The sequence below is a fragment of the Reinekea marinisedimentorum genome, from assembly GCF_004341165.1.
GTDB lineage: Bacteria > Pseudomonadota > Gammaproteobacteria > Pseudomonadales > Natronospirillaceae > Reinekea > Reinekea marinisedimentorum.
Map to the genome: position 1 here is coordinate 173014 of NZ_SLZR01000002.1, position 57332 is coordinate 230345.

A 57332-nucleotide genomic window follows, 5' to 3' on the forward strand; every position below is an offset into this window, starting at 1 on the left:
AAGCGAACTGTTACCTAACTTTGCGCATGGCCCACTAGCCTTAAGTAGGCAGGCTAAGCAAGCCTCAGCGCTCCATCATGTCGGGCGGGGGCGGCATCATACCCTCGGTCTCCGAGCCAGATTCCGACATACCGCCACCCTGCTGCATCGGTGGCTGGCCCTGTTGCTGGCTATTGCTCCGATTCATAGAGGTTTGCTGGTTTTGCCCGGACGGCTGCTCGCTGGAAGTCTCCGTGGTATCGGTATAGAGGTTGATGTGCGATACATCGACTACGTCATTCTCAGCTTCTGGCGCCGGCACATTGGAAAAGTGGTCGTTGCCTTCGGCATCGACCCAGTGATAAATCGTGGTTTCTGCGTTGACAAAACACGCAAGCACTGAGGCCATGATGGCCGGTAAATATCGTTTCATTGCAGTCACCTCCAATTATGTATTTCTTACACCCTGTTGCAGGCAATGCTAGCTCCGGGCTCCGGCGAACAGAAGAGGCTGAGATAAGGCTCCTTTATAAACACTGAATTTTTGCGTAATTTGGTTTTGGGACGGTGTACTGTGAGGTTTAGCTAAAAAGCGAATCTGACTGAAGCACCGGTCAAGCTGCGTCTTTTTGATGGCGTTAATGGAAGCCGAGAATATTACAGGCATAAAAAACCCCGCATGGTGCGGGGCTTCTTAATAAATTTGGTACCAGAGGCCGGACTCGAACCGGCACGCTTTTAAGGGCGGGGGATTTTGAATCCCCTGTGTCTACCAATTTCACCACTCTGGCTTTGAGCGCGCTATTCTAGGGAATTTTTCTTTACTGTCAAGAACTTAGGATGGCCAGGAACAAACCACTGCCGTTATTTAAGAGGCAGTGCTCCCATCAGCTCCGAACGCCAGGCTTGTGGTCGCGCAAGCCCGAAGCCCTGCCCGGTTGAACACCCCAGTTTTTGCAGGCGCCTGAACTGCTCTGTGGTTTCAATACCTTCTGCCAGCACCTCTATATTCAGGGCTCGCGCCATCGACATAATGGCATACATTATTTCGTCTTCTTTCCGCGATTTAGTCTCTGCCTGCAGGAACTGACGATCGATCTTCAACTTGTTCACAGGCAGCATATGCAGATACGCAAGGCAGGAGTAGCCGGTGCCGAAGTCGTCGATGGCGATTCGCATACCATAAGACTGCCAAGTCCCCAGACGATCGATAATAACATCCGACATCGACATCAGTTGCGTTTCGGTCAGCTCAACCTCCAGCTGCCAGCCGGATTCAGCAACCTGCTCGTGGAAGCGAATCAGCTTGCGTTCGAAGTCTTCGTCGCTTATCTGCTGCGCAGAAACATTCACTGCCAGTATTGGCTTTCGGCCTTCGGTGGATAGCTGCTGGCTCAAAATATCGTCTTTGATCACCTTGAATATCCGGCAGCTGAGTTGGTTGATCAGACCGCGTGATTCCGCCAGCGGAATAAACTCACCCGGTGAAACCGCGCCAAACTCCGGCGAATGCCAGCGAGCAAGGACTTCCACACCGATAAACTCGCCGCTTTGCAGGTGATACAGCGGCTGATAAACGGCGCTGAACTGCTCTTCTTCACTGGTCAGCACATGGCGCATCGACTCGGCAATTCTTTGCTGCTTTTCAATCTTCAGCGACTGCTTGCGGTCGAACAGCTGGTATTGCGCCCGGCCTCGGCGCTTGGCGGTGAACATGGCCTTTTCTGCATTAATAATCATCTGCTGCGCAGTTTCACCCTGCTCAGGGTAAAAAACCACACCAATAGAAACCGTTAGCTGATAGCGCTGGCCGGACATAAAGAACGGACGCTCAAAGTAACGCATAATCCGGTGGCAAAGGTACTGCATTTCATGCGATTCGCGGCAATCGACAATGGCTGCAAACTCATCGCCGGAAAGCCGGCCCAATACATCGTAGTGACGCAGCAAACCCCGAACCTTTTCAGCACAGAAGGTAAGTAAGTGGTCACCAGCATCGTGTCCGTAAAGTTCGTTAATGTCTTTGAAGTGGTCGATATCGAGGTAGAGAACGGCAAATTCAGGCTTACCCTGAGCTTTCGCTATGCGCTGCTCCAGTATTTCCAGAAATGAATAACGGTTGGGTAATTGGGTCAGGCCATCGAGCTGAGCACGAGACTTACCGGCAACCACCTTAAAAGAGCGAGGCTCCAATACCACGATGTAGCGTGGACGCACCGAGTTCACCATTTGAACGACTTTAATAAGGTAGGGGCGATTGCAGTGTTGGCTCTTCAGCTCACCCACCCAGCCGCCAAGTTCGGGCTGATACTCAAGCTTGTCGTCCAGGTTTTGAAAATTTAGGTCAGGCAGCAGATCGTCCAACGCGCTGACGGGTTGAGAAAACTGACCGTTGAACTGTTGGTTGGCATAAATCAAACCTTGAGAGTCTTCAAACAACGCTACGGGTTTGGAAAACTCATCGACGATTGATTTATAACCGGATTCGATTTGCCGACTACTTAGGGCCACCAGGAACCACCAATCATACGCGCCAGCATCCCAAATGTTTCCTCATTCCGGGAATACGCGGGGAAATCTAAAAGAAGACAATTTATGTATCTAAAATTTCCCTTTAGATTCAATAAATTATCAAGACAAGCTAATTAAATACTTCAAGTGATGTAGAAATAACAGATGCCAAATGCATACGCAAGGAAAGACTGATCAAAATATAAACTCACCTGCATTCACCCCGACTCTACCACCGTTTGCATTTCATGCAACCAATCATGATGGAGACAGGGCCAGGTTTCATATAGAATGGCGGGCCATTTTTTAGCCGCTATCAGCATTTCAATGCAAGTTAACGATTTCGATTTTCAGCTACCCGATTCTCTTATTGCCCGCCAGCCTGCCAAGGAGCGCACCGGCAGCCGGCTGTTGCACCTGAACGGAATGTCAGGCGAGGTTCAGCACCTGTCCTTTCCCGGTATTGAAACCCTGATAGAACCGGGCGACCTGCTTGTTTTCAACAATACCCGCGTCATTCCCGCCAGAATTTTCGGCCAGAAAGCCAGTGGCGGCAAGGTAGAGGTGCTGGTTGAGCGCATTACTTCGCCACATACTGCGTTGGCGCATGTCCGGGCCAATAAAAGCCCGAAGCCAGGAAATGAACTGATTATGGAAGGCGACATCCGCCTGACCGTCACCGGCCGCTCAGAAAACCTGTTTTGTCTGGAGTGTACGAATAAAGAAGCGCTGGTCGATCTCCTGGAAGCGCACGGCCACATGCCTCTGCCGCCCTACCTGGAGCGCGATGACAACGAAGACGATCGCGAACGCTATCAAACCGTGTATGCGCAGAAAAAAGGCGCCGTTGCCGCACCGACTGCCGGACTGCATTTCGACGATGCCCTGCTAGCGCGACTGAAAGACAAGGGCGTCAATACCGCCTTTGTTACGCTGCACGTGGGTGCAGGCACCTTTGCACCAGTGAAGGCCGATTCGATTAAAGACCATGTCATGCATGCCGAATGGGTCGAGGTGACTGAGCAAGTGGTTGAGCAGATTCGCGCCACCAAAGCGGCAGGCAAACGAGTGATTGCCGTGGGCACGACCAGTGTCCGCTCGCTGGAAAGCGCCTCACAACAGGGTGAAATTGCCCCCTTCAGTGGTGATACCCAAATCTTTATCTACCCGGGTTATGAATACAAAACCGTTGATGCCCTGCTGACCAATTTCCACCTGCCAAAGTCGACCCTGATCATGCTGGTCAGCGCCTTTGCCGGGCAACAGAATGTCATGAACGCCTACCACCAGGCGATCGAAAACAAATACCGCTTTTTCAGCTACGGCGATGCTATGTTTGTCACGCCACAGGCCTTTACGAACATCGAGGAAACAGAATGACCCGTTCCTGCTTTATGGAATTTAAACTGCACAATACCGATGGCAAAGCGCGCCGCGGCACTCTCAGCTTTCCGCGTGGCGAAGTGCAAACCCCGGCCTTTATGCCGGTTGGCACCTACGGCACCGTAAAGGGCATGACCCCCAAAGACGTCAAAGAGATCGGCGCTGACATCATTCTGGGTAACACCTTCCATCTAATGCTACGCCCGGGTACTGAAGTGATCAGCGCGCATGGTGACCTGCATGATTTCGCACAGTGGGATAAACCGATTCTGACCGACTCTGGCGGTTTTCAGGTGTTCTCGCTCGGCAAACTGAGAAAAATCACCGAAGACGGCGTTACCTTCCAGTCACCGGTCAACGGCTCCAAGGTGCACATGACACCGGAAAGCAGCATGGAGGTGCAGCGCGCGCTCGGTTCCGACATCGTGATGATTTTCGATGAATGCACGCCCTACCCGGCGACCGAAGCTGAAGCCAAAAACTCCATGGAGCTTTCGCTGCGCTGGGCCAAGCGCTCAAAAGACGCACACGGCGACAGCCCATCGGCACTGTTTGGCATTATTCAGGGCGGCATGTACCAGAACCTGCGTGAAGTCAGCCTGAAGGGCTTAACCGACATCGATTTCGACGGATACGCCATTGGTGGCCTGAGTGTGGGTGAACCAAAAGATGAAATGATGCAGGTGCTCGACTACCTGCCCGCCATGATGCCGGAAGATAAACCCCGCTACCTGATGGGTGTGGGCAAACCGGAAGACCTGGTTGAAGGTGTGCGTCGTGGCGTGGATATGTTCGATTGCGTGATGCCGACCCGTAATGCCCGAAACGGTCATCTGTTCGTCACCGACGGCGTGGTGAAAATCCGTAACGCCAAGCACCGCCACGATACCACCACGCTCGACCCGGAATGCGATTGCTATACCTGCAAGAACTTCAGCAAGGCCTACCTTTATCACCTGGATAAATGTGGGGAAATGCTCGGCGCACAGCTCAATACTATTCACAATTTAAGGTATTATCAGCGCCTGATGGCCGAACTGCGAGAGGCCATTGAAGAGAACAGGCTGGAGGCCTATGTAGACGAGTTTTATACACGCCGAGGCTTGCAAACTCCGCCTTTAGCACCATAAATAGTTCAGTTTTGTCGGCAAATAAATAGCTGATATGAAGAAAGATTAAGACCCACATAAAATTAAAATTGGAGTAACTCATGAAAAAACTCATCGCGCTTGCGCTTTCAACCGCCCCTGTTGCTGCCCTGGCAGCGCCTGCTGCCGGTGCGCCAAGCCCATGGCAGCTGCCGATTATGCTGGTCGCGTTTTTCGGTATCTTCTGGTTGATGGTATGGCGCCCGCAATCCAAGCGCGCTAAAGAACACAAAAACCTGATTTCTGCTCTGAGCAAAGGCGATGAAGTTTTAACCAGTGCAGGCATTGCAGGCAAAGTAACCAAAGTGACTGATGACTACATTCAGGTTGAAGTTGCTGCCAATACTGTTCTGAGCTTCCAGAAAAACGCCGTAACGGCGACCCTGCCAAAAGGCACGATTAAATCGATCTAATCCGATCTTACACCCAGGCAACCCCTGGGTGTTTTCGTTCATAATCAGGGATTCACCATGCTAAACAAATACCCCTTGTGGAAGTACCTGCTCGTCGGCTTTGTGATGATCGTAGGTATCTACTACAGCCTGCCTAACCTTTACCCGAACGATTCTGCAGTACAAATTCGTGCAACCCAGGCCGGCCTTGTCGTTAATGACAAAACACTGGAGCGGGCCGAAGAAGTGCTGGACGAGGCAGGCATCGAGTACTTTGGTGCCGAAGTAAGCGAGCAGTCACTGCTGGTTCGTCTGTACAGTTCAGAAGATCAGTTAAAAGCCAAGGCAGCACTGCAAACCGGCTTAGGTTCTGAATACATTATTGCGCTGAATCTGGCACCCACCACACCAGACTGGCTTCTGGCTCTGGGCGGCAAGCCAATGGCGCTGGGCCTCGATCTTTCCGGTGGCGTGCACTTCCTGATGGAAGTTGATATGGATAAGTATATCGCTTCGCGCCTGACCAGCTTTGAATCAGACATTAAACGGAACCTGCGTGAAGAAGGTATTCGTTACCGTGCAGTGAGCATCAGCAGCGATGACACCATTCAGGTCATTCTGGCCAGTGAAGAATATCAGGACGAAGCCAACACTTGGTTCCGCCGCAACCTGACCGAGTTTGCCGCCGAAAACACAACCGCGCGCAACCTGCCAGCGATTAATCTGACACTGACGGAAGAAGCCATTGTTGCGATGGAAGATTACGCCATCAAACAGAACCAGACCACGCTTTCCAACCGGGTTAACGAAATCGGCGTAGCCGAGCCACTGGTACAGCGCCAGGGCCGCAACCGTATTGTGGTTGAGCTGCCGGGTGTGCAGGATACCGTGAATGCCAAGCGCATTCTGGGCAAATCGGCCAACCTGGAATACCGCCTGCAATCGCAGGATGGCACCGGTGAAGTCTTTACTTTCCGCGACAGCAACCGCACGGTAATGCTCGAAAACGACATCATCGTAACCGGCGACAACGTCACGAATGCGACCACCTCTTTCGATGAAAACGGCAACGCAGCCGTTTCGGTTACGCTCGACAGCGCCGGCGGCGCACGCATGGGCGAAACCACTAAGAACAACCTGCAACAGCCAATGGCCGTTCTGTTCATTGAACAGAAATCCGAGCTGATCGGTTATGAAGAAGTGAACGGTGAGCAGGTACCGCAGTACCGCAACTACGAAGTGAAAGAGGTAATTTCGCTGGCAACCATTCAGGGCGTGTTCTCCTCCAACTTCCAGACTACCGGCCTGGACAGCGCGGAAGAAGCCTCAGAGCTTGCCCTGCTGTTACGCTCCGGCGCACTGGCTGCACCAATGACGTTCGCGGAAGAACGTACCGTTGGGCCAAGCATGGGGGCTGAAAACATCGCTAAAGGTATGAACAGTGTCGCCATCGGCTTCGCACTGGTCATCCTGTTTATGGTTGTTTTCTATAAAGTGTTCGGCATCTTCGCGAGTGTTGCGCTGACCATGAACCTGGTTTTAGTCGTCGCCGTCATGTCTATCCTCGGCGCTACGCTAACGCTGCCGGGCATTGCGGGTATCGTATTGACGGTGGGTATGGCGGTCGATGCCAACGTGCTGATCTTCTCGCGTATTAAAGAAGAGCTCGCGGTCGGCAAGCCCGTTCAGTCGGCAATTGATGCCGGCTACAGAAATGCCTTCTCAACCATTATCGATGCCAATATCACCACCTTTATTGTCGCCGTAATTCTGTACGCTATCGGTACCGGCTCTGTGAAAGGCTTCGCCGTGACACTGTCTGTGGGTATTTTAACGTCCATGTTCACCGCTATTGTTTTAACCCGCGCCCTGACCAACCTGGTCTACGGCGGCCGTGCGGTTAAAAAGCTGCCCATTTAAGGAGATTGACATGTCTGATACAAAAATCATCGACTTTATGGGTAAGCGCACCATTGCGGTGTTTTTCTCGCTGGCGCTGATCATTATCTCAATCGGCTCACTGGCTACCCGAGGCCTGAACTTTGGTTTGGATTTCACCGGTGGCGCGCAGATTGAACTCGGCTTTCAAAGCGAAGTGGATGTCGAACAGGTGCGATCCATTCTGGCTGATGTTGGCTACAACGACGCCGTTGTTCAGTACTTCGGTAACAACTCCGATGTACTGATCCGCCTGCAGGAAGATAACAACCCGCAACTGGGTGAGCAGGTTTTGGCTGCCGTTCAGGAAAGCCGCGAAGACGCCAGCCTGCGCCGTAATGAGTATGTTGGCCCGCAGGTCGGTGAAGAACTGGCAGACCAGGGTGGCATCGGCATGATCGTCGCTCTGGCGCTGGTCATGACTTACATCGCCTTCCGCTTTCAGTTGAAGTTTGCCATTGGCGCAGTCAGCGCACTGGCACACGATGTCATCATCGTGCTGGGCTTTTTCTCGGTGACGCAGATCGCTTTCGACTTAACGGTTCTGGCTGCGGTACTCGCGGTGATCGGTTACTCACTGAACGATACCATCGTGGTCGCCGACCGGATTCGTGAGAACTTCCGCACGGTTCGTCGCGATGACGTTCATTACCTGATTAACCTGTCGCTCTCCCAAACACTGGGCCGAACCTTAATCACCTCGATCACCACCATGCTGGTGTTGGTTGCACTGGGTCTGTTTGGCGGCGAGTTAATCTTTGGCTTTGCTATTGCGCTGATTGTGGGCGTAGGCATTGGTACTTACTCTTCCATCTACGTAGCCGCCAGCATTCTGATGCTGATGAAGGTCTCGAAAGAAGACCTGATGCCGAAAGAGCGCGACCAGCTCGATCAGGATGAAGTGCCGTCCTGGCTGAAAGACGAAGAAGGCGACCTGGAAAACGAAAAGTAAAGTCGCCTTCGGCCCGTGGTCAGCAGGGCGCTATTCAGCGGCAGACATTCGCTCTGCCGCTGCCTGAAATCCCCCTGCTGACCACTGTTATCGCTAACCAGACAAAGCCGCAAGCTGTCACTTTTCTGTGTTAAACTCCGACCCTTGCTCAACCCAAACGACGAAGAATTCACCATGACCCAGACACGAGTTTTAACCGGCGTTACTGCAACCGGTATTCCACATTTAGGCAACTACGCTGGCGCGATTCGCCCAGCCATTCAAGCAAGCCAAAAGGCCGATACAGAGTCATTCCTGTTCATGGCCGATTACCATGCCCTGATCAAATGCCACGAGCCGAAGACCATTCAGGAGTCTGCACGCGCCATTGCCGCCACCTGGCTGGCTTGCGGATTAAATCCGGATCAGGTCACGTTTTATCGGCAGAGCAGCATCCCGGAAATTCTTGAACTGAGCTGGATTCTGACCACCATTACGGCCAAAGGCCTGATGAACCGTGCACATGCCTACAAGGCCGCAGTACAGGCGAATGAAGAAGACAATCAGGCCGATGCCGATAAAGGCGTTGAGATGGGCTTGTTCTCGTACCCGATCCTGATGACCGCAGACATTCTGATGTTTAATGGCCAGAAGATTCCGGTCGGAAAAGACCAGATTCAGCACATTGAAATGGCACGCGATATTGCTCAGCGTTTCAACTACCTGTACAGCGAAACGTTCAGCCTGCCTGAGGCCGTTGTCGATGAAAACGCGATGATCATTCCCGGGCTGGATGGCCGAAAAATGTCGAAGAGCTATGGCAACACCATTCCTCTGTTTGAAGGCGAAAAGAAATTCCGCAAACTGATCAACAAGATCAAAACCAACAGCCTGGAACCGGGGGAACCCAAAGACCCGGACGGCTGTACGTTGTTTGCCATCTACTCCGCATTTACGGATGAGTCGGCGCAGGCCGATCTGCGCCAGCGCTATGCCGATGGCATTGGCTGGGGCGACATGAAAAAATTCCTGTTTGAATTTTTGAATGACGAGCTCAAAGACAAACGTGAAGAGTACAACCGTTTAATGAATGACCCAGCCGAACTGGATCGCTACCTGGCGAAAGGCGCAGAAAAAGCCCGCGTTTATGCGACACCTTTCTTACAGGAAATTCGCAAGAAGGTTGGCATTGCGCCGATGGCTTAGGTAGTAAACGTTGGACGTATAATGTGAGATGCTAGGATTTCTGCTCAGAAGCATCAGAGCTAGCGGCCGGGGCTTTCTGCGCAGGTGCAGAGGGGTTTCCCGAACACCGGAGTGGGAAGTACCGGGTGGCTCTGAATGTGAGTAATCCGACATCCCGGCATTAAACGTAAAAAAACCGCTTCGACGGTTTTTTTATGGGTCACAAAAAATTAGCGACGGCACTACAAATCTTTTTGCCAGAACAAGGCGGTGCCGGCTTTTTCATCGAGCTGATAGTCTGCAAAGCCAAACTTGCGATAAGAGTTTTTCGCAACGTCGTTACCACTCAAAACCTCAAGCGTCACCTTACAGCAACCTCGGTCGCGTGCGGTTTGTTCCGCTGCGGCCAGCAATTTTTGGCTTAAACCGAGCCCGCGAAATTTTTTATTCACAGCTAAATCGTGAATGTTCAGCAATGGCTTGCATTTAAAGGTAGAAAAGCCGGGAATACAGTTAATAAAGCCGGCGGGCTCACCTTCTACATAGCAAATAAAACTGACGGCCCCGGGCACATCCTGAAGTGCAACAGCCAAATTACTTTTAACGAATTCAGGCAATGGCTCCCCACCGCCCATGGCATCTTTTGCGTAGTCGTTAAGCAAACCAACCAGCTGTTCAGCCTGCGTGTTATCCCTGTAATCGACTTGTTCAATTGCTATTTTCACTGCATGCCTCCATACAAGCTTTCAAAAGCGTTACAAAATTAAAATTCATATTTTTAAACTATTGCGATGCTCTCAGCGTAAAACAGATTGCAAACAAACAACACACCCTGAGGAAATAACAATGCTTAAAAAACTACTGGTGATTTGCCTTGCCACCTTCGCGACCCTGGCTTTTGCTCATAACCACAAGGCAGGAGAAAAAGACATTGTCGACACGGCCGTTGAAGCAGGTTCGTTCAACACTCTGGTTGCTGCTGTGCAGGCTGCCGGGCTGGTTGAAACACTCAAGGGAGAAGGCCCTTTTACCGTTTTCGCGCCAACCGATGAAGCCTTTGCCAAGCTGCCGGCCGGTACCGTTGAAAGCCTGTTGATGCCGGAAAACAAAGATCAACTGGTCGCCATACTAACCTACCATGTGGTCCCGGGCGCAGTGAAAGCCGCCGATGTTGTCGGGCTCAGCAGCGCTAAAACCGTTCAGGGCCAAAGCGTTAAAATTAAAACCTATGGCGGTGCGGTCATGATTGATGAAGCTAAAGTTGTTGCCACCGACATCATGGCCACCAATGGCATTATTCACGTTATCGACACCGTAATTCTGCCGGAATAGCCCTCCAACCTGCAGCCACAACCCCGGCCGATTTCGCCGGGGCTATTTCGTCTTTAGCAATAAGCTGTCATCAATACTCTTAAAGACTGAGGCCGAGTCGATCAGTGCCTTAGCGGTCAGTTTAGGCACGCCATAGACCTCAAAGCCTTTGTTGAATGACCGTCGAATCTTATCGCCTAAGATGGCGAAATCGCCATCACCGGAAACAAGCACCACAACATCGCTCTTTGCTGCTGCATCGAGCGCATCAATAGTAATACCAACATCCCAATCGCCCTTGGCACTGCCATCGGCACGCTGAATAAAGGGCTTCAGTTTCACTTCGAAGCCGATGGCCCGAAGTATGTTCTGAAACTGCCGCTGCTTTTCATCGCCACGTTCAACGGCATAGGCATAAGCATTGACGACCTGACGGTTTTCAGTGACATCGGCCCAAAACCGGTTGTAGTCGAAGTTACGGCCATAGGCATGACGCGTCGTGTAGTAGACGTTTTGCACATCCACCAGAATTGAAATTTTTTCCATTAACTCAGCCGGCCGATATTCATTTGCAGCGAGTGTACGTGTTTTATGCAGGCATTAAAAAGGGGGCTAAGCCCCCTCAGTTTTCAGACGCCGCTGATTTGTTACAGATACAGCTGGTAAAACGCCAGTGTACGCGACCAGGCCAGTTCCGCCTGCTCTTCGTTATAGCGACCGGTTGAGTCGTTGTGGAAGCCATGGTTCACGCCAGCATAAATATGCTTGGTGTAGTCAGCATCAATGCTTTTCAGCGTAGCTTCATAATCTTCAATAGAGGCATTCACCCGCTGATCCAGCTCGGCATACTGCAGCAATAGCGGCGCAGTAATGTTCTTCTGCAGTTCGGCAGCCGCTGGCGTTCCATAAAAAGGCACACCGGCGTCCAGATCATCACCCAGCGTCGCAGCCAGCATGTTGACGACATAGCCGCCGAAACAGAAGCCCACAGCGCCCAGTTTACCGTTGCTCATCTTGTGATTCTTCAGATACATGGCAGCGGCAATGAAATCTTCTTCAATCTTTGCGCGGTCCATAGAGCTCTGCATGGCACGGCCCTGATCGTCATTACCCGGGTAACCACCCAGCGGGTAGAGCGCATCCGGTGCAAATGCAATATAGCCGGCTTTAGCCAAACGACGGGCAACGTCTTCAATGTATGGGTTCAGTCCACGGTTTTCATGTACAACCAGAACCACCGATGCGGTGTCTGTAACCTTGGTTGGTACGACCAGGTAACCACGACCTTCGCCATGACCTTTTGGCGACGGGAAGGTTTCATAGGTAGCCTTGATCTCTTCATCATTGAACGACACCTGCTCAGCCAGGGCATAGTTTGGCAGCAGTGCCGATGTCAGGGTGCCCATGGTCAAACCAACAGCCGTCAGTGTGGATAAGCGGGCCAGAAAGGTCCGGCGATCAATCAGGCCGTGCGCATATTCGTCATACCAGTCGAATGCTTCCTGCGGAATAGCCCGGGCGGAAGTAGCTGCGTTTTGCGTCTGTTGGGTAGTCTCTTGGTGATGCATCAGTGAATCCTCACTCTCAGTAACCGGTTAGATTTATTGATACTGCTTGTCGTGCGACTCTCAACGCACGCTTCAATGCTTATAAATGCTTATTTGGTTTCAGTACTGCTTAGGCCCGTTTAAAGGCACAACGAGTCACAGACCTCACGTTAGTAGAAAAGTTTCTGTTCAAGAAGCGAATAGTGCTCAAATCTGCACCAGATACGACTAAAGAAAGATGCATTAATGCCCTTTCATGCGCTTAGGCCCGTCCTTCTATAACAGCCTGCGATGGATATAATTCCGGTTATAATCTACGAACATTTTAAAAAGCCGGATCACATGCAAGAAGAATTCGCCTGTATAGGCCTGACCAACCCAAAAAGTGCCTCTAACCTCGGCTCAGTGCTGCGGGCCGCCGGTTGCTTTGGTGCCGATGAAGTCTGGTACCACGGTAACCGCATTGAATATGCGAAGAAGTATGCAACCGATACCCAGCTTGCGGCAGAACGTGTCGCACTGGTTAAGGTTGAAAGCTTTATTGAACAGAAGCCGATTGATGTAAAGCTGGTATGCGTTGAGCTGACCGTCGGCGCAACACCACTGGCCGAGTTCACTCACCCGGAAAAGGCGCTGTATGTTTTTGGCCCGGAAGACGGCAGCATCAGTCAGGAGGTGGTTTCAAAGGCCGATGCCGTTGTCTACATTCCCACCCACGATTGCCTTAATCTGGCGGCCACCGCCAACATCGTTTTATATGATCGGGCAACCAAGAGAAATCTGGTCAGCCGGAGTGACGAACAGATCATCGACAGCCGCGACCGCAACAATGTCACTAAAATTTAATGAAAAAGGCGGGTTTTAGAAGCAAAAGACGATTGAGATCAATAAATCAGCCTTCATGCACTAAAATGCGCCACAAATCACACCGCAAACCAATAAGGTTTATTATTTTTAAACTTTTCCTGCAAAAATACGAAACCAAGCATTAAATAACGCCACCATGCTCGCCACAGGCTGAGCTTATAAAAATGAAAAGTTGACTATTGGGTGAAATTTTGCCGCAACATTGCAGTTCTTAAGCAGTTTTATTCTTGAGGCGCTGTTTTTAATTCATTTTTTGCATAAACGACATATTGACGTTCAAATGACAAAACACCTATAGTCTTCAACTAGCTGGAAGGTTAGCCCTTATTCACGTCATTTCGAAGCCGGTTTTTTTGAGCTCCGACCTGTTGTTTATAAGTAGCAGCACGTTTAGCTACAACGCTCTTAGAGCACATTTAAATTTAAGAAAGATAGGAAAAAACTATGTCGGAAGCAGTCACTGGGACAGTTAAATGGTTCAACGAAACTAAAGGTTTTGGTTTCATCGAACAGGAAAACGGCCCTGATGTATTCGCTCACTTCAGTGCCATTGCTGGCTCAGGTTTCAAGACTCTTGCAGAAGGTCAAAAAGTTCGCTTTAACATCACTGCTGGTCAAAAAGGCCCTCAAGCTGAAAACATCGAGAAAATCTAAGTCTTTGCAGCGCTAGCTGATCCAGACTAAAGATCTCGAAGATTGAAAGCCCGGTATATCTACTGATAAATCCAGTAGAAACAGCCCGGGCTTTTTAGTGCTTGAAAGTTTTGTTTTGCTCACTACAATGGCCGGCCGTTCACCGCACGGAGACCGGGCTCTTTACCTCATCATTCATTTCTCAGAACTTGTTCAAAGTTGACCTCAGTCATATCAACCACCCCTTTTAAAAACATCTAAAACACAACATATTGATGTTTAACTCAACACATACCACCATATATGCATCAGCGCCCAGAACGGCACAGGTATCAATTTGTTTTTATAGCCCTGTAGGGAATTTCGTTTAAGCGAAAGCTGCCCCCGCAACTGTAATCAGGAAGCAACCCGTCGTTATCCACTGACATCCAATGTTGGGAAGGTGACGGTATGCGAAGTACTGGAAGCCAGGAGACCTGCTGATACAACCCTTAATTCAAACTGGACGGGGAGTTCCGGTGCGGCTTCGCAGGCTGATTAATGCCTGCCATTTTTGCGCGCCTCCCGTCAGCATCATTCGGGAGGAATGATCCCATGCAATCTGTTATCAAACGCGACGGCCAAAAGGTCGAATTTAACCTGCACCGCATTGAAACTGCGGTTTCCAGAGCCATGGACTCGGTCGCCAATGCAGATGCAGCGCTGCTGACACACCTGTGCACAGAGATTGAAATCAAACTGAGCAAAAAGCCGGCACTGGATATTCAGGAAATTCAGCGCACCGTTGAAGAGACGCTGATTGAGCATCAGCTCACCGATGTTGCCCGAGCCTACATCTCTTACCGGAAATCACGGGATATTGAACGCGAACGCCGCTCCAGCCTGAATGAAGAGATTAAAAGCCTGCTCATGCAGTCAAACGATGACCTGCTGAACGAAAACGCCAACAAAGATGCCAATGTCATCCCAACCCAGCGAGACCTTCTGGCCGGTATCGTTGCCCGGCACTATGCCAAGGCTCATATCCTGTCGGAACAGATCGTAACCGCCCATGAAAGCGGCGCTATTCACTACCACGATCTCGATTACGCCCCCTTCTTCCCCATGTTCAACTGCATGCTGGTCGACCTGAAGGGCATGCTGTGCAACGGCTTTAAGATGGGTAACGCTGAAATCGCCTCGCCCAAGTCGATTATGACGGCAACCAATGTAACCGCGCAGATCATCGCTCAGGTTGCCAGCCACATTTACGGCGGCACCACGATTGACCGTATTGATGAGGTGCTTGAACCTTATGTCACGCTTTCCTATGAAAAGCACCTGGCGATGGCCGGGCAATGGAATATCCCGGACCAGGAGGGCTATGCCCACGCGCAGATAGAACGCGAATGTTACGATGCCTTCCAGGCGCTTGAATACGAGGTAAACACCCTGCACACCTCCAACGGTCAAACGCCTTTCGTGACCTTTGGCTTCGGTCTGGGTAAGTCCTGGCAGGCCAAACTGATTCAGCAATCGATCCTGAATGTCCGCATCGATGGCCTGGGTAAAAACAAAAAGACCGCCGTTTTTCCTAAACTGGTCTTTGCCATCAAAAAAGGCATCAACCAACAGCCAGAAGACCCGAACTACGACATCAAACAGCTGGCTCTGGAATGTGCCAGTCAGCGCATGTACCCGGATATTCTTAACTACGACCAGGTTGTGGAAAAAACCGGTTCATTCAAAACGCCGATGGGCTGCCGCAGTTTCCTGGGTAAGTACGAACACGAGGGCACCGAGCTGCATGCCGGACGCAACAATCTGGGCGTGGTCAGCCTGAACCTGCCGCGCATTGCACTGCAGGCGAACGGAAACGTTGAGCTGTTCTTTGAGCAGCTTCAGCAACAGCTGCTGATCTGCAAAGAAGCACTGATGAGCCGAATTGAGCGGCTGCAGAAAGTTAAGGCGAAGATTGCACCGATTCTCTATATGGAAGGGGCTTGCGGGGTCCGCCTGAAAGCGGAAGACAATATCTCTGAGCTGTTTAAGAACGGCCGCGCCTCCATTTCACTCGGCTACATCGGCATTCACGAAACCATCAATGCACTCTTTGGTGATGACGCCCATCTGTTTGATGACCCGCAACGCCAGCAGGTTGCCGTAGAGATCGTGAAAACCCTGAAGGCGGCCGTAGACCTTTGGACACAACAGACCGGCTACGGCTTCAGCCTGTACAGTACGCCGAGCGAAAACCTGTGCACCCGCTTCTGCAAGATAGACCAGAAGGAATTCGGCTCTATTAAAGGCGTGACCGATAAGGGCTACTACACCAACTCATTTCACCTGGATGTGGAGAAGAAGGTTAACCCGTACGACAAAATCGATTTTGAACAACCCTACCCGGCAATCGCCAGCGGTGGTTTCATCTGTTACGGCGAATACCCGAACATGCGCCACAACCTAAAGGCGCTGGAGGATATCTGGGATTACAGCTACAACCGAGTTCCGTATTACGGCACCAATACGCCGATCGACGAATGCTACAGCTGCGGCTACCAGGGTGAGTTTGACTGCACTAGCAAGGGCTTCAGCTGCCCAAGCTGTGGCAACAAGGAAAACGATAAAATGTCCGTCACCCGCCGGGTCTGCGGCTATCTCGGCTCTCCGAACGCCCGCCCGTTCAACGCCGGCAAGCAGGAAGAGGTGATTCGGCGAGTGAAACACCTGGAAAACAGCTGATATGAATTACCACGCCTATCATTCTCTGGATGTGGTCAACGGTGAGGGTACGCGCTGTACCCTTTTCGTTTCCGGCTGTGAGCACAAATGCAAAGGCTGCTACAACGCCAGCACCTGGTCGCTAATGAACGGTCACCCGTTCACCCGAGCGCTGGAAGATCAGATCATTCGGGATTTAAGCGACACCCGCATTAAACGGCAGGGACTGTCACTCTCCGGCGGCGACCCTCTGCACCCAGCCAACCTGACTGCCGTGTTGCAACTGGTTCAGCGGGTTCGCGCAGAGTGCCCGGGCAAAGACATATGGTGCTGGACAGGCTATAAGCTTGCCAGCCTCACTGAACAACAGCAGCACGTTGTTCAGTACATTGATGTGCTCATCGACGGTAAATTCATTGAGGCTCAAAAACAGCCCAACCTGGCCTGGCGCGGCAGCAGCAATCAGCAGATCCACTACCTCAGCCAAACAGAACGGGCCCTGGCCTGAGCCGCGCGCAACCTTTAACGCATGTTCAGCCCGCTCTTTCTGTGTTAAAAACTCTGCTTTAAGCTGATAGCCCCCCCCCATGAAAGCACTGCTCATAGCCAAAAACTGGCCGGAACCCAACTCGACCGCCGCGGGCAGACGAACCCTCTGCCTGCTCAGGTTGCTGGCAGAGATGGACTATGACATTCATGTAGCCAGCGCGGCAGAAAAGACGCCTTTTCAGGCATCGCTGGCGCAGCTTGGTTATACCGAAACCGCGATCGCGGTGAACGACAGCCGGTTCGATGCCTATATCAGCAAGCTAAAGCCGACGCTCGTCATCTATGACCGGTTTGTCATGGAAGAGCAGTTTGGCTGGCGGGTTAAAAAGGCGGTTCCTGAAGCCATGACACTGCTGGATACCAGCGATCTGCACTGCCTGCGAGTAGCAAGAGAAAAAGCCTTAAAAGGTGGCGGGCCGATGGATCTGTTCAGCGAGGAAGCGATCCGCGAAATCACCAGCCTATTGCGATGCGATCTGACACTGATGATCTCCAGGGTCGAAATGGAGATTCTCCAAAGCCAGTTTTCGATCGCACCTCAGCTACTGCACTTCCTGCCGTTTTTGGTCAACGATGAAGACTATCATCCGGGGCGCAGCTTCCATGAACGAAGACACCTGATCATGCTGGGCGGCTTCAAGCATGCCCCCAACCGGGATGCCGCCCTATGGCTCAAACAAAGCTTATGGCCGCACATCAGGAAACAATTGCCTGCCGACACAGAACTGCATATCTATGGCGGTTATGCCGATCACGCCATCAACCAGCTCCACAACCCGAGCGACAGATTCTTTATTAAGGGGCGAGCAGAATGCGCATTAACAACGATCAGCCGCTACCGGGTGAACCTGGCACCGCTGCGCTTCGGTGCCGGCCAGAAAGGAAAAATTCTGGAAGGCTGGCTGACCGGCACACCAACGCTGACCTCACCCATTGGTGCCGAGAGCATGGCAAGCTCACACGAGCTGCACTACCAGCCTACCGACAACCCCGAACAGTTTGCGCAACTGACCGCACAAGCCTACAGCAACGAACACTTCTGGCAGCAACTGCAGCAGGCCGGGTTCGATCTGTTAACAAGCCAATATCAGTACAAGAGCTTCGCCAGCGGCTTTCATTCAAAATTAAATGCCATCCGCCACAATTTGACTGAGCACCGGCACCAGAATTTCTTCGGCAGACTGCTCTGGCAGAATCAATTTCGGGCGAGCGAATTTATGAGCCGCTGGATCGAACAAAAAAACGCCAAATAAGCCAACCCGCAAAGCGCCAGAGAAGCCGTATCGATCACTATTTGATCAACGACCTCCATAGAGAACCCTATTTTGTCTGCCAATACTTTGACGAAATCGTCAATTATTTTAGACAAATATCACAATTATGAGCGCTATTACCACCCTAAGTGAGAAGTGATTCGCATTTTTTTGGACCACCGATTATCCTCACTGCTCACCTGTCAGGCCACTTGTCATTCTTTGGAACCTTCGTCATATGTTTATTCAAGGTCTTTCCGACTGGGAGAAACGTCGGTTAGCATTAGTCCTAAAGGAGAGAGGACACACCGCATTTATGGTGATCAAACACGCCACTGCCGCCATACTCAGCTACAAGCGCGGCACACCGATCAATACCGTCGACCAGCAATATCTTGATTTGGTCGATGCAACCATTGAGGAGCTGTACGGCTATAAAAGAGTACCAAAACAGCTGTATTACGCGCCTCCAGAGGCCATTGCACACATAGCCGGAGAGCGCCTTAAATAAAACAAACCATTCGGGCTGTGGCATAATCCGCGCATTCAACCTATGACGGAAACACGATGAATCACAGTCTGTATGCCTGCCCTGTTTGTGGCGAACCATTAGCCCTCAATCAGAACAGCTGGCTATGCACCAACAATCATAGTTTCGACAAGCATAAGAAGGGTTATGTGAACCTGCTGCTCAGCACTAACAAGCGCAGCAAGTCGCCCGGCGATGATGCGCAGATGATCGAGAGCAGGCGGCGATTCCTTGAGGGCGGACACTATCAGCTGCTGGCAAACCACCTGTCCAACCTGATTAAAAACCATCTTAAACCTGGCTCAGCACTGCTCGATGCCGGTTGCGGTGAGGGTTATTACACCAATCTGCTTGCCGTGAACAATCCGGATATTCACTGCTACGGCCTGGATATCTCCAAGCCAGCCATTGCCGCCGCCAGCAAATATAAGGCTATTCAATGGTGTGTCGCCTCAACCACCCGGGCGCCTTATCAGGCCGATCAGTTCGATGCCATCATTAGTGTGTTTTCGCGCATCGACAACGACGGCTTTCATCGCCTGCTGAGAGAAAAGGGGCTGGTAGCTATCGCTGCACCCGATTCAGATCATCTGCAGGCGCTGCGTAATGTGCTGTACGAAGAGGTTAGACCCTACGATGTCAGCAAGCACCACAGTTACCTGGATGAGCGCTTTGAACTCATCAATGAAAGCAGAATAGAAGCGGAATTGAAGCTCACCAGCCAACAGGCAATCCAGGACTTATTGGGCATGACCCCGCACGCACACAAATTGAGCAACGAAGCCCGGCAACGAATAGACAGACTGAGTGAACTCACAGATAAAGCCTGCTTTAAGGTTTACCTGTTCAGAAAACAGAGCTGATCGTAATTTAATGACAGCAGCGGACTACCACCATCTTCGCTGCGACCTGCCCTTCATTGCGGAAAAAGTGCTCTTCGGTAGAGCTGAAATAGAAGCCGTGGTACTGATCCAGGATGTCCGTTTTCTCACCCACGGTAAGAACCAGCTGACCTTCTAACAGGTATCCGGCTTTATCGCCCAACTCCACCAGAGCCTTTACGCTCCGCTCTGCACCCGGCGGGAAGGTTTCAACGGTGAAATCCAGTTGCCGGTTAGGAAAGAACTGGCCCAGCATTTTTCGGTGCACCTGAGAAGAAGAGACATCTTTAAAGTCTGATTCGGTATACGCAGCCTGCGGCTTAAATACAGCATCTTCTTCAACTTCAAAAAAGGAAAGCAGCGACATCGACATGCCGGAAAGAATCTTTTCCAGGGAGCTGATACTGGGGCTTACGTTATTTTTTTCGATCATGGAAATGGTCGAGTTAGTCACCCCCACTCGTTTAGCCAGTTCTCGCTGAGAGAGCCCCGACTTGACCCGCAACTCCTTAAGTCTGGTACCTACGTTCACTGGCAGTTCCTTTTCCAATCGATGAAGGCGGCCAGTATAGGTTTCATTTTGGGGCACACAACTGCAAACAGTGCGCGATGGATTTAATTTACACCAAATTAACCAATCGCTGTTTTTTCGCTCACGTTTGAGAAACTGCAGATCAGACGGCTGCAGCAGCCGCCTTATAGAAGAAAAACCTCAGACCAGATAGACCGCTACGTTTTTACGGCGAAGCAGATCAATCATCTCCGGATCGGCATCTTTACCGGTAACCACCACATCCAACTCGTCAAGACTGAACATAGAGATACCACCAAATACACCAACCTTATCGGAATCGACCAGTGCTATGACCTTATCGGCATATTCAAGCATCTTCTTTTCCTGCATAAAGGCCAGCAGCGCAGACTTGGTTAAACCGGCATCGGTCAGGCCATCACCGGTAACAAACAGATAACGCCCCTGATAGCCCACCTGATTTTCCGGTGACATCAACAGGTTCTGACTTTTTATGTACTGACCGCCAAGCACCACCAGATGCGGAAAATCTTCCGAGATCAGATAGGTCAGCAGCGGCAGGTAGTTTGAGTAGACATGAATATTTTTGCCCAGCAGGTATTTACCCATCAGGAAGGTAGTCTGGCCTTCACCGATAAATATGTTGTCCTTATCTTCACAAAGCTCGACAGCACACTTTGCTATCCTGTCGTTTTCCTCATAGTTGTTAAAATCGGATATATTTGGGTAGAACCCCTGAAAACCGGGTGCTTCAGAGGTGCTGGGGGAGAGTATTTTCTCGGCACCATTGCGAATTTTCTTCAACTTACCCAGTTGATCGAGCTCCTGTATATCCCGGCGTACTGTCGCAGGCGAACATCCCAGGTGTTCCACAATCTGCTGTACAGTTGCGATAGGATGGTCCTGTAAAAAGTCCAAGAGACTCTTTTGCCTTGCTCGCGGATTCAACGAAATCCTCCTTTAGAAAAAGCCCAATAGTGATCACCTTTGATCAAGCAAAAAATACTACCATATTTAATCTGGAATGATGATTAATTTTGACTTAACCTGATCACCAAAACCCGCAGAAAACATTAAAACAGCGAAATTTCACTCATTTGATTCTAAGCCTGAACGACGATTTTGACCTCTTTTAAGGAGCTTCTATACTGTTCGACAGGTTGTACGAGGTACCAAGATGGACAACACTCTAATAACAAAAGAAACGATCTTGCTCAATCTTGACGCCACATCAAAAACAGATGCCATTCACAAAATGTGCGGACATCTGTTTATGGTGAAGAAAACGCAAAATCCTTCCATGTTATTCTCGGACATCACTAAAAGAGAGGCTGAGGTTAGTACCTTCGCAGGTTCAAAAACCGCTATTCCTCATACTATTAGTGAACATATAGACGAGCCCGTCTTATGTTTTGCCCGTGTCAGGAGTGAAGACTTTACCTGGGATGGAAATGACGAAGATGTTCGTTTCATTTTCTTACTCTCTGCACCTGCCAAGGATGATTTACGTCAGTTGAGGCAAAGCCAATCTTACGTATTTTCGTCCGTCGCTCAGCTTATTAGCCGTTCCGAAACGCTCGAACTTTGGGACAAAGCTGAATCTGAGCAAGTGATACTTGATAGCTTAAATGAAGAATTCAAAGCCAATCTAAATACAAAAACAAATTAATTGGGAGACATTCATATGTCTGGCAACAACATGAAAGTAGGTGTCCAAACCCTTGGACGATTCCTGAGCGGCATGGTAATGCCGAACATCGGCGCATTCATCGCGTGGGGTCTTATCACAGCCCTGTTCATTCCAACGGGATGGACGCCAAATGAAAACCTGTCTGTACTTGTAGGCCCGATGATCATCAACTTGTTACCACTATTGATCGGTTATACCGGTGGTAAAATGGTTGGTGGTGACCGCGGTGCAGTTGCCGGTGCAGTTACTACTATGGGTGTTATCTTAGCAGCGGACATTCCTATGTTCTTAGGTGCTATGATTGCCGGCCCATTTGGCGGGTACTGCATCAAGAAGTTTGATGAAGCGGTACACGGCAAGATTAAGCCTGGTTTTGAGATGCTGGTTAACAACTTCTCTCTGGGTATTATCGCTGCCATCACTGCGGTTATCGCACTGAAAGCAATCGGTCCTGTTGTTTCTGGTCTGACTACTGCGCTGGGTTCAGGTGTAGGTGCAATCGTTGAAGCTAAGCTTCTGCCATTGGTATCTATCCTGGTTGAGCCAGCGAAGATTCTGTTCCTGAACAACGCGATCAACCACGGCGTATTCACACCATTAGGTGCTGAACAGTCTGCTGCTGTTGGCGGCTCTATCTTCTACCTGATCGAAACCAACCCTGGTCCAGGTTTGGGTGTACTGCTTGCGTACATGTTCGTTGGTAAAGGTACGGCTTCCAAGTCTGCATCTGCGGCTTCTATCATTCACTTCTTCGGTGGTATCCATGAGATTTACTTCCCATATATCCTGATGAAGCCTGTACTGGTTGTTGCTGTAATCGCAGGTGGTATGACTGGCGTAACGGTTAACATGATCACTGGCAATATGCTGGTAGCTCCTCCATCACCAGGTTCTGTATTCGCCCTGGCGATCATGTCTACTAAAGGTATTGGTCTGGTTCTGACTCTGGCTTCTATCGCCGCTGCTGCTGCAGTTTCCTTCCTGGTTGCTGCTATCTTCATTCGCAGAAGTGCTGGCGCAGATGAAGCTGAGCTGGAAGCAGCTCAAGCATCTATCGCTGCTAACAAAGCTCAGGCGAAAGGCGCTGCTGCCGCAGCTCCTGCACAACTGAGCGCAGGTAGCGTTAAGAAAATCGTTGTAGCTTGCGACGCGGGCATGGGCTCTTCAGCAATGGGTGCCACTGTTCTGCGTAACAAAGTACAAGATGCCGGTCTGGACATTGAAGTAATCAACCAGGCCATTAACGATCTGACTGATGCTGATATTGTTATCACTCAGGCAGAATTGTCTGCACGTGCTAAAGCTAAGCTGCCTTCAGCTCAACACCTGAGCATTGGCAACTTCATGGATGCCGGTTTCTATGACGACCTGGTTTCCAAACTGGTTTAAGCACTAGTTAGCGACAATTAAGAGCTTCGGGCCTATTCGAGTACGGCCCGGGCTCTATCACAAACCTCCCCCATTGTTTAAACGTGATAAGGCATTTCCCCATGTCCTTTTTTAAAAATATTTTGACTGGCAAAAAGCCTGTCGCACAAAAAAAACCAGAAGCACCAAAACCACAGCAGCCTAAGCCCGCTGCGACTCCCGCTGCCCCTGCAGCACCTAGTGCTTCGTCAATTAACTTGAGCGCAAAAAACATCCTTACCCAACAGGCGGCTGCCGATAAATCGGCCGTATTGAAATTAATCGCCGATAAAATGCTGGAGCTGGGCTACGTCAGCGCAGACTACACCGAAGCATTGGTTGGTCGGGAAAAGAAAGTAAGTACCTATTTGATTAACGGCGTCGCTATTCCACACGGAACAGTTGAAGCTAAACACCTTGTTCAGAAAACCGGTCTTGTCATTGTGCAGGTTCCAAAAGGTGTACTATGGAGCGATAAAGGCGAAGTCGTTAAGTTTGCTGTGGGTATCGCGGCAAGCGGCCAGGAACACTTGGCAATCCTCCAGAAATTAACCACCGTTGTCATGGACGAAGCACTGGCCAAAAAGCTGTGTGAAACCGCGACAGTCGATGAAATTGTTGCCGTACTGAGCAACAAAAAAGCCGCAGCTAAAACCGAAGCGGCAACAGACCTGAACGTGAAAAAGACAGCTAAAATTGTCGACCCTTCAGGTATGCACGCCCGCCCTGCCAGCATCATTTCTGAAACATCGGCTGAGTATAAGGGTACAGACGTGCGTCTGCGTAATGGCGACCGCATGGCCAACGCTAAATCCATGGCAGACCTGCTGACCATGGGTGCCGTTTTAGGTGATGAAATCGTCGTATCCGCGAAAGGCCCTGATGCAGAAGCGGTTGTTGTTCGCTTGGTTGATATGATCAACGCCGGCCTGGACAACGATGCCGAAGACGGTAACGACAACGCAAACTACAACCCACTGGAAGCACTACCTGCAATCGATGCACCGAACGGCCGCATTGTTAAGCAGGGTTCTGCAGCTTCACCGGGTATTGCGATGGCCCCTGCTTACATCCTGAAAGCAGCTGAAGCGCCAACAAACAGCAAACCAGAGAACATTGCAGCAGAAGTCACTGTTCTGGAAAACGCAATTAAAAAGGCTGAAACCCAGTTAACTGAGCTTCAGCAGGAAATGGAACAGTCTGCACCAAACGAAGCGGCAATCTTCAAAGCACAGAAGCAGCTTCTGGGCGATGAAACTATTATTGACGCCGTTGTTGCCAAAATTAATGCCGGCAACAATGCTGCCTGGTCTTTCCATACCGTACTGGAAACCAAGGCCAACGAACTGCTGGCCGTCGAAGATGAGCGCATTAAGGCACGTGCTGCCGACATGCAGGACGTTTCCGCACGCATGGTACGCGTTCTGTTGAATCAGCCTGAAGACAGCGGCTTCCCAACAGAAGACGAATTCATCCTGATTGCACGCGAACTGACGCCTTCACAAACAGCTCACCTGGGCGAACTGCCTGTTAAGGCTATCTGTACTGAGATCGGCGGACCGAACAGCCACATGGCTATTCTGGCACGAGCGCTGGGTATTCCGGCAATCGTTGGTGCCGGCGATGGCTTAACCAGCACAGTGAATGAAAAAGAACTGGTCGTTGTCGACCCACAAGGCCCTGCATTTGTAGCCGGCCCGGATGAAGCGACTCAGAAAAAAGCGACTCAGGCGATCGAAAACTGGAAACAAATCCAGGATGTTGAAAACGCCGCTAAGCACGAAGATGCGAAAACCACAGACGGCCACGAAGTGGATGTTGTCTGTAACATCGCGACTCCGGGTGATGCACCGAGCGTACTGGAAAACGGTGGCGAAGGTGTCGGCCTGCTGCGTACCGAGTTCCTGTTTGAAGCGTCCTCTGTAGAGCCTACCGTTCAGGAACAAACAGACGCACTGATCGAGATTGTTAAGGTATTGGGTTCACGCCAGCTGGTCGTACGTACGGCCGATATCGGTGGCGACAAGCCGGTATCATGGCTGTCTATGCCGGAAGAAGATAACCCGTTCCTGGGTATTCGCGGTATTCGCCTGTCGTTCCGCAACCTGGGCATGTTCCGCAACCAGCTGGAAGCGATTTACCGCACAGCGATGTGGCAGAAAGAACAGGGTGTTGAGTCTGGCATTCACATCATGTTCCCAATGATCGCCAAGGTTTCTGAATGGCGTCAGGCGCGCGATATGGCCGAAGAGATTCGAGCTAAGCTGGGCGCACCTAAGCTGAAGCTGGGCATCATGATTGAGGTTCCATCTGCGGCCATTCAGGCAGACCACTTTGCACCGGAAGTCGACTTCTTCTCGATCGGTTCAAACGACATGACCCAATACGTTCTGGCGATGGACCGTCTGCACCCAGAGCTGGCTGCAGAAGCCGACAGCTACAACCCGGCACTGCTGCGCTTAATTGCCATGACAGTGAAAGCCGCAGACAAACACGGCAAGTGGGTTGGCGTATGCGGCAACATGGCCGCTGATCCGGATCTGGCAAGTATTCTTGTTGGCTTGGGTGTCAAAGAGCTGTCTATTGCAGCAGCCAACGTACCGGCTGTTAAGCTTCTGATCCGCTCGGTTTCTTTCGCGAAACTGAAAGCCAAGGCTCAAAAAGCCCTGACTCTGGAAAACTCAGAAGACATCAAAGAACTTTATAAGGATCGTTCAGATCTGATGTAAGCCCAATCGCACCCGGCACTTCCAAGGCTGTCGGGTGCACCCTTCCCCTTTTCCCCAGCAATTCACCTGAACCCAGCATCGCAACGGATTCAAAAGTTCATACTCGAGTTATTACAGACGCGCCGGAAGATATGTCAGACAGCCTCTCCCGTTAACAGGCGCAAAGCATGTTTCGGCTTTAGGGTTATCTGAGAACGGAAGGTTCCATGAAATTTGAAGGCAAGCCCAAGTCGGGGCAGTTTGAAATTTTGGTGGCGTTGGCAAGGCCGGCTTCAAAGCCTTTGAAACCCCTGCGGTTCAGTACTTTGACAGCACTGGTAATGTTTTTGCTGTAGCCCAGACCAATCAGCGGGATCATGATGTTATCGAACGGTTCGGAAAATATACGGTAATTCATGTCTGTCCGGTTATCGAGGCGAATACCGGCACGCAAGCCCTGTTCATACCACTCATCGATCGCATCTATCCAGATCTCGTAGCATTCAAAGTTAAAGCCTTCACCGCGCGAGGTATCAATCAACAGCCCAAACTCATCCTGATCAACCCTATTGATTAGCTGACGGATACCCCTCAGGCAAGCCAGGGAACCTTCTGCGTTCCATGTGCCGGAGGCCATATAAATAATGAGTTGACCATCCTGGTAGAGGGTGAAATTTCCTTGAATTGAATTCACGCTGTGGGTAATTCCTTCTAAATGTGCGATTCCGAATTGTGCAGAAGAATACCAGCTAAAACCTGAATGTAAAAAAATGAACACTCCGTCTGCTGTATTTTGCCAACAAGTCAGCAAAACCAGACCAGAGAGTCAAAGCGCCGGCAGCCATTGTATCCTTTTGTGCCGGGCTTCGCGGGATATGACTTTTAATTGACGTTAAATGCTGTGCACCAGCTGGCCAAATGAGTAGGTCTGGAAGATGCAGCGGTCATCTCCGAGCATCATCAGTGCAAACAGCTTTTCATGCAGCGAGTTGCTGTTCTGCAAACGCAGCTGCATGAGTGGCGTTGCCTCGGGGTCGAGCACAACCAGGTCGGCCTCGCAGCCGGGCTCAAGCTGGCCAATAACGCCTTCCAGATCCAGTGCCCGTGCACCCGCCAGAGTGCTTAGATACAGGCCTTCAAAAGCGGTCAGCCGGTTGCCCTGTAATTGTTGCACCTTGTAAGCCTCGTTAAAGGTTTGCAGCATGGAAAAACTGGTGCCGGCGCCGATGTCCGTGCCCATGGCAACCTGAACGCCACGGCTGTGCAGCTCTTTGAGCCTGAACAGGCCAGAGCCAATAAACAGGTTGGAGGTTGGGCAGTGGGCGATCGCCGTTTCCGTACGGCACAGACAGTCTATTTCACGGTCATTCAGGTGAATGCCATGAGCCAAAACACTGCGCTTACGCAGCAAGCCGGCATCTTCATAAACACCGACATAATCCTGCGAGTTTGGGTACAGCTCTTTCACCCACTCACACTCTGCAACGTTTTCAGAGGTATGAGTGTGCATGTAAACATCGGGGTATTCCTGCAACAGCTTCTGGCAGGCATTAAGTTGCTCTGGTGTCGAGGTGGGCGCGAAACGGGGTGTCACCGCATAAGATAAACGGTCAACACCGTGCCACTTTTCAATCAGCGCTTTGGTTTCCTGATAGCCCTGCTCAGCGGTATCCTGCAATTCATCAGGGCAATTACGATCCATCATCACCTTACCGGCGATCATGCGTAAGCCTCTGGCCTGTGCCGATTCAAAGAAGGCCTCAACAGATTGCGGATGCACCGTACCAAACACCAGTGCGGTCGTTGTGCCGTTGCGCAGCAGCTCGTTCAGAAAGATCTCTGAAACCTGTTTGGCGTGGTCATAATCGGCAAACTTCATTTCAGTCGGGAAGGCATATTCCTTTAACCAGGTGAGCAGTTGCTCACCGTAAGCTGCAATCATTTCTGTCTGCGGCAAGTGGATATGCGTATCGATAAAACCGGGAACGATAATCTTGTTTTCGTATTCCTTGACGGTGGCCGAGCTTCCATAGCGCGCCAGCATGTCAGCTTTAGTGCCGCGATCGACAATCTTGCCGCCCTCAATGACCAGCGCACCCTCAGCCTGAAAGCGCACAGAGTCTTCACCAAACCGCAATGGATCGTCGGTTAGATCCAACAGGTCGGCACACAAAATTAACTTATTTGATTGCATAAGGAATTATCTGACTCCGTTAACAGGCATTGGTCATGCAGAACTTAATTTGACTGAAAATTGCAGCAAAGATTGGCGGGCCATTCCTGACCGATCGAACAGGAAACAGAGACTATAGCAAGCCACTGTTAATCTCAAGGCTCACCTGGAGAAGTAATCCTTCATCCAGCCGTACAATGCAGATTCAGTTACTTCCGTTAAGGGTATCACCTTAAACTCGTCGGACGGGTCCTCATTACGCAGGGTGTACTGAAGCCGAACCGCATCGGGCAAACCGTCATGCAATACCAACAGAATGCGCCGGTCTGTCACCAGACAGTCAATGGTCATGGCATCGGCAGGAATACCGGCGGTTCTCATCCCTCTGTTGACGCCAATGATGGGGTTAATGTCTTTGAAATCGCTCTGGATTTGGGCGTGCGCTGCGGATGCTCTGTCCGAAAGCAGCTCTAAGGATTGTTCGCCAATCACGTCAATGTCCTGTACTGAATGGGTGGTGGTTAATGAAGCTGCTCAAACGCACGGTAGCGATCAGCCATAACCTCATTGTGGATACGCTCTATTACACCCTCTTCCTCCAGGCGTGTCATCACCCGAGTTATCGCCAGTGCCAGTTCAATCTGTGATTCATGCAAGTAGTGGTAGAGATAGCCGGTTTCCACCGGCGGTTCCAGAAATACAATATCCGTCAATGGCAGCCTCTCATTTACCCCTTCGAGCACCATGTTATTTAAGGTCAGCAGGAATACATCTCTGGGGCCAACAGCCACATCAATTCGCCCATGCAACAGCTGTAAAATCAGTTGATCTGCTTCGGCTACGAAACTCCTGTTGTAGCCTTCCGTGTGCATCTGTACGGTTTTTATGCCCAGTTGAACACCAATGGTATACGGAGCGAGATCTTCCCAGCTGGCGACAACGATATCTTCACGGCTGCGATGCGCCAGAACAACGATTTCGCCGGCGCCGACCGCAACCGGTATTCTTATCAGCCTTTTAAAGTCGCGCTCAATTCTGTCGCCACGGAACAATTCACCGTCAACCTGGCCTTCATTGGCCATATAGAGTGAACGGGCAGGAGGCAATTTAACCGCATCAACACGGTAGCCAAGCTCACCATAGGCAAGCGTCAGCACCCTGACAGCGACTTCGCGTACCGGGTGGTCGTTCGGTGCACTGAGCCGAACAACCTTTTCAGCCGTGGTGCCCGGCTCAGCCTGCACTGCAGCCATCAACATACAGCTGACAATAACGATATTTGCTAACCAGCTCATAATCAGCCTACGACACAATAAACTCTGACAATTCGCTTACCGGAAGTCTTTTCCAGGCAAGCGGCGCTGTTCTTAATCATAGTTCAATTCGGCTTTGGTGCAGCCCCGCTGCGGAGAGGCTTGAGTTCCTCCCATATTTTGCAACTGTTTATAAGATACAAAATGTAAACAGATCATCTATAATAATACCCATTACACTTAGTAATTATTCAACAATGACAATAGGTGCGCTTATGGCGAATCCATTTCAGTACGAAAAACTGCCAACCGCCGATAACTTTTGTGGCCGCGAGGTTGAATCCGAACGCCTGCACAATCTGATACTCGACTCCAAAAATGTTGTGCTGTTTGGTGACCGCCGCTACGGAAAAACCAGCCTGATTGAGCATGTATTCCGCGGCCTACCCAAAACCGTGCTGCATGCCTTTGCTGATCTGTTCGCCTGTACGGATTCCACCGAGGTTGCCCAGGCACTGTACAAGGCGGTTTACGATGCGCTGCCGTTTGATCTCGACAGCAAGCTGAAAGAAATTTCCGGCCTGTTCAAACGCGCCACCTTTGAAATACAAACCACCAACAGCGGCAGTATTAAAGCCCGGCCACGTCTGGAAGGCCGCGATTTTGAAGAGTTGCTCAACGATGCACTCTCGGGTGCCGAGAGATTCTGTGAAAAGCACGGCTGCACACTGGTCATTGCTTTGGATGAATTCCAGCAGGTCGCGGAAATCAAAGACAAGCGCATCGATGCGATTCTGCGCGCCTACATGCAGCGCCTGACCTATATCTCCTTTATTTTCTCCGGTTCTAAAAAATCGATTCTCAGCGGCCTGTTTATTGATAAAAAACAACCACTCTATGGTATGGCCACTTCCATATCCATTGGCGGTATTGAATTGCCAACACTGAAAACCTTCTGTGAAGAGCGGCTTGGCCAGCGTTTCGATGACGAAGTCTTTGAACTGCTTTATGAGCAGGTACGCGGCCAGACCAAGCTCATTCTGCAAAGCTGCTACTGGCTGTATGCCAACGGCTGGGAGCTGAACGCACCCAATACCCATAAGGTGGTGCAGCAGATTATTGAAGAAAAAGACGAAGAATTCCGCCTGCTGTTTAATGGCTTTAAGGCACAACAGAAAAAGGCCCTGAAAATGATCGGCCGCTACGGTGGTAAAAATCTGTTCAAACAGGAAAACCTGGAGCCGTTTGGACTGACCCGTCAGGGCTTGAGTCAGGTATTGGTTGCGCTGATTGGCTCCGGCGATGTCATTAAGGAAGATAAGACCTACCTGGTGGCCGATGTGCACTTTCACCTGTGGATCGTGAAAAACTTCAGCTGAGCGACAGCGCTTATACACTCATCGTCAGTGCTGAATTTTCCTATTTTCATTCATCTCAGTGCCAGATAGTCCCACACCTTTTTACTGTCACTGAGCGTTTTACTCCAATGCCCTCCCAGAACGGCCATGTGATACTGGCTCACGTTCCAGACTGATCTCAAACAAAAATAACACAGTCAACATCGGTTCAGCATCACGCGGCATATAGGTTGCCGCACCCAGCATTCAACAGCTCAGCTGACCGGTATTGGCAACGACTGCGGAGAACGCTCATGAAAAAAGTATTCATCTCACCCTCCAAATACGTGCAGGATAACGGCGCACTGGCCGATCTTGGCGAATATGTACTGGCCTATGGCAACAACGCACTGCTGGTCGCTTCAAAAGAAGACCAGGAACGCGTACAGGAAACCCTGAATCTGGCGCAGCAGCGCAATGAATTTGCTCTCACCTACGGCGGCTTCAGCCAGGAATGCACCTCTGAAGAGGTTGATCGCCTGATCGCGCTGGCAAAGGCAGAGCAGTGCGATGTCATTATCGGCCTTGGCGGCGGTAAAGCGCTTGATACTGCAAAAGCTGTTTCATCTGCGCAGGCAATCCCGGTGATTACCGTACCGACCATCGCCTCAACCGATGCGCCGTGCAGCTCGCTTTCGGTGGTTTACAACGAGCGCGGCGAATTCCAGGAATACCGCTTCTATCGCGCCAACCCGGATTTGGTTCTGGTCGACACCGGCATTATCGCCAAGGCACCGACCCGCTTCCTGGTCGCCGGCATGGGTGATGCTCTCTCTACCTACTTTGAAGCGCGCGCTTGCGAGCGTTCGTTTGCCGATAACATCCCGGGCGGTAAGAGCACCAAGCTGGCAGTCGCGGCGGCCAGGCTCTGCTACGAAACCCTGCTGGAAGATTCACTCAAGGCCATTGCCGCCTCGGACGCCAACGTGGTGACACCTGCACTGGAAAACATCATCGAAGCCAACACCCTGCTCAGCGGCATGGGCTTTGAATCCTCCGGTCTGGCGGCGGCACACGCCATTCACAATGGCCTGACGGCCCTTGATGAAGCACACAGCTACTTCCATGGCGAAAAAGTGTCCTTTGGCACCATCGTCCACCTGGTGCTGGAAAACGCCCCGAAAGAAGAACTCGACGAAGTGCTGGCCTACTGCCACAGCGTTGGCCTGCCCACCTGCCTGGCCGATCTGGGTGTGAAGGAAGTGACTGACGAGAAGGTACGCGCCGTTGCCGAACTGTCATGCGCCGAAAACGAAACCATCCACAACATGCCATTTAAAGTGACCGCTGATGATGTATTCGCTGCTATCCACGCTGCGAACAAGCTGGGAGCCAAAAAGTAATGAAGAAGCTGATCAATAACCCGGAATCTCTGGTTGTCGAAATGTGCGAAGGCATGGCCTACGCACACCCGGATAAGCTCGAATTCAAAAAGCGCCACAAACTGATGATGCGTAAAAACCCGGCCAAAGATAAGGTCGTGCTGATCAGTGGCGGTGGCTCCGGCCATGAACCTGCGCACGCCGGCTACGTTGGCGAGGGCATGCTCGATGTTGCAGTCTGTGGCGATGTTTTTGCCTCGCCATCCACGATTCAGGTTTATAACGCCATTGTCGATACCGAAACCGATGCCGGCACCCTGCTGATCATCAAGAACTACTCCGGCGACATCATGAACTTTGAAGCCGCCGCAGAAATGGCCGAAGACGATGACGACATCAAGGTCGCCAAGGTTTACGTCAACGATGACATCGCCGTGAAAGACAGCCTCTATACGGTTGGCCGCCGCGGCGTGGCAGGCTCGGTGTATGTGCATAAAATCGCCGGTGCCGCAGCCGAAGCCGGCAAGTCACTGGAAGAAGTCACGGCTGTGGCCCAGAAGGTGATCGATAACGTTAAGTCTATCGGTTTCGCGCTGACCTCCTGCACCGTGCCGGCCAAAGGCACACCAACCTTCAAGCTTGAGGAAACTGAAATTGAATTCGGCGTGGGCATTCATGGTGAACCGGGTGTGGCCCGTCAGGCCATGAAGAGCGCGGATGAGCTGGCTGAAGAGTGCGTTGACCTGCTGGCGAAAGACCTGCCATTCAACGCCGGTGACGAAGTTGCAGTAATGATCAATGGCTTTGGCGCCACGCCACTGCAGGAACTCTATGTGTTCAACAACAGCGTTTACCGCCAGCTGGCCGAGAAAGGCATTAAGGTGCACAACACGCTGGTCGGCAACTACATGACCGCGCTGGATATGGCCGGCGCCTCGGTCACCCTGCTGAAACTCGACGACGAACTGAAAGCGTATCTGGCCGCACCGGTCGATACCGTAGCATTGAAAGGTGTTTGATATGGAGACGATTAACACAGAAATGATGGTTCAGATTGTCGACAAAATGGGCGACATCATTATCGAAAACGAAGTTTACTTCTGTGAGCTGGACTCCGTTGCCGGTGACGGCGACTTCGGCATGTCGGTCGCCAAGGGCTTCCGCCAGCTGAAGACAGACTGGGAAGAGTTGGCTAAAGACGACATCGGTGCCTTTCTGAAGGATGCCGGTATGGTCATCACTGAATACTGCGGAGGAGCCTCCGGGCCGATCTGGGGTTCAGCCTTCCGTGCGGCAGCCAAGAGTGCCCGTGGTAAAAGTGAAATCACTGTGGCGGAGTTTGCCGACATGCTGGAGGCCGCTGTCGCCGGTATTCAGAAACGCGGCAATGCTCAGCTGGGCGATAAAACCTTGCTCGATGCGTTAATCCCGACTGCGGTTGCATGGCGTGATGCCGCAGAGCAGGGGTTGGATGCCATTGCCGCCATGGACGCCGGCGCCAAAGCGGCCCGAGACGGCGCTGAGAAGACCAAGTCCATGACCGCCAACAAAGGCCGGGCCAGCTACGTTGGGGAGCGTAGCCTGGAACACCCCGATGCCGGCGCCATGGCACTTGGCGTCATCTTCACGGAATTGCACCGGTTTGTAGCCGGCTGATGAATGCCTCCCGGGCCTGCCTGCAGGCCCAAACTTTACCGTTGCTGCGTGTTCTTGCAGGTACCGGTTTTTTTAATCCGCCAACCATTGCTTTCGGCAACTACATAAATCTGGCCACTCGTGGTTAAATGATCTCTAAACAAAAACGAGTGACAACGCCTTGAACAACCTAAGTCACCAGCTCGACTATGTACTGAACATAGAAAAATTCCAGAGCATTCAGGACAACATCGCCAGAGCCACCGGCATGTCTGTGATTGCCATTGATCTGGTCGGACACCCGATCACAGAACACAGCCTGTGCAGTGCATTCTGCCGAACGGTTCGTGACAACCCCGAACTCTCGCATTTATGTGAACGCTGCGACTCGCACGGCGGGCTTGAAGCCGCGCGCAACCAGCAGCCTTATATCTACCGTTGCCACTTCGGCATCGTCGACTTTGCCATTCCCATTATTGCCAATGGCCAGTATCTCGGAGCCATTATGGCCGGGCAAATCCGCCTGCCAGAAACAGAGCACAGCCGGCTGAATTTAATCATCGGCGAACCGCACCGGCCCAAAATTAACGAATACCCCGAGTTACGCGCCCTGTACGACAGCCTTGCGGTGATGTCGATGGAAAAAATAGAGTCCGTCGCGCAGATGATCAATCACCTGGTCAACTACATCGTTGGTGAAGCGGTCCTGAAAACCTCGCTGTACGAAATTAACCAGCAGCTCACCGAGTTCACCAAAGACAGCATCAAGCAATCGCACACCCTGCAGAACAGAACCCATCTTTATTACAGCGTCGAGCAAAAGCCAGAACCGGTGGAAGTTGAACCGGATGAGCCGCCCTTGTTAAGAGCGCACAAAAGCAGCCTGTTATACCCGGCGCTGGAATTCATCAATGAACACTTCCGCCAGAAGATCTATCTCGATGAAATGGCCTACTTGTGCAACATCAGTCCGAGTTATTTCAGTAAGATTTTTAAACGCGAAATGGGGCTGAATTTCTCTGCCTACATTAATCAGGTCAAACTCAGTGAAGCGAAAAGAATGCTCGAAACCACCGAGGAGCCGATCGTGAACATTTCGCTCGATCTGGGCTTCGATGACTGTGGCTATTTTATTAAGGTATTCAAGAAGCAAGTCGGCCGAACGCCGGCTTCGTATCGGAAGAGGTTTCTTCAACAGCGTGCCGCAGAGCCCTGAGCAGGCTCTGCAACGGCCAGAATAAAATCAGGCTTTCTTAACCACACTCGATTTCAGCATCATATCGCCGGAACCATCCACCTTGCAGTCGATATCGTGATCACCATCGACAAAGCGCTTAATAGTGGCCTTGGTACCCACCTTAATCACCTGTGAAGAGCCTTTTACCTTCAGGTCTTTAACAACCGTCACCTTGTCGCCTTCAGCCAACAAATTGCCGACCGCATCACGCAGCACAATGGCATCTTCATCCACTTCCGGCTCATTCGGATTCCATTCATGGGCACACTCAGGGCAGATCAGCATATCCTGGTCCGGATAAACGTATTCAGACTGGCATTTCGGGCAAGGTGGCATTTGTTCACTCATGAAGGAACCTCGTAATTCGCAGATTAAATGGTCGCCATAGGGCATTGGCGCGCCATCTTACCAGCCAGATACCGGCTGCCAAGCGAATAGATCAACGATCAGGTAAATTAATTGTTTAATTAAAGCGGTTAGTGCGGATAGACAACATAAACATCGCGAGTGCCACGGGCCCCGGTTTCAACGGTTGTCTGATAATTCATGCCCAACTTCTTGAGCGCTGCCACCGAAGCTGCATTCCCCGGTGCGACACAGCCCAGCATCCGCGGCAGCCCCAGACGGTTAAAGCCGAACTCTATTTGAGCCACGCCAATTTCAGTTGCATAACCCTTTCCCCAATGAGATTTAGCCAGCACGAAGCCAATTTCAAAATCATCTGCCGCCAGAGCCGAGCAGGGCAACAGGCCGGCGAAGCCTATGGGTTCGCTTGAGCCTTTTTTCGTCAACACGCCGGCTTTTTTACCGTCGCCGGTTAAATCAAATGAGCGGGCAATGAATTGCTCGGCTTCATCCCGGCTCATCACCTTGGCTGCGAATGCAAAGCGCATCACATCCGGACAGGAAAGCACCTGCTCAAACAGCACCTGATGATCCGATTCCTGAATAGTGCGCAGCGAAAGCCGCTCTGTTGCGAATATTTCTTTAGTTGCTGTCATAACGCCTTATTAAAAGATCTCCTGAGGGTCCAGACCAAACAACGAGGCATCACCCGGATCAACCGTTTCGCCCTGTTCTTCCGGCGGTACAACCTCACCTTCAAATTCCGGATTGGCCTTCTTGATGATAATTTCCACGCGCCGGTTCTGTGCCCGCCCTTCCGGCGTTTCGTTACTGGCAATTGGCTTGCTGGAGCCATGACCAACGATGGTAAAGCGGTTCTCATCCATTTCCGGAGCGATAAACAGGTATTCGGCAACCGCCAGCGCACGCGAGGCACTGAGCAGCCAGTTGCTGCGGAAACGAGCCGTCGCAATCGGCACATCATCGGTATGGCCTTCCACATAGATGTCGCCGGGCGTCGTGACCAGCATATCACGCACTATATCCAGAACCGGCAGGAAGTCGTCTGCAACATAGTCGGTACCGGCACCGAAACTCTGTTCTTTTACCCGAATAACAATGGTTTCATTGACCGTTTCTATCTGCAGCATGCCATCGGCAATCTGCTCGGCAAGCGCCTCGGCAATGCGCTCGGCGTCTTCCTGAACCTGCTGCTGCAGCACTTCATCGGGAATAATAATCTGCCGCGTCAGCTGCCCGGTATCACCCTGCTGCTCTTCCTGCATGGTGACGGTGTCCTGACACATAATTTCCAGCGAGTCTTTGAGATCAGCAATGGTATCCTGGCGGATGACATTCAGCGGTGTCGGCTCTGGAGTGCCGGGGCTGAATTCCTGCGCAATGATGCTGGTACCCTTCGGCACATCATTGAAATTCAATTCAGATTGCACACCAAAGGCGTTGCGCATTGAGCCGGCCAGCCGCTTGAACTTCAGTGCGTCCATCTCGGAAAAAGACAACAACAGCACAAAGAAGCACATCAGCAGTGCCATTAAATCTGAAAATGTTCCCATCCACGCGGGTAACCCGGGGACACATTCGGGGCAATCGTCTTCTTCGTCCATACCTTACCCGTTAACCAGGCCGCTATGCGCCTTCACGCAAGGCCGCCGGTAAATAACTTTTCAACATAGATTCAATGATGCGCGGGTTTTGCCCGGCCTGAATGGCCAGCAAGCCGTCGATGGCCATCTTCTGAACAATCTCTTCCTGCTTGGCGCGCACGCCTAATTTATCGGCAATGGGAATAGCAACAACAGTCGCCAGAAAGGAGCCATAGAGCGTTGTCAGCAGCGCCACCGCCATCGCCGGGCCAATGGTTTTCGGGTCGTCCATGTTGGCCAACATGCCCACCAGACCAATCAGCGTACCGATCATGCCCATGGCCGGGCCAACATCAGCAACCGCACTGAAGAATTTTGAGCCGTCAGCATGGCGGTCGCTGGTCATCTTCATATCTTTATTCAACAGTGCCTTAACCACTTCCGGGTCGTGACCATCCACCAGCAGCTGGATACCCTTGGAAAGGAAATCTGAACTGGTTTCTTTGCCTTCCAGCGAGAGCAGACCGCCCTTACGCGCACCGTCGGCCAGCTCTACGATTTCGGCAATCAGATCTTCCGGCTTAACGATGCTGAACGAGAAGGCTTTACCAACCACCTTGCCGACGTTCAAAAACTGCTCCAATGTGAATTTAGACATCGCCACAAAGGTGCTGCCACCAAACACAATCAGTAAGGATGGCACGTTAATAAAGATGCCTAAGCTTCCACCCAGAAGCATGGCCATGACGACCATCGCTACTGCGCCGATCAGCCCCACCAGCATTGCAATATCCACGCATTACCTCTCTTAATCTTTTTTAACGCTGTATTAAACAAACAAAGTCTAGCAGCAAAATTCTGTGCTTATAGCCGGTCGTTATTTTAGACAGGTGAAATTTGCCTGCACAACCCTCTATAATTGCCTCGCTTTAAGCAGGCCTTACCATATTACCGCTATATTCAGAGTCTTGAACTGGCTATCGGCCTGAAGATTAATTAGTTAACAGTTATTTTTACACTGGTTGCAATGATGCTCTGTATCTGTGTGAATTCTGTGCCTGACCAAAGGAGCCGTTATGGCCAGCAAAAAACCCGTTCCCTTTGAAGATAACCTCGCGGCGCTCGAAAGCATTGTCGCGCAACTGGAATCCGGCGAGCTTTCTCTGGAAGACTCCCTGAAGCAGTTTGAGCAGGGCATCTCACTGACCCGCGCGTGCCAGGAATCACTGGCCGCGGCCGAGCAGAAGGTGCAGATTCTGATGTCGAAAAACGGCGAGGAATCGCTTCAGCCGTTTCAGGATGACAGTGCCGAATGAGCCTGGACCACTTCTTAACCGATACCCGAGAACAACTAGAAGCTGCACTGACGCAATGCTTTGCGCAATCAGCCAGCAGCCGTCTTCGGGAATCCGTGTTGTATTCGCTGCTCGATGGCGGCAAACGCCTGCGGCCGGCACTGGTGCGTGCCGCTGCAGAGGTGGTTGAAGCGCCGGCAGACAGCTGGCTAAGCCCGGCCTGTGCACTGGAGATGGTCCACGTGTACAGCCTGATTCACGATGACCTGCCGGCGATGGATAACGATGATCTGCGTCGTGGCAAGCCCACCAACCATAAGCAGTTTGATGAAGCTACGGCCATCCTTGCCGGCGATGCATTGCAGGCGGAAGCCTTCCTGCTGCTGGCAACCGCCGAACAATTTTCAAATAGCCAGGCCCGGCAAATGATCACCACGCTGGCGCAAGCCGCCGGTGCCGGTGGCATGGTCGGCGGGCAGATGATCGATCTGCAATCGGAGCACAAAACACTGTCGCTGACCGAGCTGGAAAACCTGCATGCCCTGAAAACCGGTGCGCTGATTAAAGCGGCGCTGCAGCTGGGTGCGCTGTGTCAGCCGCAGCCGAATAGCGTAAAGCTGGCGGCGTTGAATCAGTACGGTAGCGCTATCGGCCTTGCCTTTCAGATCACCGACGACATCCTCGATGTTACCGCCTCTACAGAGGTGCTCGGCAAGCCTCAGGGCAGTGATGTTGCAGCTGAAAAATCGACTTACGTCAGCCTGCTCGGCCTCGACGGAGCCCGCCAGAAAGCCCAGGAACAACAGGCATCCGCCATTGCCGCGCTGCAAAAAGCCGGGCTCGATTCAAACAGTTTGCTGTGGCAACTGGCTGATTACGTTTTACAGCGCGATCACTGAGCCAGTGATCCGCTCCATTTTCGAACCGTTGTCTTCTATATTTATGCAAGGCAAAACCCTGCCTTCAAATGTGAAATTCGGTACACTAGCGCCTTTTTCACCCAACAGAGCAAACTAAAGCCATGGGTAGATACAGCTGTCATCAGGTAACTCAATGAAGGTATTCGACCACATTCCGGCGACTCGCCCCAATACACCGCTGCTCGATCAGGTAAACACACCCGCCGAACTGAAAAAGCTGGAGCTGCATCAGTTACCGGCACTCGCAGATGAGCTGCGTGAATACCTGCTGTACAGCGTGGGGCAGTCCGGCGGTCACTTCGGTGCAGGCTTGGGGGTTATTGAACTCACCATTGCCCTGCATTACGTTTACGATACGCCGGAGCAAAAGCTGGTCTGGGATGTTGGCCATCAGGCTTATCCACATAAAATTCTTACCGGTCGGCGCGAACAGCTGCCCACCATTCGTCAGGAAAACGGCTTGCATGCCTTCCCGCACCGCGAAGAAAGCGAGTACGACAGCTTTGGCGTCGGCCATTCCAGCACCTCTATCTCTGCTGCGCTTGGTATGGCGATCGCCAATCGCAAGATCGGCGATGACAGCCAAACCATTGCCGTGATCGGCGACGGTGCCATTACCGCCGGCCTCGCCTTTGAAGCCCTAAACCACACCGGGCACGATGGCGCCAACCTGCTGGTGGTCCTGAACGACAACGACATGTCTATTTCAGAGAATGTCGGTGCTCTGAACCGCGCATTCTCACGCGTGTTTTCGTCGAAAACCTATTCGCACATGCGCGACACCAGCAAAAAGGTACTGAAAAACCTGCCACCTGTGCTCGATTTTGCCCGCAAGGCCGAAGAGCACATGAAGGGCATGGTCGCCCCGGGCACCCTGTTTGAAGAGCTGGGTTTCAATTATGTTGGCCCGGTGGATGGCCACGATGTGGTCGATCTGGCACTGACGCTGAAAAATCTGAAAACCTTCAATGGCCCGCAGTTCCTGCATGTGGCTACCCAGAAGGGCAAGGGCTTTCGGCCGGCAGAAAAAGCACCCACCAAGTACCACGCCATCACCAAGATGGACTCGCAGAAAACGACTCAGGAAAACCCGGTCAAACAGCCAACCTATTCAAATATTTTCGGTCAATGGCTGTGTGATATGGCCGAGCATGACAACCGTTTGTGCGGGGTCACGCCGGCTATGTGTGAAGGCTCGGACATGGTTGAGTTCTCCCGCCGCTTCCCGAGCCGTTATCACGATGTTGCCATTGCCGAGCAGCACGCAGTTGCACTCGCCGCTGGTATGGCCTGTGGCGGCAGCAAGCCGGTGGTGGCCATTTACTCTACCTTCCTGCAGCGCGCTTATGATCAGCTGATTCACGACGTTGCCCTGCAGAACCTAGACGTTCTGTTTGCCATAGACCGTGCCGGCCTGGTCGGTGAAGATGGCCCGACACACGCCGGCAGCTTCGATATTGCCTACCTGCGCTGCATCCCCAATATGATCGTCATGGCCCCGAAAGACGAAGCCGAATGCCGGCAGATGCTGTCCACCGGCTATCAGTATGAAGGCCCGGCGGCTGTGCGTTACCCGCGCGGCACCGGCCCGGGCGCGGTACCGGAAGCGAACCTCGATACCCTGCCCATAGGCAAGGCTGAAACACTGATCAGCGGCAGCAAGGTGGCCATACTGGCCTTTGGCAGCATGGTGGAACCCTGCAAAGCCGTGGCCGATGAACTGCAGGCCACGCTGGTTAACATGCGCTTTATTAAGCCTATGGATGCCGAGGCGGTTCTTCAGGTCGCCGACAGCCATGATCTGCTGGTCACCGTGGAAGAAAACTCAATCATGGGCGGTGCCGGCTCTGCGGTGAGCGAAGTACTGAATGCCCACGGCAAAGCCTGCGCTGTCCTTCAGTTGGGCCTGCCCGATGAATACACGCATCAGGCTAAGCCGGAACGAATGCGTGCCAGCGTTGGTCTAAGCAGCGAAGGTATTCGTAACTCTATACAGGCCAGACTGCGAGGCTAAAAGCCTATGCCCTTTTTAATACTGATTTTATTGATTGTTGCGCTGCTCGTTGGCCCCGGCCTGTGGGTTAAGCGCGTACTCGCCCGCCACAGCGACGAACGCGATGATTTACCGGGGACCGGTGGCGAACTGGCCGCGCACCTGATGGACCGCTTCAAGCTGGAAGGCGTGACCCTGGAGCGCACCGATCAGGGCGATCACTACGACCCGCAGGCAAAGGCCATTCGCCTGAGCCCAAACGTCATGGATAAGAAAAGCCTGACCGCCGTCGCCACCGCCGCACACGAATTCGGCCACGCCCTGCAGCACGCCAAAAACTACACGGCTCTAAGCACACGAACGGTGTTGGCGAAACAGGCGGTCAACGTTCAGCGCTTTGCCAGCATCGCCATTTTCGCATTGCCCATTCTGGTGGTCATTCCCGGCGGCGCCATTCTTGCCCGTTTTCTGCTGATCGGAATTATTGGCTCAATGTTTCTGACGACGCTGATTCACTTTGTTACCCTGCCGGTTGAGTTTGACGCCTCGTTCGGCCGCGCCCTGCCTATTCTTGAGCAGGGCGACTATGTATCTGACCGGGATCTGGCTAAGGTTCGCAAAGTATTGCTGGCCTGCGCACTTACCTATGTTTCTCAGGCTATGTTCGGGCTGCTGAACTTTTCACGCTGGTTCCGTCTGCTCCGGCGCTAATAAGCTCTCAAATAGAGGGCTTAAACAAAGCTTCTTTTCAACCAATCGTATTATTGCCGTGTGATACTGTCAGACTGTGATAGCGATCTTCCTGCATCGTGTAGCTTTCTGTTTTGACGGACGAAACATACTGCCACTCCGCCTGTGCCTGAGATGCAGTAAAGGTCACCACAAGGTAGCCACGATCCGTCAGGTTGGCGTACTGCAAGCCATCGACAATACTGACAATACCGGCCTCATCGTCGGCAGTGGTACCCAGATAGTACTCCATCCCCGGTGATGAAACCGACGTACCTGCAAATTCGACACCCACAGCATTGCCTGAAGCGTCACTCAGGTTATTCGCCCAGGAATTATGGGTATCGCCAGAGACCACGACTAAATTGCGACCATAGGCACGCACGGTGCCAAACAACACTTCACGCTCATAGTAATAGCCATCCCAGGCATCGAGGTTGTAAGGAATGTTGTCAGCCGTAACTAAGGCATAGTTTGCGTCGGTGAGTTGATCTGCATTAGCCGTCAGATACGCCTGCTGATCATCCGTCAGAGTGCCGCCGGCCTGGCTGATGGCATAAAGCTGATACAAATAGGCCAGTGTGGCGTAATCGGCCACCGAAACCTGCTGTAAAGCAATGGAAGACGGCAGCAGCATTTTGCCCATCAGCGTCTGGTTGCCCAGCACCTGCCAGGCGCCAGAATCAGCAGCTAATTCGCCCTGCAACCAAGCCAATTGGTCCGTGCCCATCATGGTTCGGGTGGCATCGGTAAGATCAGCAGTAAACGTATCGCTATCGAAGTTACCTTCGCTATCCATGTAATCGGCATAATCCAGCTGTTCATCGCGGCCGATTAACCGGGTATCCAGCATGTGCAAATCCACCAGGTCGCCAAAGTGGAAGCTGCGGTAAATGGTTTCGTTATCGCCCTCGGTAAATGGACGAATCGGCAACCACTCAAAATAGGCCTGAATCGCGGCTGCTTTACGCTCAGAAAAATCTCCTTCACCGTCGTTGTGGTTTTCCGCGCCTTCACGCCAGGTATCATTGGCAATTTCGTGATCATCCCAAACGCTGATGATAGGCAGGCTGGCATGAAAGGATTGCATATCTGCATCGGTACGGTACAGGGCATAACGGGTACGGTAATCACTTAATTCGAACAGTTCGGTTTCTGGCAGCACCTCACGGCCCATGGCTGCCGCATCGCTGCTGGCATAGCCATCGCGGGCATATTCATAAATGTAATCGCCCAAGTGCAGCACGGCATTCAGATCGTCTCGGCGGGCAATTTCATTCAGCACATGAAAGTAACCGGCCGGGTAATTTGAACAGGAGATCACCGCCAGCTTTACCTGATCAACCGCGCCTTCTGCCAAGGTTTGAGTGCGGCCTGTCGCTGAATAAACCCCATTGGAACGGAATCGGTAGTAGTAGGTTGTACCGGAAGACAACCCTGCAGCGTCAATTTTGACGGTGTAGTCTTTGTCAGCGCTGGTTGTTGTGCTTCCGTTAGTGACCAGGTTGATAAAGTTACTGTCTGTCGCAACCTCCCAGCTGATGCTAACACTGTTGGCACTCTTTTGCGGGGTGACTCTGGCCCACAAAATAACGCTGTGAGCGAGCGGGTCACCGCTGGCCACACCGTGTTTAAAGCTGATCGTAAGCCCGTCGTCATCTTGCGGCAGGCAACCACTAATACCCACAGACAGAACCGCCGCGCCTGCCCCCATCGCTGATATGCGAACAAACTCTCTTCGTGATAATGTTTTCATGCTGTGTAATCCTTTATTCGATTTGGCAGTGAATATGTTGTGAAAAAGCGCAGATTGCGCACAAAAGTGCGCTAACTATTCCAAGGGAGTGTGACGATCAGATGAAGACTCAAACACTGAGCGAACAAATTAAATACTGGCGCGACGCCTGTCTAACCAAGCTGGCCAGTGAGGAATCTACACCGTTCGGGGAAGGCACACTGGTGTATAAGGTGGCCGGAAAAATGTTTGCGCTGTTGCGCCTGGGCGACGAACTCTCCATCAACCTGAAGTGCGACCCGCAGGAAGCACTGATCCTGCGGGATACCTTTCACGAGGTTATTCCTGGTTACCACATGAACAAAAAACACTGGAACACGGTCAGCCTTACCAGCGATTTAGACCCGGAACTGATCAAAGGCTGGATAGATGATTCCTACGATCTTGTGGTGAAAAGCCTGACCAAAAAGCAACAGGCTGCGCTCAAAGGCCGCTGATATGCCGCACGCCGTACCTGCCGGCAGCCGCCTGCACAGCCTGGATACCCTTCGTGGCTTTGCCTTACTGGGCATTCTGCTGATGAACATCCAGTCATTCTCCATGCCTGAGGCCGCCTACCTGAACCCGACCGCCTATGGCGATTTTACCGGCATCAACCGACTGGTTTGGGCGCTATCCCATCTGCTGGCCGACAATAAATTCATGTCCATCTTTGCCATGCTGTTCGGTGCCGGCATCGTACTGTTCACCGAACGGCTGGAAGCACGCGGCGAAGACAGCTTCCGGCTGCATTACCGGCGTATGTTCTGGTTGCTGGTGTTTGGGCTGATTCACGCCCATTTCATCTGGTATGGCGATATTCTGTATCACTATGCCATCTGCGGAATGCTCCTCTACTTTGCGCGCCACTGGCCAGCACCCAGGCTGATGGCGCTGGGTCTGATGTTACTGTTTATTGGCTGGGCGCTGACCGCCATTTCACAATTCAGCATCAGCCAGATGACGGCGGAAATGCTCACCGAGCTGAAACTGGCTTGGGCACCGCCAGAAACGCACATCGCCCGCGAAATTGCCGATTACACCGGCAGCTGGCAGCGACAGTTTGCCCGGCGCAGCGAAAGCGCCTTCACCATGGAAACCCTGGTGCTGCTGTACATGATCTGGCGCCTCCTCGGGCTTATGCTGATCGGCATGGCGCTGTACAAACAGGGGCAGTTCAGCGGCAGCCTTTCAAGCCAGCAGCTGCTCAGAAACGCCGTGCTTTGTATCGCCGCCGGCTTTGCCCTGACCGGATATGGCATGGCCTATAACCTTACACATCAGTTCGCAATGATGTACGCCTACACCGCCGGCACGCTGTTCAATTATGTTGGCAGCGTTATTACATCGCTTGGATACCTCTACCTGCTCGGCGGGCTGGCCAATAAGTCATTGTTGCGCAACAGCGGCCACCGCCTGGCACAGGTAGGGCGAATGGCGTTCAGCAACTACATTGGCCAGTCGCTCATCTGCACCTTTATCTTTTACGGCTTTGGTCTTGGGCTGTTTGGTGCCGTTGAACGCTGGCAGCAATTACTGATCGTCATTGCCGTTTGGGTGTTGCAGCTGGCCGGTTCAGGCTGGTGGTTAGCCAGGTTTCGCTATGGGCCGCTGGAATGGCTCTGGCGGGTACTGACCTATGGCAGACGGCCTTAGCCTGATTATCAATTTTTTAAAGAAAGTCATTCTAATTTTAGCCGGGTTCTCAACCAAAACAATAAGCCTCATATTAGACTCAAACACAGCAACAGCGCTGTGCTATTTAATTAAAGGACCCGAATATGACGCACCCGATTATCGAAGATTTAAACCGCCGCTATACCACGAAAAAATACGATGCCAGCAAGCGTATCTCCGCTGAAGACCTGGCCGTCATTAAAGAAGCCCTGCGCCTTTCCGCGTCTTCCATCAACTCTCAGCCGTGGAAATTTATCATTGTTGAAAGTGATGAAGCCAAGCAGCGTCTGCACGATACCTACGTCAACAACTACCAGTTCAACCAGCCGCACGCTAAAGAGGCTTCACACACCATTCTGTTCGCCTACGACCCAAAGTTCACCAAAGACAAGTTCCGTAAGCGTGTCGATGCCGAAGTGAGTTCCGGCCACTTGCCGGCAGAGATGTACGATACCTTCATGGGTGCTTATGCCTTTGCCGATGCCAACACCAACGCTAACGGCTACAACGGCGGCTGGACCAAAGCACAGGTTTATCTGGCGATGGGTAACGTTCTGCATACGTTGGCGCGGCTGGGTATTGCCTCAACCCCGATGGAAGGTGTGGATGCTGAAATGATGACCGAAATGTTCAGAGACGAGCTGGATGGCCACATCTGTGAAGTTGCGCTGGCCATGGGTTATCACAAAGACGGGGAAGACTTTAACCACGGTCTGCCGAAAGCGCGCCTGGCGATGAACGATGTGATCAGCGTTATCTAAGGCTGGCAATCAGTTTATATTAAAGGGGCTTAGGCCCCTTTTTTCGTGCTTGCTTGTCAGGTAAAAAAAGGGGCATCTGCCCCGGTTTAATCAGCCTGATAACCCACTTTGTCCTTCAGAACCTGGCGAACGGTTGCGGTTACCTGCTCAGCAAGTTCAGGGTTTAGCGCATCAGGGTGCGGGTTGGCAAAGCGGCCGCTATCGTTATCGAAATACTTTCCGGAGGCCTGTGCAAATTCATCACTGAGGGCCGCCCGGCACAAAATATCAGCCCCGATAGACAGATCACCACCGGCCACACCAAAGCCTTGCTTCACCATCTTACTGCCCAGCAAAGATGCCGGATTCACAGCGACAATCATTGGCCCGCGCTCACCCAACTGCCGGGCAAGGGTTTTCGTCCACATGGTGATGGCCAGCTTGCTTTGCGCGTATGCCGCCATGTCATCCGAGTAGGTCTTGTGACCAGCCAGACCCTGAATATCTACAGAGCCCTGCGCCGCAGAAGACAAATTCACCACGCGCGAACCCGGCTTCAGTATTGGCAGCAACTTATGGGTGAGCAGAAACGGAGCCACCGTATTCACGGCCAACCGGGTATCCAAACCATCGTCGGTTCGGGTCACTGCGGTTTTAAAGATGCCGGCGTTATTGATCAGCACATCCAGCGATGAGTACTTGCGGATCACCTCATCCGCCATATCGGCCACCGACTGCAGGCTGGAAAAATCAGCCAGAAAGGCATCTGTTTGCCCTTTATAGCTCGCCAGCGCCTCAATAACCGCGTTCAGTTTTTCTTCGCTGCGGCCATGCAACAGCACCTTGTGCCCCTGCTTCAACAGCGTTTCTGCGGTCAGCCGGCCAATACCGTCGGTTGCCCCGGTGATTAAAATCGTTTTCGCGTTCATGTCTGTTCACTTCCCCGTTTTGTTGCTTTGTTTATAAATAAGAAACATCCAAGGGTATGCCTGCAACTCATTGTTGATAATATAGACTTAAGACGAATCATTATTCCGGTTTCATTGACAATGAATATAGAGCACCTGAAATTATTTGTACGCCTGGCCAGCACCTTCAATATCAGTCAGGCGGGCCTGGAGCTGGGGCTTTCACCGGCGGTGGCCAGCGCCTACCTCAATAAGCTGGAGCAAAACCTCGGCGTTCGCCTGCTGCACCGCACCACCCGTAAGGTTTCTCTTACCGAAGAAGGTAAGGCGTTCTTGCCTCATGCCGAAGAAGTGCTTGGCAGTATCGAAGCCGCCCGGGCCGCCGTTGGCGCCGGGGAATCCTCTCCCGGGGGCACACTCAGGGTCACCGCGCCGGCCTCTTTCGGGCGCATGCATCTGGTGCCGGCATTGCGCAGCTTTATGGATAAGTACCCCGCGCTGAATGTCGATTTGCGCCTTTCCGATGCCATCATCGATATGGTGGAAGGCGGCTTCGACGTCGCCATTCGCAACGCAGCCCTGAAAGACTCCAGCATGATCGCCAGAAAACTGGCCACCGATGAGCGCATTCTCTGTGCCTCGCCGCAATACCTTGCTGAACACGGCATACCGGAAACCCCGGAAGACCTGAAACATCACCAGTGCATTCACATCATGGGGCTGGAGAACTTAAACTTCCGCTCCGATAAGGGCACCCAAACCATTAAAACCAAGTCACGCCTGCGCACCGATAACGGCGAAGCCATGCGCGATGCCTGCGCGGCCGGGCTGGGTATATCGGTCAATTCCAAATGGAGTGCCTACCAGTTACTGGCCGAAGGCAAACTGGTGCAGGTTTTACCCGACTACCCGCTGGATACCGATGCGGCCATTTGGGCGTTGTACCCTTCTTCGCGTTTGCTGGCGCCCAAGGTGCGGGTATTTATCGACCACTTTGCCGAGTTGTTTGGTGAAGCGCCGTACTGGCAGTAACGCTGCGTTCGCTCAACAGGAATGCAGTTTGAGACAATGCGTTGGCAACGGCGTGCAATTACCGTTACCCTGAAATATAAATAAAAAAACCACTAAAAAAGACCTATGGAACAATTCGATCTGGCCATTATTGGCGGCGGCATGAGCGGTTTAACGCTGCTCAGTGCGCTACGCAAATCCATCTTCAGCGGCTTAACGGTTACCCTGATCGACCCCGCAGACAGGCCCGTTAACAGCCAGCTGAGTTCACCAAGTTTCGATGACCGGGCGACCGCACTTTCAGAGCAGACGCTGCGGATATTCAACGCCCTGGCACTCCCCGGCATTGAACGTACCATCAGTAACATTACTGAAATTGAAGTCAGTGACCGTGGTCATGCTGGCAGTCACCAGATGCTCGCCAGCGATATGGGGTTTACCCGCTATGGTGCGGTCATCGCCAACAAAGCGTTGGGTACGCTGCTGTGGCAACAGGTAAAAGACCTACCGGTCGACTGGCGCTTCAACAGCGAGGCGCAACAGTTGAAGCCGTTACAGAACGGCCAGCAGATTAGCCTTAGCGATGGCCGGGTGATCACCGCCAGGCAGATCATACTGTGCGATGGCGGCCGTTCGGATCTGACCACCCAGCTCGGCTTGGGCCTGCGCGAAAAGCACTTTAACGCCCGCGCTCGTATTGCCACGGTCACCACCCGAGAACCTCACCACGGCAAAGCCTTTGAACGCTTTACGCCCACCGGGCCCATTGCGTTATTGCCCTTTGGCCGTTTCAGCGCACTGGTGTGGACCGTGCCTGAAGACAATACCGAACTGCTGGAGATCACCCCAAAAGCCGCCATTGAATGGCTGAACACGCACCTCTGCAACCGCCTGGGCGGCATTAGCCAGATCAGCGACTGGTATGAGTACCCGCTGATTCAGAAGACATTGAGCACCAGCTGTATTCACGGCTTGGTCGCCACAGGCAACAGCGCCGCCACCCTGCACCCGGTGGCCGGCCAGGGTTTTAATCTGGCCATTCGCGGCATTGCCCGGTTGGCAGCGCTGATCAACCGACACTATACCGAGCAGGCTGAACTTCCCGGCTTTCATGATTTTCAGCAGGTGTGTGCGGAAATTGAGCAAGATCAGCAAAAGACAGTGGGCTTTTCCGGGGAGCTGATCCGCCTGTTCGGCTCGCAATCACCGCTGTTGCAGCTGGGCCGAAACCTGGGCTTAGGCAGTCTCGACCGCCACCCGTCGTTCAGCAAGGCCTTTGCTCTGGGCAGCATGGGCTTGCTGGAATCGGTACCGCTTGAAGACATCTGCTACCACGATAAGGAAACCGCCTGATGGAACAATCTCACGACATTATTATCTCCGGCGGTGGTATGGTCGGGCTGGCGCTGGCGCTGGCCGCAGCGCAACTCGGCCTGAAAGCAGCCGTCATTGAAAGAAACGCCGTGCGGGCGAGCGAAGCCACACCCGGCCAATTCAACAGCCGGGTCAGCGCGCTCAACAAAACCAGCGAAAACCTGCTGAAAAACCTGGGCGCCTGGCAGCACCTGCCGCAACAGCGCATCGCCGCCTATCAACGCATGCGCGTTTGGGATGGCCTGGGCAGCGGCGAACTCAGCTTTGACGCTCAGGATGTCGCCGAGCCCTGGCTGGGCCACATCATTGAGAACTGCGAGATTGTTGCAGCATTAATGGCCGAGGCCAGTCATCACAGCAATATCGACCTGCTCTGCCCGGAATGCATCGCCAGTTGGGAGCAAACGGCCAGCGGCGTCAGCGTCGTAACCGAATCCGGCCAGAGCCTCAGCGCCAAACTGATCATCGCCTGTGAAGGCAAAGACTCCATTCTGCGCCAGCAATCGCAGATTCAAAGCTGGAACTGGGAGTACGGTCACACCGCCATCGTTTGCACCGTTCACAATACCCTGCCACACAAAGCCTGTGCGCAACAGGTATTCCTGGAAACAGGGCCGCTGGCATTCCTCCCGCTGGCAGAGCCAAACAGCTCGGCGATCGTCTGGTCCGCCAACCACACCGATGCCGAACAGTTGCTGAAGCTCAGCGATGACGAATTCCGCCAGGCACTGGAACGCGCCTTTGAGCGGCGCCTTGGCAAACTCGACAACATCAGCCCCCGCACCGCTTTCCCACTGATGGCACACCAGGCCAAAAGCTACAGCGATGGCCGGCTGGTGATTCTTGGTGATACCGCCCATGGTATTCACCCGCTTGCCGGGCTGGGCGTAAACCTTGGCTTTTTGGATGTCGCAGCCCTGGCCAGCGAGTGGCAGTGGGCTATCAACCGTCAAACCGATATCGCCAGCGAACAGGTGCTGCGCCGTTTCCAACGCCAGCGACAGGCGCACAACCTGGCAGTTGCCGGGCTGATGGATGGTTTGAAGCGCCTCTTTAACAGTGATCTGCCACCGGCGGTGATTTTGCGCAACCTTGGCCTATCGCAGGTCAACCGATTCAAACTGGTTAAGCGTCAGTTGATCCTTGGGGCAATGGGGCTGGCTGGGACGCCGCTGCCGGCGCTTTGCGTTAAGCGGGAGAGGTGAGGGGTTGGGCGTTGGACGTAAGACGTGAGATGTAAGACGTATCAGAGCTACCGGCCGGAACTTTCCGTGCAGGTGCCGAGGGGTGTCTGAGGCCGCAGGCCGAGTTCCCGAACACCGGAGCAGGAAGTGCCGGGTGGTGGCGCGTAGCAGGGACATTGGATGAGAGATGCTAGATGCTAGATGCTAGAAACTAGCATCGCGTTGCAATCGGTTGAATGGGCGATGCCCCGTGTTAATGGTAGTGTATGCGCCATTCCATTAACCTGTAGAAGCACCCATGTTTGATATCGCACTCTTTGAACCCCAAATCGCGCCGAACACCGGCAACATCATTCGCTTGGTCGCCAACAATGGCTGCAAGCTTCACCTGATTGAGCCGCTGGGCTTCAAACTGGACGCCAAAAGCGTACGCCGAGCCGGGCTGGATTATCACGACCTGGCCAATGTCACCACCTACAAAGACTACTGGACGTTTAAAGAAGCCATGGCCGAACGACGCATTCTGGCCTGCACCACCAAAGGTACCCGCAGCCACTCCTCGGTCGACTTTACCGACACCGATGTGCTGCTGTTTGGTGCCGAAACCCACGGGCTGCACCCGGATGTGATGGCCAGCATCGAGCCGGACAACCGGATAAAAATCCCCATGCGCGAATCCAACCGCAGCCTGAACCTTTCCAACGCAGTTGCCATTATCAGCTACGAGGCCTGGCGTCAGCTCGACTACCAGGGTGCCGGCAACCTATAACCCAAACACATCGATTTTGTATTTGAAGTCGGTCTAATTTATCGGCAAAAATCAATAACTTACATATTGCATATAAAGTCAGTAAACTGCCTGAACAGAGCTAGCCAGCTAAATCACTTATCTTTCAGGCATTTGCGCGGGTTGCTGCTAGACTTAACCTAATTGTGTTTGAAGCGCTGAAAACCAGACCGGTCATGAATAAGCAAGTAAGTTATAAACCCAAAAAACAGAGCTGGCTGAAAATCAGCACAGACCTGCTCACTCTCTTCGAGACGGGCACGCATACGGATGGTCTTCCCTACCTGAAAGTCCTGGATACCCTGAGCGCAGACTCACCGCTGACCAATGCCAAAAAGCATGCCGCCTGGGTTAAGCAGAAGGTGAACAGCTCGCATCTGAACCTGTTGATCGCCGAAGATCTTTATCAGCTACTGCTTTCCGATGTTCCTGATGTACCGGATGATGAACTTGAATCCGCCATCGAACTGAAAGCCGCCGACCTGCTCAGTTACGATTTGGACGATGCCATTCTGGACGTCATCCGCTTACCCAAAGAGGCCTACCGTGGCCGAATGAAAATGGCCTTTATTATCGCCATGCAAAAGCCAGCGGTGCAGCAGTGGATCATCCAACTGATTCAGCAGGGCATTAAAGTCAGTACGGTCGATATTTCGGTCACGCAACTGCGTAATTTTGGTCTTCGCGCCCAGAACTTCACCGAATCCGGCATCTTTCACATTCAGCCCGCCAAATGCCGGCTGGTGCTGAACTTCCAAAACGAAATGGTGCTCTCGCGTACATTTGAAACCGGCCTGAAAGATATGGTCGGTGCCGGGCAAACGGTTCAGGACGATGAACTCGAAGTCACGGTCGATTCCGCATCCACCTCCGGCTCCACCATTCAAATGGAGTCTCTGGCGCTCGATATTCGCCGGTCGTTCGACTATTACGAATCCCAACTGGGGCTCGGCGCGGTGGCAGAGCTGAATATTCTCTGCGGTGAAAACTACACCCCGCTGGTTAAAACCCTCGCCGGCAAACTGGGGGTTCGCTTTAAAATTTTGAATCCGGCCGATTTTATGCACCTGATCAGCGACCAGCCGACCAACGGCGATGGAACCTACTTTGAACTGATTGGCTGCGCATTTCGGGAGGCATTGTCATGACCCGTCAGGTGAATCTATGGCGTAATCAGCAGCTGCCCGGCTATGGTCGGGTTCAGCTGCCCGTGTTTGTGCTGGCGTTCGTGGTTTCGTTGCTGGCCGCGGCCCTGTGGTTCGGTTACAGCTGGAACAAGTACGAACAGAAACTGCAGGAAGAAGCCGAATGGCAACAGCGCGCCGAGGCCAGCCTGCAGGCGCTGACCCTGTTTCAAAGCAGCAATCCCGATTTAGGTAACGAAGCCCGGCTGCAGGAAATCAATCGACAGTACGCGGGTCAACTGCAACGATCACGCGAGGCTTACAGCGGCCTGGTTAATCAGGTTGAAAACGCTATTGAAGGCTTCACCGGCCCGCTGGCACAGCTGTCAAATTACGACATTAACGGCCTGTGGCTGAACAGCATCCTACTACGAGACGGCCACCGCGCCTACACACTCGAAGGCTTCGCCCGTAGACCGGAGCTGATTCCTGAATACCTGAATCAGCTGAGTCAATCCACCTTTAAAGGGCTGACCGTAGAAAAGCTTTCTGTGAACAAAGAAACCGATAAAAGCTCACTGTGGCGATTTGTCATGAGCAACGACGCGACCAACCAACAGAGGCAGAACTGATGTTTTACAAGCACTCTTATGCCCTGCGCCAACAGATAGAAAAGCTCTCGATCCGTGAACGGGTGATGCTGATTGTCACCTTCTTCACCGTGATGGTGCTCGCCGCCCAAGGCGTGGCCATGCTGTTTGGCTATGACAAGCTGGACCAGGTTGAGGCGCGCATTGAGTTGAAAAAAACTGAAGATCAGCGTTACCGCGAGACCCTTGCCGGCCTGGAGTCTTCAATCGATAACCCGAACATTCTGGCGCTGCAGCGCAGCAATGATGAGCTGGCGGAACGCATCGCAACCATTGAAAAACGTATTGCGTTAATCGATGAAACCCTGATGTCACCCGATCGCATGTCCGGCCTGCTCAGAGAGCTGCTGCAGGATCAAAGCGGGCTGACGCTGATCAGCTTTAATGTTCTGCCTATCAAGACCATTGACTCCGAAACCACCGGTGAGCGGCTGTTCTATCAGCATGGCCTGGCCATTGAACTGGAAGGGTCTTTCGAGGCGCTGACCGATTACCTTTTGGCCATTGAGTCACTCGATTCCAGCCTGTTCTGGGACAGTCTGTTGATTGAGACCGAGAGCTTCCCTGCACTGAAAATTCAACTGCAGGTGCATGCGCTCAGCAGCGATGAGGATTGGATGCATGTTTAACAGATTGCGTCACCCCGCATTAACATTGGCTTCAGTGCTCACCGCACTGATCTTAGGGCTGTGCAGCGCCACTGCATTCGCTAACCCTATGCAGCCCGATAACTATCAGATTACCGTGAAACCGGTTGTTAAAGCTGCCCCGGTACCAAAAGCTCCGGAGTTAACCAGCATTCTGATTATCGGCAACATTCGCACAGCCATCTTCAGTAACGGTGAAGAAAAGAAGATCGGCGAAACCATTGCAGGCTATACCGTGAAAACTATTGAGCCCACCTACGTTGTTCTGCTGCGTGCCGGCAAAGAAAAAACGCTCGCATTATCCACCGCCGGTGAACTGGTCATTCAGCCGGCAAATGAGGAATAAACAGTGAATAGAAACCTTCTCTGGACAGTAATTACCTGCAGCACCGTCAGTCTATTCAGCTGCACAACGATTGAGCCGGCCAATGTCTCGATCGAACCTCTCGATTTTAAAACCGAAGTTGAACAGACCCGAACTGAAATGGATGTTGCCGAGACGCAGCCTGCGCCGGTTGAAGTACCGGTATCGTTAACCGAAGAGCTGCTGTCACTCACCGACATACCGGAAACCAGCCAGTATCTGGATATTGAAGCGACCAACCGGCCGGCCAAGCAATTCTTCGCGGAGCTGGGCGCAAGCCAGGGCATGAACCTGCTGGTCGACCCGGCCGTCACCGAAAGCATCACGCTGTCACTGCGGCATGTGACCTTCAAGCAGATTATCTCAGCCCTGCAGGACAGCTACGGCTTTGACTTCAAAAAAACCAGTTACGGCTACCGCGTATCACCCAGCCAGGTTTCCACACAGATTTACCGGCTGAACTATCTGAACGTGCAGCGCGAGGGCGTATCCAGTACAGCAATCGGCAGTGATGAAAGCAACTCCAGCACTACGCTGACCACCTCTTTTTCCGCCTCATCGAGCGACAGCGGCTCTGGCACCGGTTTCTGGAGTGGTATTGAAAACTCAATCAACGGCTTTATCGACTATGACCAGGGTGATCGCAAAGCCATTGTGGTCAACCCGCAAACCGGCCTGCTGGTCGTCAGCGCGACCACACAGGAACACGCCGAGATCGCACAATTCCTGCTCGATGCTCAGCTGATTCTGCAGAAGCAGGTGATTATCGAAGCCAAGATCGTCGAAGTTGTGCTCGATCAGGAATACAACTCTGGCATTAACTGGTCGTTCCTGAACGATAACCTGAGCGGCGGCCTTTCCGGCGACAGTCTGGATGGTATCGATGGAGTTGGCGGCGTATTCAACCTGAGCCTGTCGGTAGACGACTTTACCTCGGTACTCGAGCTGCTCGACTATCAGGGCGATGCCCAGGTGCTTTCCAGCCCGCGCGTTTCCACGGTGAACAACCAGAAGGCAGTCATCAAGGTTGGCGCGGATGAATACTTTGCCACCGTAACCTCGATCGAAACGGATTCCGATGACGACGATGACGACACCACCATTACGCCGACGATTGAGATGGAACAGTTTTTCTCCGGTATTGCGCTGGATGTGACCCCGCAAATTGCCGACGACGATTACGTGACCCTACATGTACGTCCGTCCGTAACCGAGGTAACCTCGCAAACTAAAACACTGGAATTCGATGGCGAAGACTATTCGCTGCCGGTGGCCTATTCCAACACCCGCGAGTCAGACAGTATTATCCGGGCGAAAAGCGGCCAGATTGTCGTGATTGGCGGCCTGTTGCAGCAATCCAAAGACATCAGCTCGGCCGGTATTCCGTGGTTGCAGAACGTTCCGGGGCTGCGCTTTTTCTTCGCTCAGGATCGTCAGGCTCAGGAAAAAAGCGAACTGGTTATTCTGCTGAAACCCACGGTATTTGATGAGAACACCTCAACAACCGACATCGATAATATTCTGAAACGGTTTGAATAATCAGGAGCAGCGAAAAGCCATATGTACACCGATTTTTTTGGTTTTAACCAGCTGCCCTTTTCTCTGTCACCCGATACCGGGCTCTTTGTAAACCTGCCGGGCCATCAGCGCTGCTTTGAGCTGATGGTCCACGTACTGGAAAGCGGTGAGGGCTTTTTAAAGGTTGTCGGCGATGTCGGCACCGGTAAAACCATTCTCTGCCGCAAACTGCTGCGCTATCTCGCCGAGAATACCGAAAACGATTACTGCTCTGTGTATGTTCCCAACCCAATGCTTTCACCGGTTGGGCTGTACCGGGCCGTGGGTCAGGAGCTGGGGCTCGATTTGGATCAGGTACAGGATGACGACGCCCTGCTCAGTCATATTACCGATCGCATTCTGGCACTCGCCGAATCCGACAAAAGCGTGGTTATCGTGGTGGATGAAGCCCAGTCGCTGCCTGAGGAAACCCTGGAAGCACTGCGGCTGATAACCAACCTGGAAACCGAACAGCGCAAACTGGTCCAGATTATCCTGTTTGGCCAAACCGAACTCGATACCCTGCTCAATCAGGACCGCTTCCGCCAGGTTCGCCAACGCATTACCTTTGCGCATTATCTGAAGCCACTGAACGAAGACGAAGCCCGGCAGTATCTCGACTACCGCCTCAGCCGCAGTGGCTACAACGGTCAGCCGATATTCAGCACCAAGGCAATCAAACAGCTGCACCGCTATACCAACGGCGTGCCCCGCATGATCAATGTGCTGGCGCATAAAGCGCTGCTCGCCGCCTTTGCAGAGCAATCCTATGTGGTCACCCCCGGTCATATTCAGCTGGCCTATAAAGATAGCAATGAACCCTTACCGGGCGGGCGGTCTGTGCCCTGGTTGCTGGTATTGTCCGGCCTGATTCTGGCTGGCGCAGTGGCCTGGAGGCTGCTGTGAGTAAGATTCACCAGGCCCTGCAGGAAACCAATAGCGCCGCCAACCCGCGGCAACGGCGTAATTTCAACCCCTTATCCACAACCGGTTCTGCCCGGTCAAAACGGGTCGCCGGTTATTATGGACTGGCACTGATGCTGTTCATTGCCGCCGCACTGGTTATTTTCTGGCCCGCTAAACCCAGCCCGCAAGACTTACCGCTGAGCCGAACCGTACCGCCTCAGACTGAGGTTGATTCCGCGGCAACCGTTCAGGCCCGCGCCGAACCCATCGCTGTAACCACCGAACCTGCAACCCAGCCCGCCAGTACTGCCGGAATGACAGCTGCAGAACCCGAAACTGGCCACACGGTCGCAGCTGAAGAAGCACCTGCCACAGAGCAGCTTCAGACCGTGCAGATCACCGAACCTTTGGTTGCCGATCCCGTGGCAGAACCGAAACCAGAACCAGAACCAGAACCAGAGCAAGCAACCGAAATCGCCCAGCCGAATCAAACGCCGGCTCAGCCTGAGGCAGCCGAAGGAATCACTGCAACCGCAACGGCGAACACAACCACCACAACGGCAACAGCCCCGCCAGTAAGAGCCGAGCCGGTCGCTGAACCTAAACCAATGCCAGTTGCCCAGCCAGAACCGACCATCCAGGCCACGACTCA

57 protein-coding genes, 1 tRNA gene and 1 riboswitch (1 of these 59 running past the window's edge) are annotated in these 57332 nt (G+C 52.4%); of the genes, 40 read left to right on the plus strand and 18 right to left on the minus strand.

Annotated features, from left to right (window positions below; translation table 11 throughout):
* Nucleotides 1–64 precede the first annotated feature (64 nt).
* From BCF53_RS03055 to BCF53_RS03065, 3 genes are all read right to left on the minus strand, one after another.
* Nucleotides 65–412, minus strand: coding sequence for a DUF4124 domain-containing protein (locus tag BCF53_RS03055; protein WP_132699782.1), 348 nt, complete (start codon nt 410–412; stop codon nt 65–67).
* 271 nt (nt 413–683) lie between these two features.
* Nucleotides 684–770, minus strand: a tRNA-Leu gene (locus BCF53_RS03060).
* Nucleotides 771–843: 73 nt separating this feature from the next.
* On the minus strand, nt 844–2490 hold the full coding sequence (locus BCF53_RS03065; protein ID WP_132699784.1) for a putative bifunctional diguanylate cyclase/phosphodiesterase: 1647 nt from the start codon (nt 2488–2490) through the stop codon (nt 844–846).
* Between the two features lie 327 nt (nt 2491–2817).
* Here BCF53_RS03065 and queA point away from each other — a divergent pair, with 327 nt between their 5' ends.
* From queA to BCF53_RS03095, 6 genes are all read left to right on the plus strand, one after another.
* Nucleotides 2818–3870 carry a tRNA preQ1(34) S-adenosylmethionine ribosyltransferase-isomerase QueA gene (gene queA, locus BCF53_RS03070; protein ID WP_132699786.1) on the plus strand — a complete coding sequence of 351 codons (1053 nt, stop codon included), beginning with the start codon at nt 2818–2820 and terminating at the stop codon, nt 3868–3870.
* Nucleotides 3867–5003: a tRNA guanosine(34) transglycosylase Tgt gene (tgt, locus tag BCF53_RS03075; RefSeq protein ID WP_132699788.1), complete on the plus strand. Its 1137-nt coding sequence runs from the start codon at nt 3867–3869 to the stop codon at nt 5001–5003. The genes queA and tgt overlap by 4 nt, the downstream gene beginning before the upstream one ends.
* Before the next feature lie 80 nt (nt 5004–5083).
* On the plus strand, nt 5084–5434 hold the full coding sequence (yajC, locus tag BCF53_RS03080; protein WP_132699790.1) for a preprotein translocase subunit YajC: 351 nt from the start codon (nt 5084–5086) through the stop codon (nt 5432–5434).
* 57 nt (nt 5435–5491) lie between these two features.
* Nucleotides 5492–7333, plus strand: coding sequence for a protein translocase subunit SecD (gene secD / locus BCF53_RS03085; RefSeq protein ID WP_132699792.1), 1842 nt, complete (start codon nt 5492–5494; stop codon nt 7331–7333).
* A gap of 10 nt (nt 7334–7343) precedes the next feature.
* Nucleotides 7344–8303: a protein translocase subunit SecF gene (gene secF / locus BCF53_RS03090; protein WP_132699793.1), complete on the plus strand. Its 960-nt coding sequence runs from the start codon at nt 7344–7346 to the stop codon at nt 8301–8303.
* Nucleotides 8304–8477: 174 nt separating this feature from the next.
* The gene (locus BCF53_RS03095; RefSeq protein ID WP_132699795.1) at nt 8478–9488 is read left to right on the plus strand and encodes a tryptophan--tRNA ligase; all 1011 of its coding nucleotides are present in this window, start codon (nt 8478–8480) and stop codon (nt 9486–9488) included.
* A gap of 221 nt (nt 9489–9709) precedes the next feature.
* Here the strand turns inward: BCF53_RS03095 and BCF53_RS03100 are convergent, their stop codons facing one another.
* Complete coding sequence (locus BCF53_RS03100; protein WP_243645758.1) at nt 9710–10192, minus strand: GNAT family N-acetyltransferase; 483 nt, start codon at nt 10190–10192, stop codon at nt 9710–9712.
* Between the two features lie 121 nt (nt 10193–10313).
* Here BCF53_RS03100 and BCF53_RS03105 point away from each other — a divergent pair, with 121 nt between their 5' ends.
* Nucleotides 10314–10799, plus strand: coding sequence for a fasciclin domain-containing protein (locus BCF53_RS03105; protein WP_132699797.1), 486 nt, complete (start codon nt 10314–10316; stop codon nt 10797–10799).
* A gap of 42 nt (nt 10800–10841) precedes the next feature.
* On the opposite strand, the gene BCF53_RS03110 is transcribed toward BCF53_RS03105, so the two are convergent.
* Together BCF53_RS03110 and BCF53_RS03115 are read right to left on the minus strand one after the other, a co-directional pair.
* Nucleotides 10842–11324: a LabA-like NYN domain-containing protein gene (locus BCF53_RS03110; RefSeq protein WP_132699799.1), complete on the minus strand. Its 483-nt coding sequence runs from the start codon at nt 11322–11324 to the stop codon at nt 10842–10844.
* A gap of 101 nt (nt 11325–11425) precedes the next feature.
* A complete protein-coding gene (locus BCF53_RS03115; protein ID WP_132699801.1) occupies nt 11426–12346 on the minus strand; it encodes a dienelactone hydrolase family protein in 921 nt (306 codons plus the stop codon).
* A gap of 321 nt (nt 12347–12667) precedes the next feature.
* Between BCF53_RS03115 and BCF53_RS03120 the strand changes: the two genes are divergently transcribed.
* The 7 genes from BCF53_RS03120 to BCF53_RS03150 all read left to right on the plus strand — a co-directional run bounded on the left by BCF53_RS03120 (nt 12668) and on the right by BCF53_RS03150 (nt 19719).
* The gene (locus BCF53_RS03120) at nt 12668–13171 is read left to right on the plus strand and encodes an RNA methyltransferase (RefSeq protein WP_132699803.1); all 504 of its coding nucleotides are present in this window, start codon (nt 12668–12670) and stop codon (nt 13169–13171) included.
* 465 nt (nt 13172–13636) lie between these two features.
* Nucleotides 13637–13846: a cold-shock protein gene (locus BCF53_RS03125; RefSeq protein WP_132699805.1), complete on the plus strand. Its 210-nt coding sequence runs from the start codon at nt 13637–13639 to the stop codon at nt 13844–13846.
* A 308-nt stretch (nt 13847–14154) separates the two neighbouring features.
* A riboswitch (cobalamin riboswitch) is annotated at nt 14155–14323 on the plus strand.
* Between the two features lie 96 nt (nt 14324–14419).
* Nucleotides 14420–16546: an anaerobic ribonucleoside-triphosphate reductase gene (nrdD, locus tag BCF53_RS03130; protein ID WP_132699807.1), complete on the plus strand. Its 2127-nt coding sequence runs from the start codon at nt 14420–14422 to the stop codon at nt 16544–16546.
* A 1-nt stretch (nt 16547) separates the two neighbouring features.
* On the plus strand, nt 16548–17033 hold the full coding sequence (nrdG, locus tag BCF53_RS03135) for an anaerobic ribonucleoside-triphosphate reductase-activating protein (RefSeq protein WP_132699809.1): 486 nt from the start codon (nt 16548–16550) through the stop codon (nt 17031–17033).
* A gap of 79 nt (nt 17034–17112) precedes the next feature.
* Nucleotides 17113–18327, plus strand: a complete 1215-nt coding sequence (locus tag BCF53_RS03140) for a glycosyltransferase (protein WP_132699811.1) — start codon at nt 17113–17115, stop codon at nt 18325–18327.
* Nucleotides 18328–18643: 316 nt separating this feature from the next.
* Nucleotides 18644–18838: a hypothetical protein gene (locus BCF53_RS03145; RefSeq protein ID WP_132699813.1), complete on the plus strand. Its 195-nt coding sequence runs from the start codon at nt 18644–18646 to the stop codon at nt 18836–18838.
* A 56-nt stretch (nt 18839–18894) separates the two neighbouring features.
* A complete protein-coding gene (locus BCF53_RS03150) occupies nt 18895–19719 on the plus strand; it encodes a putative RNA methyltransferase (RefSeq protein WP_132699815.1) in 825 nt (274 codons plus the stop codon).
* Between the two features lie 7 nt (nt 19720–19726).
* Here BCF53_RS03150 and BCF53_RS03155 read toward each other — a convergent pair whose 3' ends face one another.
* Both BCF53_RS03155 and ulaR read right to left on the minus strand, forming a co-directional pair.
* Nucleotides 19727–20269 (minus strand): helix-turn-helix domain-containing protein, encoded by a 543-nt coding sequence (locus BCF53_RS03155; protein WP_132699816.1) that lies wholly within the window; start codon nt 20267–20269, stop codon nt 19727–19729.
* Nucleotides 20270–20449: 180 nt separating this feature from the next.
* Nucleotides 20450–21217 (minus strand): HTH-type transcriptional regulator UlaR, encoded by a 768-nt coding sequence (gene ulaR / locus BCF53_RS03160; protein WP_132699817.1) that lies wholly within the window; start codon nt 21215–21217, stop codon nt 20450–20452.
* Between the two features lie 229 nt (nt 21218–21446).
* Here ulaR and BCF53_RS03165 point away from each other — a divergent pair, with 229 nt between their 5' ends.
* The 3 genes from BCF53_RS03165 to ptsP all read left to right on the plus strand — a co-directional run bounded on the left by BCF53_RS03165 (nt 21447) and on the right by ptsP (nt 26095).
* A complete protein-coding gene (locus tag BCF53_RS03165; RefSeq protein WP_132699818.1) occupies nt 21447–21938 on the plus strand; it encodes a PTS sugar transporter subunit IIA in 492 nt (163 codons plus the stop codon).
* Nucleotides 21939–21953: 15 nt separating this feature from the next.
* On the plus strand, nt 21954–23348 hold the full coding sequence (locus BCF53_RS03170; protein WP_132699819.1) for a PTS mannitol transporter subunit IIBC: 1395 nt from the start codon (nt 21954–21956) through the stop codon (nt 23346–23348).
* Nucleotides 23349–23584: 236 nt separating this feature from the next.
* Nucleotides 23585–26095, plus strand: a complete 2511-nt coding sequence (gene ptsP / locus BCF53_RS03175; protein ID WP_243645760.1) for a phosphoenolpyruvate--protein phosphotransferase — start codon at nt 23585–23587, stop codon at nt 26093–26095.
* A gap of 184 nt (nt 26096–26279) precedes the next feature.
* Here ptsP and BCF53_RS03180 read toward each other — a convergent pair whose 3' ends face one another.
* From BCF53_RS03180 to BCF53_RS03195, 4 genes are all read right to left on the minus strand, one after another.
* Nucleotides 26280–26768, minus strand: a complete 489-nt coding sequence (locus tag BCF53_RS03180) for a hypothetical protein (protein ID WP_132699821.1) — start codon at nt 26766–26768, stop codon at nt 26280–26282.
* 198 nt (nt 26769–26966) lie between these two features.
* Entirely contained in the window at nt 26967–28268 is a 1302-nt protein-coding gene (guaD, locus tag BCF53_RS03185) for a guanine deaminase (RefSeq protein WP_132699822.1), read from the minus strand.
* 141 nt (nt 28269–28409) lie between these two features.
* Complete coding sequence (locus BCF53_RS03190; protein WP_243645761.1) at nt 28410–28739, minus strand: hypothetical protein; 330 nt, start codon at nt 28737–28739, stop codon at nt 28410–28412.
* Nucleotides 28740–28768: 29 nt separating this feature from the next.
* Nucleotides 28769–29542 carry a substrate-binding periplasmic protein gene (locus BCF53_RS03195; RefSeq protein ID WP_132699823.1) on the minus strand — a complete coding sequence of 258 codons (774 nt, stop codon included), beginning with the start codon at nt 29540–29542 and terminating at the stop codon, nt 28769–28771.
* Between the two features lie 233 nt (nt 29543–29775).
* On the opposite strand from BCF53_RS03195, the gene BCF53_RS03200 reads away from it, so the two are divergent.
* The 5 genes from BCF53_RS03200 to BCF53_RS03215 all read left to right on the plus strand — a co-directional run bounded on the left by BCF53_RS03200 (nt 29776) and on the right by BCF53_RS03215 (nt 35070).
* Entirely contained in the window at nt 29776–30879 is a 1104-nt protein-coding gene (locus BCF53_RS03200; RefSeq protein ID WP_165901792.1) for an AAA family ATPase, read from the plus strand.
* A gap of 272 nt (nt 30880–31151) precedes the next feature.
* Nucleotides 31152–32240 (plus strand): glycerol dehydrogenase, encoded by a 1089-nt coding sequence (locus BCF53_RS03205; RefSeq protein ID WP_132699825.1) that lies wholly within the window; start codon nt 31152–31154, stop codon nt 32238–32240.
* Complete coding sequence (gene dhaK, locus BCF53_RS19275; RefSeq protein WP_207902634.1) at nt 32240–33238, plus strand: dihydroxyacetone kinase subunit DhaK; 999 nt, start codon at nt 32240–32242, stop codon at nt 33236–33238. The genes BCF53_RS03205 and dhaK overlap by 1 nt, the downstream gene beginning before the upstream one ends.
* 1 nt (nt 33239) lies before the next feature.
* Nucleotides 33240–33875 carry a dihydroxyacetone kinase subunit DhaL gene (dhaL, locus tag BCF53_RS19280; RefSeq protein WP_207902635.1) on the plus strand — a complete coding sequence of 212 codons (636 nt, stop codon included), beginning with the start codon at nt 33240–33242 and terminating at the stop codon, nt 33873–33875.
* Between the two features lie 160 nt (nt 33876–34035).
* The gene (locus BCF53_RS03215; RefSeq protein ID WP_132699826.1) at nt 34036–35070 is read left to right on the plus strand and encodes a PocR ligand-binding domain-containing protein; all 1035 of its coding nucleotides are present in this window, start codon (nt 34036–34038) and stop codon (nt 35068–35070) included.
* A gap of 27 nt (nt 35071–35097) precedes the next feature.
* Here the strand turns inward: BCF53_RS03215 and BCF53_RS03220 are convergent, their stop codons facing one another.
* The 4 genes from BCF53_RS03220 to pomA all read right to left on the minus strand — a co-directional run bounded on the left by BCF53_RS03220 (nt 35098) and on the right by pomA (nt 37836).
* Nucleotides 35098–35439: a zinc ribbon domain-containing protein YjdM gene (locus tag BCF53_RS03220; protein WP_132699828.1), complete on the minus strand. Its 342-nt coding sequence runs from the start codon at nt 35437–35439 to the stop codon at nt 35098–35100.
* A gap of 128 nt (nt 35440–35567) precedes the next feature.
* Nucleotides 35568–36092, minus strand: coding sequence for a GNAT family N-acetyltransferase (locus tag BCF53_RS03225; RefSeq protein WP_132699830.1), 525 nt, complete (start codon nt 36090–36092; stop codon nt 35568–35570).
* Nucleotides 36093–36101: 9 nt separating this feature from the next.
* A complete protein-coding gene (locus tag BCF53_RS03230; protein ID WP_132699832.1) occupies nt 36102–37061 on the minus strand; it encodes a flagellar motor protein MotB in 960 nt (319 codons plus the stop codon).
* Between the two features lie 22 nt (nt 37062–37083).
* Nucleotides 37084–37836 carry a flagellar motor protein PomA gene (pomA, locus tag BCF53_RS03235; protein WP_132699834.1) on the minus strand — a complete coding sequence of 251 codons (753 nt, stop codon included), beginning with the start codon at nt 37834–37836 and terminating at the stop codon, nt 37084–37086.
* Nucleotides 37837–38116: 280 nt separating this feature from the next.
* Between pomA and BCF53_RS03240 the strand changes: the two genes are divergently transcribed.
* The 4 genes from BCF53_RS03240 to BCF53_RS03255 all read left to right on the plus strand — a co-directional run bounded on the left by BCF53_RS03240 (nt 38117) and on the right by BCF53_RS03255 (nt 41959).
* Nucleotides 38117–38356 carry an exodeoxyribonuclease VII small subunit gene (locus BCF53_RS03240; protein ID WP_132699836.1) on the plus strand — a complete coding sequence of 80 codons (240 nt, stop codon included), beginning with the start codon at nt 38117–38119 and terminating at the stop codon, nt 38354–38356.
* A complete protein-coding gene (locus BCF53_RS03245) occupies nt 38353–39234 on the plus strand; it encodes a polyprenyl synthetase family protein (protein WP_132699838.1) in 882 nt (293 codons plus the stop codon). The genes BCF53_RS03240 and BCF53_RS03245 overlap by 4 nt, the downstream gene beginning before the upstream one ends.
* 154 nt (nt 39235–39388) lie before the next feature.
* Nucleotides 39389–41269 carry a 1-deoxy-D-xylulose-5-phosphate synthase gene (dxs, locus tag BCF53_RS03250; RefSeq protein ID WP_132699839.1) on the plus strand — a complete coding sequence of 627 codons (1881 nt, stop codon included), beginning with the start codon at nt 39389–39391 and terminating at the stop codon, nt 41267–41269.
* Nucleotides 41270–41275: 6 nt separating this feature from the next.
* Nucleotides 41276–41959, plus strand: coding sequence for a zinc metallopeptidase (locus tag BCF53_RS03255; protein WP_132699841.1), 684 nt, complete (start codon nt 41276–41278; stop codon nt 41957–41959).
* A 37-nt stretch (nt 41960–41996) separates the two neighbouring features.
* On the opposite strand, the gene BCF53_RS03260 is transcribed toward BCF53_RS03255, so the two are convergent.
* Complete coding sequence (locus BCF53_RS03260) at nt 41997–43733, minus strand: alkaline phosphatase D family protein (RefSeq protein ID WP_132699843.1); 1737 nt, start codon at nt 43731–43733, stop codon at nt 41997–41999.
* A 101-nt stretch (nt 43734–43834) separates the two neighbouring features.
* Between BCF53_RS03260 and BCF53_RS03265 the strand changes: the two genes are divergently transcribed.
* The 3 genes from BCF53_RS03265 to BCF53_RS03275 all read left to right on the plus strand — a co-directional run bounded on the left by BCF53_RS03265 (nt 43835) and on the right by BCF53_RS03275 (nt 46189).
* Nucleotides 43835–44209, plus strand: a complete 375-nt coding sequence (locus BCF53_RS03265) for an MmcQ/YjbR family DNA-binding protein (RefSeq protein ID WP_132699845.1) — start codon at nt 43835–43837, stop codon at nt 44207–44209.
* Between the two features lies 1 nt (nt 44210).
* Entirely contained in the window at nt 44211–45407 is a 1197-nt protein-coding gene (locus BCF53_RS03270; RefSeq protein ID WP_132699847.1) for a DUF418 domain-containing protein, read from the plus strand.
* A gap of 125 nt (nt 45408–45532) precedes the next feature.
* On the plus strand, nt 45533–46189 hold the full coding sequence (locus BCF53_RS03275) for a nitroreductase family protein (RefSeq protein ID WP_132699849.1): 657 nt from the start codon (nt 45533–45535) through the stop codon (nt 46187–46189).
* Nucleotides 46190–46275: 86 nt separating this feature from the next.
* Here BCF53_RS03275 and BCF53_RS03280 read toward each other — a convergent pair whose 3' ends face one another.
* On the minus strand, nt 46276–47097 hold the full coding sequence (locus BCF53_RS03280) for an SDR family NAD(P)-dependent oxidoreductase (protein ID WP_132699851.1): 822 nt from the start codon (nt 47095–47097) through the stop codon (nt 46276–46278).
* A gap of 120 nt (nt 47098–47217) precedes the next feature.
* On the opposite strand from BCF53_RS03280, the gene BCF53_RS03285 reads away from it, so the two are divergent.
* The 11 genes from BCF53_RS03285 to BCF53_RS03335 form a co-directional block, all read left to right on the plus strand.
* Entirely contained in the window at nt 47218–48108 is an 891-nt protein-coding gene (locus BCF53_RS03285; protein ID WP_132699853.1) for a LysR family transcriptional regulator, read from the plus strand.
* Nucleotides 48109–48213: 105 nt separating this feature from the next.
* The gene (locus tag BCF53_RS03290) at nt 48214–49440 is read left to right on the plus strand and encodes an FAD-dependent monooxygenase (RefSeq protein ID WP_132699855.1); all 1227 of its coding nucleotides are present in this window, start codon (nt 48214–48216) and stop codon (nt 49438–49440) included.
* Nucleotides 49440–50666: a UbiH/UbiF/VisC/COQ6 family ubiquinone biosynthesis hydroxylase gene (locus BCF53_RS03295; protein WP_132699857.1), complete on the plus strand. Its 1227-nt coding sequence runs from the start codon at nt 49440–49442 to the stop codon at nt 50664–50666. Before BCF53_RS03290 ends, BCF53_RS03295 begins: the two co-directional genes overlap by 1 nt.
* A gap of 277 nt (nt 50667–50943) precedes the next feature.
* Nucleotides 50944–51414 carry a tRNA (cytidine(34)-2'-O)-methyltransferase gene (locus tag BCF53_RS03300; protein WP_132699859.1) on the plus strand — a complete coding sequence of 157 codons (471 nt, stop codon included), beginning with the start codon at nt 50944–50946 and terminating at the stop codon, nt 51412–51414.
* A gap of 194 nt (nt 51415–51608) precedes the next feature.
* Nucleotides 51609–52580 (plus strand): type IV pilus biogenesis protein PilM, encoded by a 972-nt coding sequence (locus tag BCF53_RS03305; RefSeq protein ID WP_132699861.1) that lies wholly within the window; start codon nt 51609–51611, stop codon nt 52578–52580.
* Nucleotides 52577–53188, plus strand: coding sequence for a hypothetical protein (locus BCF53_RS03310; RefSeq protein WP_132699862.1), 612 nt, complete (start codon nt 52577–52579; stop codon nt 53186–53188). Before BCF53_RS03305 ends, BCF53_RS03310 begins: the two co-directional genes overlap by 4 nt.
* Nucleotides 53188–53835 carry a hypothetical protein gene (locus BCF53_RS03315; RefSeq protein ID WP_132699864.1) on the plus strand — a complete coding sequence of 216 codons (648 nt, stop codon included), beginning with the start codon at nt 53188–53190 and terminating at the stop codon, nt 53833–53835. The genes BCF53_RS03310 and BCF53_RS03315 overlap by 1 nt, the downstream gene beginning before the upstream one ends.
* On the plus strand, nt 53828–54199 hold the full coding sequence (locus tag BCF53_RS03320; protein WP_132699866.1) for a hypothetical protein: 372 nt from the start codon (nt 53828–53830) through the stop codon (nt 54197–54199). The genes BCF53_RS03315 and BCF53_RS03320 overlap by 8 nt, the downstream gene beginning before the upstream one ends.
* Nucleotides 54200–54202: 3 nt before the next feature.
* A complete protein-coding gene (locus BCF53_RS03325) occupies nt 54203–55756 on the plus strand; it encodes a type II secretion system protein GspD (protein WP_132699868.1) in 1554 nt (517 codons plus the stop codon).
* Nucleotides 55757–55777: 21 nt separating this feature from the next.
* Nucleotides 55778–56680: an ExeA family protein gene (locus tag BCF53_RS03330; RefSeq protein ID WP_132699870.1), complete on the plus strand. Its 903-nt coding sequence runs from the start codon at nt 55778–55780 to the stop codon at nt 56678–56680.
* Nucleotides 56677–57332 carry the 5' portion of a tetratricopeptide repeat protein gene (locus BCF53_RS03335; protein WP_132699872.1) on the plus strand. 610 nt of this gene lie beyond the right edge of the window, so 656 of the gene's 1266 nt are visible here — the first part of the coding sequence; it begins with the start codon at nt 56677–56679; its stop codon lies beyond the right edge, outside the window. Before BCF53_RS03330 ends, BCF53_RS03335 begins: the two co-directional genes overlap by 4 nt.

Excerpts from the sequence above, each read along its gene's own strand:
- BCF53_RS03055 (WP_132699782.1), bottom strand. The coding sequence starts at position 412 with ATGAAACGATATTTACCGGCCATCATGGCCTCAGTGCTTGCGTGTTTT.
- queA (WP_132699786.1), top strand. The coding sequence starts at position 2,818 with ATGCAAGTTAACGATTTCGATTTTCAGCTACCCGATTCTCTTATTGCC.
- tgt (WP_132699788.1), top strand. The coding sequence starts at position 3,867 with ATGACCCGTTCCTGCTTTATGGAATTTAAACTGCACAATACCGATGGC.
- yajC (WP_132699790.1), top strand. The coding sequence starts at position 5,084 with ATGAAAAAACTCATCGCGCTTGCGCTTTCAACCGCCCCTGTTGCTGCC.
- secD (WP_132699792.1), top strand. The coding sequence starts at position 5,492 with ATGCTAAACAAATACCCCTTGTGGAAGTACCTGCTCGTCGGCTTTGTG.
- secF (WP_132699793.1), top strand. The coding sequence starts at position 7,344 with ATGTCTGATACAAAAATCATCGACTTTATGGGTAAGCGCACCATTGCG.
- BCF53_RS03095 (WP_132699795.1), top strand. The coding sequence starts at position 8,478 with ATGACCCAGACACGAGTTTTAACCGGCGTTACTGCAACCGGTATTCCA.
- BCF53_RS03105 (WP_132699797.1), top strand. The coding sequence starts at position 10,314 with ATGCTTAAAAAACTACTGGTGATTTGCCTTGCCACCTTCGCGACCCTG.
- BCF53_RS03110 (WP_132699799.1), bottom strand. The coding sequence starts at position 11,324 with ATGGAAAAAATTTCAATTCTGGTGGATGTGCAAAACGTCTACTACACG.
- BCF53_RS03115 (WP_132699801.1), bottom strand. The coding sequence starts at position 12,346 with ATGCATCACCAAGAGACTACCCAACAGACGCAAAACGCAGCTACTTCC.
- BCF53_RS03120 (WP_132699803.1), top strand. The coding sequence starts at position 12,668 with ATGCAAGAAGAATTCGCCTGTATAGGCCTGACCAACCCAAAAAGTGCC.
- BCF53_RS03125 (WP_132699805.1), top strand. The coding sequence starts at position 13,637 with ATGTCGGAAGCAGTCACTGGGACAGTTAAATGGTTCAACGAAACTAAA.
- nrdD (WP_132699807.1), top strand. The coding sequence starts at position 14,420 with ATGCAATCTGTTATCAAACGCGACGGCCAAAAGGTCGAATTTAACCTG.
- nrdG (WP_132699809.1), top strand. The coding sequence starts at position 16,548 with ATGAATTACCACGCCTATCATTCTCTGGATGTGGTCAACGGTGAGGGT.
- BCF53_RS03140 (WP_132699811.1), top strand. The coding sequence starts at position 17,113 with ATGAAAGCACTGCTCATAGCCAAAAACTGGCCGGAACCCAACTCGACC.
- BCF53_RS03145 (WP_132699813.1), top strand. The coding sequence starts at position 18,644 with ATGGTGATCAAACACGCCACTGCCGCCATACTCAGCTACAAGCGCGGC.
- BCF53_RS03150 (WP_132699815.1), top strand. The coding sequence starts at position 18,895 with ATGAATCACAGTCTGTATGCCTGCCCTGTTTGTGGCGAACCATTAGCC.
- BCF53_RS03165 (WP_132699818.1), top strand. The coding sequence starts at position 21,447 with ATGGACAACACTCTAATAACAAAAGAAACGATCTTGCTCAATCTTGAC.
- BCF53_RS03170 (WP_132699819.1), top strand. The coding sequence starts at position 21,954 with ATGTCTGGCAACAACATGAAAGTAGGTGTCCAAACCCTTGGACGATTC.
- guaD (WP_132699822.1), bottom strand. The coding sequence starts at position 28,268 with ATGCAATCAAATAAGTTAATTTTGTGTGCCGACCTGTTGGATCTAACC.
- BCF53_RS03195 (WP_132699823.1), bottom strand. The coding sequence starts at position 29,542 with ATGAGCTGGTTAGCAAATATCGTTATTGTCAGCTGTATGTTGATGGCT.
- BCF53_RS03200 (WP_165901792.1), top strand. The coding sequence starts at position 29,776 with ATGGCGAATCCATTTCAGTACGAAAAACTGCCAACCGCCGATAACTTT.
- BCF53_RS03205 (WP_132699825.1), top strand. The coding sequence starts at position 31,152 with ATGAAAAAAGTATTCATCTCACCCTCCAAATACGTGCAGGATAACGGC.
- dhaK (WP_207902634.1), top strand. The coding sequence starts at position 32,240 with ATGAAGAAGCTGATCAATAACCCGGAATCTCTGGTTGTCGAAATGTGC.
- dhaL (WP_207902635.1), top strand. The coding sequence starts at position 33,240 with ATGGAGACGATTAACACAGAAATGATGGTTCAGATTGTCGACAAAATG.
- BCF53_RS03220 (WP_132699828.1), bottom strand. The coding sequence starts at position 35,439 with ATGAGTGAACAAATGCCACCTTGCCCGAAATGCCAGTCTGAATACGTT.
- BCF53_RS03225 (WP_132699830.1), bottom strand. The coding sequence starts at position 36,092 with ATGACAGCAACTAAAGAAATATTCGCAACAGAGCGGCTTTCGCTGCGC.
- BCF53_RS03230 (WP_132699832.1), bottom strand. The coding sequence starts at position 37,061 with ATGGACGAAGAAGACGATTGCCCCGAATGTGTCCCCGGGTTACCCGCG.
- BCF53_RS03240 (WP_132699836.1), top strand. The coding sequence starts at position 38,117 with ATGGCCAGCAAAAAACCCGTTCCCTTTGAAGATAACCTCGCGGCGCTC.
- BCF53_RS03245 (WP_132699838.1), top strand. The coding sequence starts at position 38,353 with ATGAGCCTGGACCACTTCTTAACCGATACCCGAGAACAACTAGAAGCT.
- dxs (WP_132699839.1), top strand. The coding sequence starts at position 39,389 with ATGAAGGTATTCGACCACATTCCGGCGACTCGCCCCAATACACCGCTG.
- BCF53_RS03255 (WP_132699841.1), top strand. The coding sequence starts at position 41,276 with ATGCCCTTTTTAATACTGATTTTATTGATTGTTGCGCTGCTCGTTGGC.
- BCF53_RS03260 (WP_132699843.1), bottom strand. The coding sequence starts at position 43,733 with ATGAAAACATTATCACGAAGAGAGTTTGTTCGCATATCAGCGATGGGG.
- BCF53_RS03265 (WP_132699845.1), top strand. The coding sequence starts at position 43,835 with ATGAAGACTCAAACACTGAGCGAACAAATTAAATACTGGCGCGACGCC.
- BCF53_RS03270 (WP_132699847.1), top strand. The coding sequence starts at position 44,211 with ATGCCGCACGCCGTACCTGCCGGCAGCCGCCTGCACAGCCTGGATACC.
- BCF53_RS03275 (WP_132699849.1), top strand. The coding sequence starts at position 45,533 with ATGACGCACCCGATTATCGAAGATTTAAACCGCCGCTATACCACGAAA.
- BCF53_RS03280 (WP_132699851.1), bottom strand. The coding sequence starts at position 47,097 with ATGAACGCGAAAACGATTTTAATCACCGGGGCAACCGACGGTATTGGC.
- BCF53_RS03285 (WP_132699853.1), top strand. The coding sequence starts at position 47,218 with ATGAATATAGAGCACCTGAAATTATTTGTACGCCTGGCCAGCACCTTC.
- BCF53_RS03290 (WP_132699855.1), top strand. The coding sequence starts at position 48,214 with ATGGAACAATTCGATCTGGCCATTATTGGCGGCGGCATGAGCGGTTTA.
- BCF53_RS03295 (WP_132699857.1), top strand. The coding sequence starts at position 49,440 with ATGGAACAATCTCACGACATTATTATCTCCGGCGGTGGTATGGTCGGG.
- BCF53_RS03300 (WP_132699859.1), top strand. The coding sequence starts at position 50,944 with ATGTTTGATATCGCACTCTTTGAACCCCAAATCGCGCCGAACACCGGC.
- BCF53_RS03305 (WP_132699861.1), top strand. The coding sequence starts at position 51,609 with ATGAATAAGCAAGTAAGTTATAAACCCAAAAAACAGAGCTGGCTGAAA.
- BCF53_RS03310 (WP_132699862.1), top strand. The coding sequence starts at position 52,577 with ATGACCCGTCAGGTGAATCTATGGCGTAATCAGCAGCTGCCCGGCTAT.
- BCF53_RS03315 (WP_132699864.1), top strand. The coding sequence starts at position 53,188 with ATGTTTTACAAGCACTCTTATGCCCTGCGCCAACAGATAGAAAAGCTC.
- BCF53_RS03320 (WP_132699866.1), top strand. The coding sequence starts at position 53,828 with ATGTTTAACAGATTGCGTCACCCCGCATTAACATTGGCTTCAGTGCTC.
- BCF53_RS03330 (WP_132699870.1), top strand. The coding sequence starts at position 55,778 with ATGTACACCGATTTTTTTGGTTTTAACCAGCTGCCCTTTTCTCTGTCA.